This is a genomic window from Mesobacillus boroniphilus (assembly GCF_018424685.1).
GTDB classification, from domain to species: Bacteria; Bacillota; Bacilli; order Bacillales; family Cytobacillaceae; genus Mesobacillus; species Mesobacillus boroniphilus_A.
The window spans coordinates 749729-806725 of record NZ_QTKX01000002.1; the positions used below are offsets into that span (position 1 = coordinate 749729).

Below are 56997 nucleotides of genomic sequence, written 5' to 3' on the forward strand. Positions count from 1 at the left end.
ACCAGAACAACCACAACGCGCTAAGAAGCCACGCAGCGCCAAGCGTCCAGCTGCTGTAGTTCAGCACCAGGATGACTCAGCTCAAGGCTTTAACACTTTGAAGGATAAGCTTCAAGAGTGGATCAACCAGTCAGATATGGCTAAGAAATAAGTTTTAAAGCAAAAACCGGACATTTCGTCCGGTTTTTTTAGTTCTTGGAAAAGTGAAGGGCACATTTGCTTTACGACCCGAGGTCCCTTCGGACAAGTATCAGGCGAAGTCACGGAAAGTGTCAGAACTAGAGGCAACTTCGGACAAGTTTAGGGGAAGAGCATGAAAAGCTGTCAGAACCCCGGCCGCCTTCAGACAAGTCTACCGGAAAAACTCCAAAAAGCTGTCCGAACCCATCTGGAATCTGAAAAACAACCGAAAACTGCCCCAATCTTTTTTAGGGGGTTAAAATGAAAGAGTTTACAGGTTACAATATGATTGTCTAACCAATTTTTTCATTGGAACGGAGGAAGGTTCATGACAACAAAAACTAGCTCTCTGATCGAACAAACTCAAAAGTACGGTGCGAATAACTATCATCCACTGCCAATCGTCATTGCGAATGCTGAAGGAGTTTGGGTAGAGGATCCTGAAGGCAACAGATATATGGACATGCTGAGTGCTTACTCTGCTGTCAATCAGGGGCACCGCCATCCGAGAGTCATCCAGGCTCTTAAAGACCAGGCTGACCGTGTGACTCTTACTTCAAGAGCATTCCACAATGATCAGCTCGGACCATGGTATGAAAAGATTTGCAAGTTAACGAATAAAGAAATGGCTTTGCCGATGAATACCGGAGCGGAAGCGGTTGAGACGGCTGTTAAAGCTGCCCGCAGATGGGCTTATGATGTCAAAGGCGTTGCAGACAACCAGGCTGAGATCATCGCTTGTATCGGCAACTTCCATGGCCGTACAATGACAGCGGTCTCGCTATCATCAGAAGAAGAATACAAACGCGGCTTCGGCCCAATGCTTCCAGGAATCAAATTGATTCCTTACGGTGATCTTGATGCCCTGAAGGAAGCAATCACGCCTAACACTGCAGCTTTCTTGATCGAACCGATCCAGGGTGAAGCAGGAATTGTGATTCCGCCTGAAGGTTTCATGAAGGCTGCCTATGATGTATGTAAAGAAAGCAATGTCCTGTTCATCGCGGATGAAATTCAGGCTGGTCTAGCCAGATCTGGAAAAATGTTCGCATGCGAATGGGAGGGCATCGAGCCTGATATGTACATCCTCGGAAAAGCACTTGGTGGCGGAGTATTCCCGATTTCCTGTGTGGTTGCTGACAATGATGTGCTGGGTGTATTCAACCCTGGTTCCCACGGGTCTACTTTCGGCGGAAACCCAATGGCTTGTGCCGTTTCTATCGCATCCCTGGATGTATTGATTGACGAGAATCTTGCAGATCGCTCCCTTGAACTTGGAGAATATTTCATCAGCAAGCTTCGTGAAATCGACAATTCCATCATCAAGGATATTCGCGGCCGTGGCTTGTTCATAGGCGTCGAACTGACAGAACCTGCCCGCAAGTACTGTGAAGATCTGAAAGAAGAAGGACTGCTTTGCAAAGAGACGCATGATACGGTCATCCGTTTCGCACCGCCGCTTGTCATCAGCCAGGAAGAACTTGACTGGGCGATTGAACGAATCAAGAAAGTATTATCATAAAAATGAGAAAACCCGCCTTTGTGGCGGGGTTTTTCATGTAAATACCGTCGAAGCTGACCAAGGCGCTTGCGCTTTTCTAAAGAGATAAGAAAGTGTAATACAACTTCGAGAAATGTCCAGCTCCAGCGCCTAGCCCCTCGAGACGCTTCGGTCCTGCCAATGAAGTCAAAGAACGACTTCACTGTCAGGCCCTCCAGCGCTTGTCGGGGCTGACCAAGGCGCTTTCGCTTTTCTAGTTATCGCGTAGCCCGTGGTTCTGCCGCTCTTTCCTCTCTTTCGCTTGGCGCGAATAGAAGACCGATGTTTATTAAACCAGCAAGACCAACCAGGCCATAGATGATTCGAGCCAATGCTGAATCCTGTCCGCCGAAAATTGCTGCAACAAGATCGAATTGGAAGAACCCTACTAAGCCCCAGTTGATGGCCCCGATAATGGTAAGAACAAGTGCTGCACGTTGAATACCGCTCATGGGTGTTTCCTCCTTATACTAAATTTGTTCTTTTATAGAGTGATTCAGCAGATGATGAATTATTCATCCACGCTATATTAAAAATCTACCCTGCTAAAAAAGGTTGTAACATTTTGGAGCACATTGGAGAACATTAAGAAGTGTATTTTTTGCATTGCTTTTAAAAAAGGAACATAATTAGCCTTGAGGAAGGTGATAAAAAATGGATAACTTTACATTTTATAATCCAACAAAACTAATCTTTGGCAAAGGCCAACTTGAGCAGCTTAAGAATGAAGTCCCTCAATATGGCAAGAAGGTTCTGCTTGTATATGGCGGAGGCAGCATTAAGCGGAATGGGCTTTATGACTCTGTCATGAATTACTTAAAAGAAATCGGAGCTGAGGTATTCGAACTTTCGGGTGTTGAACCGAACCCTCGTCTGTCGACTGTTCATAAAGGTGTGGAAATCTGCAAAGAGGAAGGCATTGAATTATTGCTCGCGGTGGGAGGTGGCAGTGTAATTGACTGCACGAAGGCAATCGCAGCCGGAGCCAAATACGATGGCGATGCTTGGGACCTTGTCACGAAGAAGGCTTTTGCATCAGAAGCACTTCCGTTCGGAACTGTGCTGACATTGGCGGCTACAGGTTCCGAAATGAATGCCGGCTCTGTCATTACCAATTGGGAAACGAATGAAAAATATGGCTGGGGAAGCCCGGTGACTTTCCCTAAATTCTCTATTTTAGATCCTGTGAACACATTTACAGTTCCTAAGGACCAAACAATCTACGGCATTGTTGACATGATGTCACATGTATTCGAGCACTATTTCCATTTGACAGAGAACACTGAATACCAGGACCGTATGGCCGAATCCTTGCTTTTGACAGTGATGGAAACAGCTCCAAAGCTGCTTGAGGACCTGGAGAACTACGAATATCGTGCTACCATCCTTTATTCAGGAACAATGGCATTGAATGGAATCCTTAACATGGGTTACCGCGGCGATTGGGCAACTCATAATATTGAGCACGCGGTATCTGCAGTGTATGATATCCCTCATGGAGGCGGGCTGGCCATCCTGTTCCCGAACTGGATGAAGCATAACCTTAAGGTAAAACCAGAACGTTTCAAGAAATTGGCTGTCAGGGTCTTCGGCGTGAATCCAGAAGGCAAGACAGACGAAGAAGCAGGCTTGGAAGGAATCGAAAAGCTGCGTGAATTCTGGAACAGCATCGGTGCACCATCACGACTTGCTGATTATGACATTGATGACAGCAAGCTGGAAGTAATGGCAGATAAGGCAATGGTAAACGGCGAGTTTGGCAACTTTGCAAAATTGAATAAAGACGACGTATTGGAAATCTATCGTATGTCTCTATAAACGTAAAATAAGGATCCAGGGGATTAACCCTGGGTCCTTTGTCTTTATATGGGTAAAAAATCTTAATGATTTTTGTAAGAAAAGACTCCGTTTTTACTGAAATCATCATCCTTATCGGGTAAAAAAGAAACTGAAGAAAAATTTACCAATAACATTTCTAGGACTATATGTTTAAGTAGCTGGTTAACTGTGGTAAGTCTCTAAATGTAAGACAATGGAGCAGCAGGAACAATTTACATAAAAATTGACATTAACACCAATCATGCTCAAGGCAATCCTGATTGAAAGACAGGGACGCAAAGCAAGGAGTCTAAGGCTGTAGCTTTCTAGCTAAGATTGTCCTAGCTGCCATGAAATTAGAGATATTCTCGCTGTTGTTTTGTCTAGTAAAAAAGGATGAATACAAGGAAAAGGAGGCAAGAACTCTTGTGAAATAACTGAATATTCAGTCATTTTTAGTGTAAAATTTTATTCGAAAAGGAGTAGAAATTTTGAAAATTAAAAAGCGTTTATCCTTAGTTGCATTCATGCTAATGGTCATGATTACATCCCCGGTTACAGGTGCATTTGCCGCGGAAAATAATGAGCAAGGAGCAAAATTCGAAGAAAATACTAGTAACCAAGAAGAGCAGGTTCAAAAAAATAACACAGAAACTACAAAGTCTGCAGACCAGAAGGAAAAGTCTAATGGTGAGGTAAAAGCAGCATCTACGGAAAATGAAACAAATGTTGAGGAAGGATCAGACACTAAAATAACATCTGACCAAGCACAAAGTAACTCGGATCAAGAAACAACAAATCAACCTGAAGAATCTGAAAACAGTGCCAATCAGGAAGTCAATACTGCAGAGGGAATTGATGCTCCGGAGGAAGAAAGTGCTTCAGAGGAAACTAATGCTCTGGAAGAAAGTAATGCTTCAGAAGAAAGTAATCCTCCAGAAGAAGCTAATGCTTCAGCAGACGAAAATGAGTCGACAGCAGCTGAGGATGGAACCGTAACAGCCAATGAAAATACAAGTACGCAGATTCACCTGCATATCGATCAATGTGTCGATCCTGTTGAAACAGCCTTTGTTCAGGTGAATGGCGTGTGGGAAGAAATGACGAATCCAGGTTCATCACCGCTGTATAAAACTTTTGATGAAGGTGAGTTCATAAAAGATAATGTCACGGCATTCAAATTGATTTTTACAACAGGGGAAGTACTTGTGGTACCAGTAAGTGAAATAAGAGTGGGTGTTGAAGCGGAAGGTTCAGTGAATTACTGGCTGGAAAGTTGTGAACTTCCTGCAGAAGAACCGGCTGGATCAGAGGATTCAGAGGAAGTTGATGAAACTGTGAACGTGCTAACAATGATTAAAATCATGATAGACGAGAATCCGCGTCAGATTGAAAAAGTGACATTGCGAATGATGAGTGGCAAGAGAATTGAATTTGAAAGAGTCAATGCTCTTTTCAGCCTTACTCTGATGGAAGAAATCGAACTAGAATTGATTCGTGGCATTGAAATCACAAGGAACGGTGAAACCAAATTAATCCTACTTTCGCAAATCGAGTCCTTGGAAATGGTGGATAGTGTACTGACACTTCAATTGAACTGGGAAATGGAAGGTGAAATGGTAGAGGAAGAAACAGGAGAGAATGAATCAGACGGGGAAAATGATACGACAGGACCTGAGAATAATTCAGGATCAGGAAATACACCTGATGGCACAACAAATGAGCAGGTATGGAACGGAGAGGTCCTCCCTCAAACAGGTGAAAGCAGCAGGGCGATGTTCTATGTGCTAGGATTCCTGATCGCCGCAGGAGGGGTCATGCTAAGGTTCAAGAATCCATTGAAGAACTAAACTCGAGTTGGAGGGGAAGCGATTCCCCTCTTTTATTTTTATAAGAGGTGAAATTCATGAAAAAGGTATTATCGCTATTAATGATCCTTGCTGGTCTATCGATCTTCTTTTATCCAGCAGCAAAAGATTATTACACCGCCTACAATCAGGAGAAGATGATTGAAACCTGGGAGGACAGCAGTCAGGGGGAGCAGATCGCTGCTGAGAGTCTTAGGGAACTTGAGGAAGTACTCAGTATCAAAACTAAGGCGGAGACCAGTATGAATGAAGTTCCGCAAACTGAAAAACAAGAATCGGAGCAAAAAGCAGCAGCTAAAACCGAAACAAAAAAGAAAATGTCCAATGGCATCGTAGGAGTAATTGAAATAGACAAGATTGGCGTAAAGCTGCCTATATTAAATGGAGCGTCGGATGCAAATTTGGATATAGGGGCTGGGCTCCTGGAAGGAACGCCGGCTCCAGGGATGCCAGGGAACAGCGCTATTGCCGCCCATCGAAACAGAGCCTATGGCAGTATGTTCAACCGGCTCGATGAAGTAAACGAAGGAGATACCGTGACGGTAAGCGATAAAAACAATACTTACCAATATGAAGTATACGAAACATTAGTGGTGGAGCCTCATGACACTTCCGTATTGAATGGCAGCCGGGATGAAAAGGTGCTTACCCTTATTACATGCACGCCGATTGATATGGCAACACACAGGCTGATTGTCAAAGCGAAAATCAAACCATAAAGCATTCTTGTGTTTTTGCCATTGAAGAGAGGGTATGGGTTAGAACAGAAACTATTAAATTAGGAGGAGAAGATGGAATTTAACAGTGTCCTGCTTGCATTCGTTTTTATTGCAGTCTTGCTGGCTGCTGGAATGCTTCTGCGGATGACGATTCCTTTTTTTTAGGCTCTGTTATAGCCCATTGTTGTTTTATATCCCTGTTGATTGTAGTGGAAGGCGCGTAGACTCCTGCGGGCTTAGCTGGTCAGATGAGACCCAGCAGGAGCGAAGCGACGAGGAGGCTCATCGCCAGCCCCACGGAAAGCGAAGCGCCTGGAACAAAAATCAGCAGCCAAGTTTAACAGAGCCTTTTTTTAAAAGGATTTTATCCCTACCTCACTAATTGCAGGGCTAATTGGATTGTTATTTAGCAAGGAAGCATTGGGGAATCTGGGATCGATAATTCCGGGGGAAGATTTTCTGGAAAGTGGCATATACCCTGAAAAAGTGTATGAAGCGATGCTGTCGATTCCTGAAGTCGCAATTACCATCATTTTTGCGTCACTTTTTTTAGGTAAAAAAATACCCGGGTTCAAAAAGATTTGGAAAATTGCCGGTCCTCAAGTGGCATATGGCCAAACCGTATCATTGGGCCAGTATGTTGTCGGAATCCTTCTGGCGATTTTCGCTTTAAAGCCAGTATTCGACCTGCCTTCAATGGCAGGTGCGTTAATTGAAATCGGATTTGAAGGCGGGCCTGGAACAGCAGCCGGGATGAGAGGCACTTTTGAGGCGCTTGATTTTTCCGAAGGAGCCAGCATCGCGCTCGGCCTTGCAACCGTCGGAATCCTGTCTGGAGTGATCACTGGGATTATCATTGTCAATTGGGGCATAAGGAAAGGGCTGGCTGGGAAAGCGAAAAAATCCTCGGACCTCTCTGAAAGGGAGCAAAAAGGTCTCTACTCAAAGGATGAGGAAAAATCGGCTGGGGAACTATCAACAAGATCGGAATCAATTGAATCGCTGACAGTCAACTTTCTGTTCATTTTTGTGGCAATCGGCGCAGGAATGGTCTTATTAAAGGGGCTGTTGCTCCTGGAAAATACAACATGGGGGCCGGCTTACGATATTGAAATCATCAAGCATGTTCCGTTATTTCCTATGGCCTTGCTCGGAGGAGTAGCAACTCAGATGCTATATGACCGGTTCATCCCCTACAAGCTTATTGATAAAAAAGTTATCGCACGGATTGAGGGATTCGCCCTGGATGTCCTTATTGTCGCATCGTTAACGACTCTTTCTATTTCAGCGATCAGTAAAAATATCCTGCCTTTCTTGATACTAGCCGGTGCAGGCATCGCGCTGAACCTTGCCGCATTTTTCTTGCTGGCAAAAAGAGTTATGCCTGATTATTGGTTTGAGAGAGCGGTGCTCGAATATGGACAATCCATGGGAATGACCACTACCGGTTTACTTTTGCTGCAAATAGTGGATCCGGAAAAAGAAACGCCAGCCTTAGATGGTTTTGGCTATAAACAGATCATGTTCGAACCAATTATTGGAGGCGGCCTGTTCACCGCCGCGTCTATGCCGCTCATCGCACAATTTGGACCGGTACCGGTTTTGATTGGGACAGGAATCCTGTTCGCGATCTGGCTTTCAATCGGACTCTTTTATTTTGGAAAAAAGGACAATAAGGGTGCCCAATCGTGACGATAAAAACTTTTTTGAAAAGTTTACTTAAAATTTCACAATTGGGCACGCTTACATCTGAGAGTGTTTCTTGATTATTGGGAATCATTTCGATAAAGTGATAGAGAATATAAAATAATGGAGGATCAGACATGACACATGTTCGTTTTGATTACTCAAAGGCGCTTAGCTTTTTTGGTGAACACGAAGTTACATACTTAAGGGATTTTGTAAAAGTAGCCCATCATTCATTACATGAAAAGACTGGTGCAGGCAGCGACTTTTTAGGCTGGATCGATCTGCCTGTAGACTATGATAAAGAAGAATTCACCCGCATCCAGAAATCTGCGGAAAAGATTAAGAGTGATTCTGATGTATTGCTTGTCGTAGGAATCGGCGGCTCTTACTTAGGTGCTCGCGCAGCACTTGAGTTCTTGCAGCACAGCTTTTATAACGCTCTTCCAAAAGAGAAGCGCAAGACACCACAAATCATTTTTATCGGCAACAACATCAGCTCATCTTATATGACAGATGTTATGGACCTTTTAGAAGGAAAGGATTTCTCCATCAATGTCATTTCAAAATCTGGAACAACGACAGAGCCTGCAATCGCATTCCGTATCTTCCGCAAGCTTCTAGAAGAGAAGTATGGAGTGGAAGAAGCACGCAAACGCATCTACGCAACAACGGATAAAGCACGCGGTGCATTGAAAACTCTTGCTGACGAAGAAGGCTATGAATCATTCGTTATTCCTGATGATGTTGGCGGACGTTATTCTGTATTGACAGCTGTTGGATTGCTGCCAATCGCTGTCAGCGGTTCAGACATAGACGCCATGATGAATGGCGCAGCACAGGCAAGAGAGGATTTCGGCAAGTCCGAGCTTGAAGAAAACCCTGCGTATCAGTACGCTGCAGTCCGTAATGCGCTTTACAACAAAGGCAAAACGATTGAAATGCTGATCAACTATGAGCCATCCCTTCAATACTTCTCTGAATGGTGGAAGCAGCTATTCGGCGAAAGTGAAGGAAAAGACCAGAAGGGAATCTATCCTTCTTCAGCGAACTTCTCCACTGACCTTCACTCACTTGGACAATATGTGCAGGAAGGCCGCCGCGATTTGTTCGAAACAATCATCAAGGTAGAAAAACCACGCCATGAAATGGTGATTGAAGAGGCTTCAAGCGATCTTGACGGGTTGAATTACCTTGCAGGAAAAACAGTTGATTTCGTCAACAACAAAGCATTCGAAGGAACAATGCTTGCCCATACTGATGGGGGCGTACCGAACCTTGTACTTACGATCCCACAGCTTGACGAGTACACATTCGGTTACCTTGTATACTTCTTTGAAAAAGCATGCGCAATGAGCGGCTACCTGCTTGGCGTAAATCCATTCGACCAGCCAGGCGTTGAAGCATACAAAGTGAATATGTTCGCATTGCTGGGCAAACCAGGCTTCGAAGAAAAGAAAGCTGAATTGGAAAAACGACTTAAATAATACGGAAAAAGGAGTACCCACTCGGATAGAAGAGGTTGGGTACTCCTTTTTTGCTTTGAATATGTAATCATTTTCATGACAGAAATGATGAGTGATGATTTTTTAAAAATAGTGGCACTAACCGTGCAGAGTGTCTGATTCTGTTTTTGGAAAATGGAAAAAACCACCCCGAATTTCCAGTTCGCAAATAAATCATCGATTTTCGCCAATAAAATCTTTTTTTCGCCAATAAAAATAAATTTTCGCCAATAAAATAGTGAAAATCGCCAATAAAATGAAATTATCGCCAATAAACGTGAAAACACCCAAGAAAATGTCCGTCACCCTGCCCATAACGGACTGAAACAACAAAAATATCAAAGAAAGTGTCCGTCACCTAGCCGATGAAGGAAAGAAATAGCAAAAAAACCAGAGAAAACATCCGTCAACACCCGACTCAAGTCAGATTCTGACCTGAGTCTCTCTTTCGCCACTCATTAAAATCTCTCCTTTGGTTAAAACTAAGCAAAAACCATTGGAAAGGCGGATAAATCATTGATTGAAATACAATCAGAGCTTGAGGGCAAACAATTTGATCTTTTTAAACTGGAGCAGATGCTTAAACCGTTAGGATATTCCATCGGGGGAAACTGGGATTACGACCATGGAGCCTTTGATTACAAAATTGATGACGAGGTTGGTTATCAATTTTTGCGTCTTCCCTTTAAGGCGATTGATGGCCAACTCGACTCGAAAGGCTGCACTGTTCAATTGCAGCGTCCCTTCTTGCTCTCGCATAAATACCAGCGGGGCATTGATGACCATGCGGAGATTGGGAATGCCAGCGCATCCTTCAACCAGTTCCAGGAACCAGTAGACAAGGATGCGAGTTTTCCCGAAAAGTACATTGAAGTCGGAAAGGCACTTGTCCGCGAGGTAGAGGCTGCTTTATTACAGCTTTAATCGTTTGAAATGGCAAGAAGCTGATCATCATATTTAATCTTGATATTATTTTTGGGGTTAACGATTACGTTATCCCCTTTTTTCATTCCGATCAGGATGATATTACGCTCTTTCAGCAAGAAGCTGCTAGCATCCTTGAAATTCTTGTCGATCAGTGTGGCTTCAACTTCAATATATGATAAGCGTTTTCCGTTTAATTCTCCTAGTAAGTCCAATAAAGGATTCACAACATCTGCAGAGGCGATGCTGTTTAATAATACGGCACTGGTCAAAGCATTTGCAGGTATTAGCTCATCTGCTCCTGCTCTCCTCGCATTATTGATCTGTTCGCTCGTTTGGATCTCTGCGATACAGCGGATTTCAGGGTTTAATCCTTTGATAGCAAGCAGCGTAAGTATGGTATTCATATCGGCCTGCAGCTCATCAAGGTTTTGGTCCGATGTAATAATCACTTTTCTGGCTGTTGAGATCCCGGCATTCAATAATGTTTCATCCTTGTTTGCACGTCCCCTGATGAAATGGACTTGGTCATCATTGATCGGATTCGACCCAAGTGTGTTGTCGACCAATATGATGGATGCATCAGAACCAATGAGAGATCTGATAATGGAACGAGACCTCTCGTTCCAGCCAATGATGATAATATGGTCGTTCCCTTTAAAACCTACTCTCCCCTCTGCATAAGCATTCTGTTTGGTAACCGTCGCTGCTGAAAGCTGAATGAAATAGGATGACAAAAATCCTGTGCCGACAAGCAGCAGGGTTATTGCAGTGATTCTTCCTGCAGCAGTAACTGGATAAAAGTCACCATAACCTACCGTTGAAGCAGTGATTATTGCCCACCAGACACCATCAAATATGGTCGGAAAGCTTTTGGGTTCAATAAAATGAATGGCCAGGCCAAACAGGAAAATCATCATGGCTGCAATCATCAGAATCCTTGCAAGAATGGGCAGTCTGATAAAACGCATATATAAATGATTCGACATTATATTCCTCCTCTTATTTCTCGCTATATGTAAGAGAACAATATTTACTTTTCCCCTGTTTTTCTATTCAAAAACAGGATCAGGTAAATTTATGTAATTCTATTTTCGTCGAGCATTTTCTTTTTTACACAATAAATAAAGGAATTGTTCATTAGCCCGTACCAAAATTGCTGTACATACATAAGTTGGATAGTAAAGGAGGGATAATGATATGTCGCTAAATTCTAATGTGTTGTTATTTCTTGCCGCTATTTTAGCTGGATATGCTGTCCTCAGATTTGCCCCAGCTTCACTTGCTGCACTTATAGCTATGCCATTTCTTAAAATAGTCGCGGTTCTTGTCATCCTGATCTTCGCATTCGTCATCATTTATATTGGTCTTAGAACCTTGCTTCGAGGCGGCTGGCGTTAACCGCTATTTATGGGAACCTGTCCTTAGGGCAGGTTCTTTTCTTGCTGAACGAGGCGCTTGCGCTTTTTGTTCTTTACATTTAAAAATTTGAGATAAACTTGGACATCCATAAATATATTTTTAAAGAGTGAAAGGAATTGGAGTGGTGTACATGCATGAATTTATTATGATTGTTTTGGACTGGCTCGCCAGTCTTGGGTACATAGGAATTGCGCTCGGATTGATGCTTGAGGTCATCCCGAGTGAAATCGTCCTTGGCTACGGGGGGTATATGATTTCACAAGGGTCAATTGGTTTTATAGGTGCGGTCGTTGCAGGTACAATCGGCGGTACCATCGCGCAGTTGCTTCTATATTGGCTTGGATTCTATGGCGGCCGACCGGTATTGGAGAAATACGGAAAGTACTTATTGATCAATCAGCATCATTTGGATGTTTCTGAAAAATGGTTCAGACAATATGGACCGGGAGTCATTTTCTCAGCAAGGTTCATTCCGGTGGTCAGGCATGCGATATCCATTCCTGCAGGGATTGCGGGAATGTCAGCCATCAAGTTCACCTTGTATACAATAGCGGCGATGATCCCGTGGACGATTTTTTTTCTCTATCTCGGGATGGTCCTTGGCGAGAACTGGTCAGAAATCAAGGATGTCGCCAAACCATACATAATACCCATCAGCATCATTGCACTCGGAGCAGGCGCCGTGTATTTGCTGGCGGCAAGGAAACAAAATAAGAAGTAACCGGCTCAGGATCATTCCTGAGTTTTTTTATATGGTTATACTCATAAAACTTACAAGGTTAGTAAAGGTTAAGAAAAGGAAATAAAACCCGGAACTGGCAGGGAGAAGATTCAATATGTTAAAGGAAATGCTCAGGCTGTTCAAGAACCAGGCGCCTCCCACAACGGAAAAACTGACGGGTGAGCGGATGGACCTTAAGGAACAGCCATTCAGCAGCAATCTTCAAGAAAATCTGTCGGTGATCAGGACGCTGTACAGCATTCCCGACAATAAGGATGTAAAATTGCGGGAGATGTATCTTGAAGGTTTCAATAAAAACGCTGCCCTTATATTCATCAGCACGATTTCTGATGTTAAGAGTATAGAAGAAAACATCCTGAAGCCATTGGTGGAAAATACATCAGCAAATAAAAAGGTAAAAGATGTCGTTTCCATCCAGATGGTTCATGAAATCGCTTTTGTTAAGGATGCCGTCAAGAATATGAATAAAGGGAATGCCCTGCTGCTTCTGGATGGGGAAGCAACAGCGTATATCCTGGATTGTCCGGATTTCCAAAGCAGGGCGATTGAAAAACCGGACACTGAAATTTTAATCAAGGGACCGAAAGAGGCATTCAATGAAAAAGTGGTGGCGAATATCTCGCTGCTCAGGAAAAAAATCAAGAATGAGAACCTGATTGTTGAAGCCGTTGAAGTTTCGCAACGTTCCCATAATGATGTGTTTATCCTTTATATCCGTGGACTAGCTAATGAAAAGCTGGTGAATAACGTTAAGGAACGGCTGGGAAGTCTTGACGCCAATGCTATTCAGAATTTATCACTGCTGGAGGGATATATTGAGGAACGGAACTATTCTCTGTTCCCGAGCGTGTTGACGACGGAGCGGCCTGACAGAGCAGCCTCTTTTCTCGAAGATGGCTATATTGCCTTACTAATGGATAATTCGCCTGACAGCCTGATTTTGCCGGCAACATTCTGGTCTTTTTTCCACAGCCCGGAAGATCATTATTTAAGAATCCATTATGGCAATTTCACGAGAGCACTAAGGATGGTGGCCTTATTTATTACCGTCTTCACTTCGGCCATCTATATTGCGATTACGACCTACCATGCTGAAATGATTCCGCCTGACTTGTTACTGGCGATTGCTTCTTCCCGTGAGAGAGTGCCATTCCCTGCGGTTATCGAGATTTTGATAATGGAAACAGCTTTCGAGTTGATACGGGAAGCAGGGCTTCGTGTGCCGAGTCCAATCGGGCCTACTATTGGAATTGTAGGTGCGCTGATTCTTGGACAGGCTGCAGTTGAAGCGAATATCATCAGTCCCATTGTTATCATTGTCGTTGCCCTGGGGGGGCTGAGTTCCTTTGCTGTAAGTGATTTAAGCCTGAACTTCGCTGTCCGGCTCATCCGTTTTGCTTTTATTTTCAGTGCAGCATTAATTGGCATATATGGGATGACGGCTTTTTTTGCGGCCGGAATCTTTTATCTGGTGTCACTCAAATCTTTCGGAGTGCCATATTTAGCACCTCTGTCTCCAAGTTATAAATCTTCCAAAGACACTATTTTTCGCAGACTGGTTAAAAATGAAAAACTGCGGCCAGGTTTCTTGAAAACATCCGATTTACAAAAAAAGAACGATGGGGCATAAGTGATGAAACAAAACGAGGGGAAGATCGGGATAAAAGAATATTTGGCTATCATTACATTGACAGTTGGCACCAAGCTTAGTGACGATACTCCTACTATTATTTTTGAGGATGCAAGGAACGCTGGATGGATTGCCGTATTGCTTATGGGTGGAATGGCATTCATTCCAATTATCCTGATGATCAAAGTTTTTTCAGCACATCAGGACAAGAATTTGCATGAGATTATAATCCATTTGTTTGGGAGATTTTTCGGGAATATCATTTCGATAGCACTCCTGGTGGTGGGACTGGCTTCTGTGACGGTCGACTCTGGGACCTACATTGATATAATCGGGACATTGTACTTCACCAAGACGCCGCAAAGTATCATATATGTGGTGTTACTGCTTGTCTGCGCTTACGGGGCGAAAAGAGGGATTCAACAAATTGGCTCCATGGCATGGGTTTTGCTTCCATATTTAAAACTTACTCTGCTTTTTGCAATAATATTTAGTTTTGGTTCAGGACATTTTGATTTCATTTTTCCAATATGGGGTGAAGGTAAACTGGAGATCCTGAAGTCCTCTGTCCAAAATGTATCGATATTTTCGGATCTTCTATTTATTGGTTTAATCGCTCCGCTGGTAACGTCATTCAAGGACTTTAAAAAAGGGACCATAATAGGCCTTTTCATTGTTATTCTTGAAATTAGCCTGGCGATGATTTCATTTGTAATGCTTTTTGACTACACAACCGCTGAGCTGCTTAATTACCCTTTCCATGAAACAATCCGGTATATCCAGGTTGGATTCCTTCCAAACGTGGAAACTTTATTCTTCCCGTTTTGGCTTGTGGCTACATTTATTAGGTTTTCATTTTATTTATATATAAGCGCGGTGCTTCTGGGAGGGATCCTCAAAATCGAGGAATTTGAGTATTTGATCCCATTAATAACCACGGTGATATTTCTGGTCGGTTTAGCACCAGACAGTCCATCGATCTTGCTTTATATCATAAGGCAAAAACTGTTGATGCTGATTAGCCCGGCGTTCTTGTTCCTGCCGCCGCTAATGTGGCTGATCGCCAAGATTCGGGGTGATTTTAAAAATGAAGCAGTTCAAGAATCTAGTTAAAGTCTTCGGAATGATATGCATCGTCCTTTCCACGGCCGGCTGCTGGGATAAAAAAGAGCTCGATATGAAGGCCTATGTAATTGGAATTGGCCTGGATACGCATGAAAAGGAAGGGAAAATTAAGGTGACATATTTAATCGCCAATCCCGAGGTGGGCTCCCAGCAAACTGGCGGTGGGACGAATGAACCGCCAGAGGAAACCGTCACATTGGTTGCTGATGATTTTATTAGCTCACGGAATACAGCAAATACCGTCATATCCAAAGAAATATCCTATGATCTGCTAAGTGTTATCATTGTTTCAGAGGAGCTGGCAAGAAAGCCTGATTTTATTAGGGTCATTTACTCTGCTGCAAAAGACAGGGAAATCAAGAGAAGCACTGTGTTGATCATAACCAAAGAAAGTGCGGAAAAGTTCATTGCTAACAACAATCCAACACTTGAGACAAGGCCGCATAAATTTTTTGAAGTCAAAATTGGCAGAGGCAGAGAGACTGGAATGATTCCCGACACAGATTTGAATGATTTTTTTCAGGTAACAGAAAGTGATTCGGATTTATTCCTGGGAATCTATGCAACAACTGAAACTGAAAAGAGTCATTACGAATCGACTTCCGATGATGATTTTATGGCAGGTGACATTTATTTTGGCGGAAAAGAGAATGCTGCACAGTTCATTGGCTCCGCTGTATTTAAAGAAGGAAAGATGATTGGAAAAATCACTGGCGAAGAGACACGAATTTCAAGCTTGCTGGACAATACTTGGAAACTGGAAGACTTTAAGACAACATTCAAGGATCCCTTCGATGATCGGTATCGATTATCTGCAAGATTGGCCAAACCACGAAGGAATACCTATCATTTTAAGGAGCAATCAGGCAGACCAATTATTGACATAAGAGTTCCAATGTATATTGAGGTACTGAGTGACCCAAGTATGGTCAATTATGCTAAAAATGAAGAGAAAATCGCTGAACTTAAGAAATCGTTGAAGAAAACGATGGAAGAACATTTATCTCAATACATCAAATATACACAGGAAGAGTTTAAAGGGGACACCTTTCACCTATCAATTCCAATAAGAAAGGAATTTGCCAATCTTAAAGAGTTCAGGGATTTTGACTGGATGAAATCCTATCCCAATGCAAAAGTTAATGTGAGTGTCGATATCCGATTTGGCGAGTTTGGCCGGCAGACAAAGATGCCAAAGCTCGAAGAAGTGAGGGACTGAAATGATTTTTTGGATTTGGGGAGGGGTGATAGTGGTATCTTTATATTCCTTCGCCTTCGCTGTGACAATTTGGAAGAAAAAAAACAAGATGGGGGCGATTGTAATCAGTTTCCTTTCTGTTACTATACTCATCCTTCCTTACTTCACTTTTTTAAAATGAACAACCAGGATTGGGAAATATGACTTTTCATCCTGGTTTTTTATTCGGATTTTTAAAAGTTTATAACATTGTGATAATATAAAAATAATTAATATTAAATGGGGTGTAGGGGATGAGCCTGGTTGGATATAACTTCGGGGAAATTCTTAAGTCTTCAAGAGCTTTTAAACGATTGACTGAGGCACAATTAGCTGAAGGGATTTGTACTGAAGAGGATATCATTCAATTTGAAAAAGAAGAGAAATATCCAACAATTGATCAATTATATAAAATGGCCTTAAAGCTCGATGTAGAGCTTAACCATTTTTTTGATATTGCTTCCACTAATACTTATAATTATGCAATCGCTGTGACGGATCTAATTAAGAAATATAAAAGAGAACGGGATTACGCAGCAATAGATGAAATAACCAAGAAAGAGCAGGATAATCCACTGTTCAAGCATACATCCTTCAAGCAATTTTTAATTTGGCATCAGGGGATTTGCACCTATTACCTTGAAGAAGATAGAGAAAAATCTATCGGATTGCTAAATGAAGCATTGTCCATGACCCATCAGGAACCGGAGAAAATGACTGAACGGGAAATTGAGATTTTGACCAGCATGGCAATCATTGAAAAGGATAGTGGGAACCTGGACAAGGCAGTTGAGTTGTTCTTTAAGGCATTGAATCAACTATCAGAGCTTCCACAAGTACAGGATTCCAGCAGCTGGCTCAGGATTCTTTATGGCTTGGCCCAGGCTTTGTCAAAGCTGGAGAGATATGAAGAATCACTCATATACTGCAGTAAAGGAATCGACACTTGTATATATGAAGAAAATATGTATTTATTTGGAGAACTTTATTACCAAACAGGCATGAATTGCATTAAATTGGGTAAATTAGATAAAGGTAAGGAGTATTTGGAAAAAGCAGTAGCTATTTTTAAACTCCAGAGAAATGAAAAGTTTGCTAGTTTAGTAACGACTGAAATGGAGAAATTATTGAAATATTGCTGACCATACAAGGCTGAGGAGGATTTAAAATGAAAAAAGCCCTATTAATTACTGTGTTTGCGACTGTATTTTTTGGTGCTATTGGTTTGGGAGCGGCATCCTACAATTTCGCAGACCTTCCATCCCAGCATTCACTGGAGGGCCAATCAGTAGCAGACCTGCCGTCACAGCATTCACAGAACGGGACACAGATAGCGGACCTGCCATCGCAGCATTCACAGAACGGGACACAGGTAGCGGACCTGCCGTCGCAGCATTCGATGGATGGGACAAAAGTAGTTGACTTGCCATCACAGCACTCACAAGGCGGAATCCTAACAGATGATCTTCCTTCTCAGCATGGCTATAGTGATGTATTGGTTTAGATATTTTCCGCTGCAACCTGCACCCACGGTCAGGTTGTTTTTTTAGTGCTATGGAATTTGGCTCTTGTTGCAAACCTGTTCTTCGCAAACTCGACTCAGTTATTTTAAAAAGACGATAAAATGGGGAAAATACTTTATGCTTTGTATGTGCAGTCATATTTATATTCTGCAAAAAAATCAGCTGAAATATAACGGATACATAGAAAAAGGCTCTGATCTTCCCAGAACCTCTTTTTATTGGCAGGCAACATAATTTTATAATATCTTGATTATATGCAGGTATATGCTGAGCTCTCAGTCTAGAATATCCATATGGCTGCCATCCATCATATTAAAGTTCTTGCTTGGCATAGCACCATTTGTTCCATGGCAATCATTGTACATTTGCTTCATTTCTTCATTTGACAGGCCAGGATGCATTTTTTCAATGATAGGCTTCATTTGGCCAAAATTGAATTGGCCTTTACCGTCATTACCTTCTTCTGCAAAAGCTGCTGTACTTGCTCCAAAAATCATTGCTGCGCTAAATATGGTTAACGATAGTTTTTTCATGTTTTGTCAGCTCCTTTCGTTTATACTTAAATCTTAACGAGACAATTTGCAAAAACTTAGCAGAAGCAGTGACAAAGTTATGAATTCTTGAATGACTTTACCGGAGGCTTGTAAATGGCATTATTAGAAACTCTTTCTGGACAGCCGATCTGGCTTGCTATATTGATCAGTCTTACGGTTAGTATCTTTATTTCCATTGCGGGCATTATTCCCAGTGCGTTTGTGACAGCCGCCAATATTATGTATTTTGGATTCTCGGGCGGGCTTGTTATTTCAATCCTCGGCGAAGCAGCCGGAGCGATCATCAGTTTTTTTCTGTATCGAAAAGGAATTAAAATATTGGGTCAAAAAGTCAATATGCAGAAGAGCATAAAGCTTCTGGATCGGCTGAAGAAAACTGCTGGCGTAGAGGCATTTTTGCTAGTGTTTATGTTACGGCTTTTTCCTTTTGCTCCATCCGGCCTAGTGACTCTGGCTGCTTCATACAGCAGAATGGGAGCTCCCTCCTTTATGGTCTCTAGTACAATTGGCAAAATTCCAGCCCTTTTCATCGAGGCGTATTCAGTTCACACTGTACTAGGCTGGAGGACAGAATATCAGCTGGCAACAGCAGTTATTGCGGCTGTCTCTGGAGTCTGTTACTATTATTGGACATCAAAGAGAAAAAACGGAGGACATTAAATGAAACACAGAAAAAAAGGTTTAATAACTGCATTCGCTGCAATAATGATAGTGTTTTCAGGTTGTGCGAACGAAGAGGAAAAGGATCAAAATCAGGCCAAGCCTGCTCCTGCTGAAAATCATGCACAAAATAATGAACAACAGAAATCGAATGAGGATTCCGGGGCTGATTTTATCATAAAGGCAGCACCACAGAAAATTGAGCATATACATGGGATTGGTTACCCTGGAAATGATGATGGGTTATATGTGGCTTCTCACAATGGTTTAAAGATATTCAATAACGGTGAATGGACGGAAACGACGGATGAGAACCATGACTATATGGGGTTTCAGGCTGTTAAAGATGGCTTTTATGCAAGCGGCCATCCAGCAGAGGGTTCGGATTTGAAAAACCCGCTTGGCCTGGTGAAAAGTATCGACAAGGGCAGAACTCTTGAAAAAGTAGCCTTTTACGGGGAAAGTGATTTTCACTTCCTTTCCGCCAGCTACCAGGATCAGATTTTATATCTGATTAACCAGGAAACCAATTCTCAGCTTGAAAGAGGCGTATATGTCTCCAGGGATGGTGCCGAAAGCTGGGAGCCGGTAGAACTGAATGGGCTTGACGCCAATTCACTTGGTATGATGGCTGTTCACCCTCTAAAAGGGGGAACTTTCGCAATGGCTACAAGGGAAGGCGTATACGTAACGGACGACTATGGAAAAACAATGAAGAAAACAGGAAGTTTTGAAATGGTGACAGCTGCGGCCTACTCGAAAGAAGCATTGTATATATCACCAGTCGAACAAGAAAAGATTAAACTAGTCAGACTCAATTCAGACCAGGAGGGAGCAGCTAAAGACCTGACGATTCCAAACCTGAAGTATGATAACCCGATTACTTATATAGCGGCAGACCCTGAGCAGGAAGGCAGGATTGCCTTCATCACTATCCTGAATGATTTATACGAAACCGTGGATGGCGGCAAGACTTGGAAGCAGCTGCTGGTAAACGGCAGAATTGAATAAAAAGAAATAGAGCCACAGCAGGATTGCTGTGGTTTTTGTATTTTTGTGCAGTGACATCTGCTTTGCCAGACACCATTCCCCTGTGGGTACATAGCCTGACGAATCGGGTTAATTGCATTCCATGGATGACGAGAATGGAATACGCCAGTCCAAATCTGACTTATCCAAATACCTATTACGGCAAAAAATAAGGGGGAAACAGCAGCCAATGCAATATGGTTGCTGTTTTTTTATTTTTTATTTTTTTTACAATATACGCATAGTTTTTACCATAGGAGGTATATAAACTAGGGAGTATTTTTTGCAGTATGGATTCCGGAAATTCATAAATACTAATGTGTAGGAAGGGGGATTACTATGTCAATTTCTGCGGATAAAGTACTGGACGCAAAAGGACTTGCGTGCCCGATGCCGATTGTCAAAACAAAAAAAACCATGAATGAGCTGGAGCCTGGACAGGTTATCGAGGTGCAGGCTACGGACAAAGGATCAACAACAGATTTAAAAGCATGGGCTGAAAGTACAGGCAATCAATACCTCGGTACAATCACTGAAGGAGATGTGCTTAAACACTATCTCCGTAAAGCTAGTGAAGATGAACTAACCAATGAATCGCCTCACCCCCACACAGCCACGCTTGAAGAAGTGCTGGCGAAGCTTGAGGGGAATGAAAAAATAACGATTCTCGATGTCAGGGAATCAGCTGAATACGCTTTTGGACATATTCCAAATGCGAAATCAATCCCACTTGGAGAGTTGGAGCAGCGTTTCAATGAACTGAATCCTGAAGAGGATGTCTATATCATCTGCCGCTCTGGCTCAAGAAGTGATATGGCAGCAAAAAAGCTATCTGAAAAAGGATTCAAAAAAACAATTAATGTTGTTTCTGGGATGAAGGACTGGACAGGTCCTACGGAAACCTCAGTTGAAAAATAAGGAGGAACCAAAATGAAAGTAGCTATCATCGCCTCTAACGGCGGAATGTTCGACGCTTACAAAGTATTCAATATCGCGACTGCGGCAGCAGCAACAGACGCAGAAGTAGGAATTTTCTTCACATTCGAAGGTTTGAACCTGATTCATAAGGAAGCTCACAAGCAACTACCTATGCCTGCAGGCACAGAACACTTCCAAGAGGGCTTTGCAAGAGAAAACGTTCCTCCAGTAGAACAACTTGTTGAAATGGCAGCAGAAATGGGAGTCAAAATGATTGCTTGCCAGATGACAATGGACGTTATGTCTCTTCAAAAAGATCAGTTCGTTGAGGGCATTGACGTCGGTGGAGCTGCTTCATTCCTGCACTTTGCAAGCGATGCTAATATTACGCTGACATTCTAAAAAATTAAAACAAAACAGGAGGAAAGAAATGGTAAAGACAATTTCAGCAAAAGAAATAGCGCAAAAAGTCATTAACCATGAAGACCTGTTTATCATTGATGCAAGAAATACTGATGACTTCGATGATTGGAAGATCGAAGGGCGAAATGTAAAAGTCCATAATACGCCGTACTTTGACCTTCTTGAAGGCATCGATCCAATAAAGGATGTTTTGCCTAAAGACCAGGATATTTACGTTGTATGTGCCAAAGGTGGTTCGTCTGAATTTGTTGCCGAACAAATTGAAGAGGCTGGCTATACCAATGTCTATTCCATTGAAGGCGGTATGAAAGCTTGGAGTGAGCATTTAGAGCCTGTGAAAATCGGCGACCTAAAAGGCGGGGGATCTCTTTACCAGTTTGTCCGCATAGGGAAAGGCTGTCTTTCCTATTTAGTCGAATCAAATGGCGAGGCTGCAATCATCGATACAAACCGGATGATTGAACAGTATGAAGAGTTCATGTCAGACAAGGACTTCAAACTTGTTGCCATGCTTGATACACATCTTCATGCTGACCATATTTCCGGTGGAAAGAAGCTTGCTGATAAAGTGGGAGCTAAATATTACCTTCCGCCTAAAGATGCAGAAGAAGTGACATTCCAATATGAACCTCTTCAGGATGGCGATCAAATCAACGTTGGAAACACTATAATCCGCGCAGTGTACTCTCCAGGACATACAATCGGAAGTACCTCTTTCATCATAGATGATCAATATTTACTGACTGGTGACATTCTGTTCATCGACTCAATCGGACGCCCTGACCTTGCCGGTTTGGCTCAAGACTGGGTAGGCGACTTGAGGAATACTTTATACAAACGATATAAGGAACTAGCTGATGAACTACTTGTCCTGCCAGCCCACTATATGGGAATCGATGAGATGAATGATGACGGAAGCGTTTCAGAAAAGCTTGGTGTCCTTTACGCCGAGAACCATGGTTTGCAAATCGACAGCGAAGATACGTTCAGGAAGACTGTAACCGAGAACCTTCCGCCGCAGCCAAACTCCTACCAGGAAATCAGGCAGATGAATATGGGTAAAATCAACCCGGACATCGATGAACAGCGGGAAATGGAAATCGGGCCAAATCGATGCGCAGTAAGGTAAATAGAAAAGCGAAAGCGCTCAGATGGACATTTTAAGAAAGGGGTACCTTATCAAGGTACTCCTTTTGTATATAAAGCTAATAAGGCTTTTTCCATAAGTTTCATGCAAATCAGGATGCTTATGGAAACAGCTTTAACAATAGAGGAGAGGATACTATGACGAAGTTGACGATTATCCAGCAAAATGATACTCATGGGAGCCTAGAACTCCATCATGAACTATTTTGGAAAGATAACAAACCTAAACTCCGCAAAACAGGTGGATTTCCGAGGATTGCAAAGTATATCAAAGATCTTAAATCACAAACTGAAAATATTTTATTCCTGGATGGAGGAGACCTGTTTCATGGGACGCTCCCTTTAGTTGCTTCCAAGGGAGAAGCGATTTTGCCAGGATTGCAGAAATTGGAGCTCGATGGCTGGGTCCCTGGAAACTGGGATTTTGCCTACGGGAAGGAGCAGTTGTCTTCACTGGTTGAAGCATTGCCCTTTCCGACTATCGCTTGCAACGTAAGGGATCAGAATACGAATGAGACATTCATGAAACCCTTAATCATTAAAGAATTTGAAGGTGTCAAGGTAGGTGTCATTGGACTGACTTATCCATATGTCGATGAGACTATGCCTGAAAGCTTTTCTAAAGGCCTTGCATTTTCAAGAGGTGTGGAAGAGACTCGTGATTGTGTCGAAGAGTTAAAAGGCAAAGTGGATCTTATTGTATTGTTGAGCCATATGGGACTCCCTCTTGATGTCGAGCTGACAACCCTTGTCGATGGCGTTGATATCGTTTTATCGGGACACAGCCATGACAGGGTTGAAGAACCGATTACCGTCAATGGTGCACTTGTTGTTCAGGCTGGTTCCAGTGCATCATTCCTTGGAAAACTTGAAATCACCTTTCAAGGCGGAAAAATGGAAGACTATCAATACGAATTGGTGACAATTGACGAAAGCATCCCTGAGGATGAGGAAATGGCGGGAATCATTGATGATATATTGGAGCCATACAGTAAGGAGCGGGATAATGTCGTCGGCAAGACGGAGTCTATTTTACACAGAATGACCTTGAATGAAGCACCTATGGATCAGCTGATCACTGATTCATATCTGTATGCGTTTGATGACTGCGATCTGGCGTTTTCACATGGGTGGAGGTACGGTACCCCGGTCCCTGCAGGGGATATAACAGAGTATAATCTGCATACCATCATCCCTACGAACCCTGAAATTTTCACACTCAAAATGACCGGAGAGCACCTGATGAACGCCCTGGAGAAGAATTTGGAGATGGTGTTCTCAAGAGACCCGTTTAAGCAAAAAGGCGGATATATTTTAAGGTCCTCTGGATTATTCATGTCACTTAAGTCATACAATCCGGAAGGAAACAGGATTCAAAAGCTGCTCATCGGTGGTCAGGAAATCGATCTGAAAAAGAAATACAAGATTGCAGGGGCAGGCAAGCAGCTATTCAAAGGCGCAGAAACTGATAAAACCTACCATGGTGCACATGCAGTTGATGTTATTAAGCGATTTTTAAAAGAAAATGGAACATTCAAAGCTGATGGAGAACAAAGAATACTGAGTACCTAAAACCCCTCAGTTTGATGGATATTTCGAAGGCAAAGCACAGGCAAAATGTCCAAGGAAGAGGGTTTAATGGACATTTTGAAGGAGAAGCAGCGCCGAAATGTCTAAGAAAAAGGGTTTAATAGACATTTTGAAGGCGAAGCAAGGCCAAAATGTCCAAGAAAAGTGTTTAATGGACATTTCAGAGGCGAAGCAAATCTAAGCAAAAAAAGTCACGGCCCCGGCCGCGACTTTTTCTTATTTAACCCCAGTTAGTTCCTTCATCATTTTCTCATCCATAGGGCCAACAATTTTCTTTGTAATCACACCGTTTTCATCGAGGATGTAGCTTGTTGGAATGGTGAAAGCCTGATAGGTCGTACCGACGACACCTTCTTCATCTAAAGGAATAGGGAATGTTAATCCATATTCGCCAACGAATTTTTGGACTTCATCAGCGCCTTTATCCATATTTGTCAGGTTGACTGCAATGATTTCAACGCCATTGTCCTTGTTTTCTTCATAGAAATTCTGCATGTGCGGCATTTCGGCTTTACATGGAGGACACCATGTTGCCCAGAAGTTAAGGATGACCTTTTTGCCTCGGAGCTCAGAAAGTTTAATTGTTTCTCCATCAAGAGTGTTCAACTCAAAATCAGGAGCCTCTGCTCCTTCACGCAAAGAAGAAAGCTTCGCGCCTGGAATATCTTCTGTTGTTTCTACAGATTCTCCTGCTGGAGCTGTTGTGTTCTTCTCGCTTTCTGTTGATCCCGGTTTCCAGATATTCACGACAAGAATGACGACAGCCAGTGCTAAAATCGCGAATGATAAAAGATTTTTATTCAATGCTGAATTTCCTCCTTATTTAAACGCTGAAAAATGATTAAGTAAACTCCGAGTGCGAAGATCAGCAGGTTCTCCACTGCGAGCAAATCGGAAAACAGGCTAAGTATTAGTGCTTCGAGCATCAGGAACAATATTGCATACTCCATAGTAAGCTTAATGTTTTTTAAATAAAACAAAATGAAGCCTATCATTAGGACAGCCTGTATCGCAGCGGCGAGGAAGTCCTGTGAGAACGCAAATAACCCTGTCCAATACAGTAAAAAGAATATAAAGTACGCAGGGATATATTCTTCTGGTGTGATGGTGCTCCCCTTTGCCCTTGATAGCCAATATAAATAGATGGCGATTCCCAGGAAAGCAAGGATCTGACCTGCGGTACCTCCATTAAAATAAAGGAGGGATAAGGGGGTGTCAAGGAACATTTTAAAATTAAAGACTGCATAGCTTAACTTGTATATCGCTATGTAGATAAAGAAGCTGTTCCAAAACCAATCATCGATACTCTTTTTCTCCCTGGCCCGGTAAATCAAGGCTCCGATAAAAATGGCAGCAAACGCTGCCAGCAAATCTGCAGGCAGTGTGAATCTGCCGAAAGTTATATAGTTCAAGCAACATCACCTTTTTTTGGCTGGTCTGGCGTAAATTCAATCTGATAACGGACATCTATACTTCCGATAACAGATTGAATCATGCCGCAATTTTTCAGGACAAGTCGGGCAAGCTTATCAGCTTGGTCTGCCTTATCCACTGTGTCAGTCTGGACGCTTACATTGAATATCAATTGTTCGATCCGTAGTGCCTCTTCTGGATCCCTCGTTGCTGACACTCGTACGTCAATTCTTTTATAGTCTATTCTCTTCTTGGTAAGAATATTTGCGAGCACCGAGGTACTGCATCCTGTTAAAGAGGATACGAACAGTTCCATAGGCCTGTAGCCCATCTCAGTATTCGGAGATATTGGCAGGAATCCATATTCAAGCTGACCAATCAGTTTTTCGTTATAGTAGGTAAATTCCATCACAATCGCTCCTTTTGTACGAAAACAGTCTTTATCAACGAGTATGTGATCGTATTGTTAAGGAATGATTAAGATTTGCGGTGGATTGGAATCGTTACCCAAAATGAGTGATTATGCCCATCTGTATCAACGCCGATTTCACCTTGATGGGCGTCAATGATGCTTTTGGCGATGGCAAGTCCAAGTCCTGCACCATCAGCTTTTGTGCTGCGGGATTCTTCAAGCCTGTAAAATCGTTCGAAAATGAGTTCTTTCATCTCCGGATCAATGTATTTTCCTTTATGGGAAAAAGTAATTTTGTATACCTTACCATCAGGCTGTGCTGTTATTGAAAGGTCCCCGCCAGTATCATACTCTATGATATTTTGCAGCAGATTGGACATGACTTGCTTTAAGCCGTCTGCATGGCCAAAAATGGTAGCGTATTCTATATGCTGGCTGAATGTTTCGAATTTGTTGGATAGCTTCAGCTGAAAGGCTGCCAGTGATTCTGCCATGACTTGTTTAATATCAGTTACTTCAAACTGTTTCTCAAGGAAGTAAACCTCTTTATTCCAAGTGTCAATCTCGGCGATCAGGTCGACAATCCTTGTAATCCGATTGGATTCCTCCAAAAGAGAACCGAACAGCTCGCGTTCTCCTGTCAATACACCGTTATGGAGGGCTTCAAGGTAGCCGTTGATATTCGTTAACGGGGTCCTCAACTCATGGGCGATATCCCGGAGCATTTCCTCACGCCGTGTTTGTACCACAGATAGTGTTTCCGTCATGGCATTAAAATTCGTTACAAGCTCTCCCAATTCTCCGCTTGCAGTGATATCTATCTTCGAAGGGATTTTGCCTTCTTTTATTTGGTTTGCGGCCACAGCCATCGATTTAACTGGATTCACGATCCGCTTTACTGAAAAATAATGTAAAAGTCCGGCCATGATAAATGCAATCACGCTAACTTTGATTAGGAATGAATTCAATGTTTCAACCAGCTGCGTTCCTGTCACCTGTTCATTATTGACTAGAAAGCAGGCGTAATCCTTCACGGATATCCCTGCAAGCATGATGACAAGCAGGATGACTATGCTGTTGATTGCCACAAGCTTAGATAGTAACAAGTCCGCCATGCTTTTAATTCGCCGCAAATTTATACCCCATTCCTCTTACGGTCTGAATATAATCTTTGGGCGTTTTTCCTTTTATTTTTTCCCGGAGATTCTTGATATGGACGTCAATGGTCCGCTCTGTGACGGCTTTTTCGTTATTTTCATAGATTGTGTCGAGTATTTGTGCCCTCGAAAGGATTTGCCCCGGATGCTGCATGAACATATGAAGCAGCCTGAACTCAAAATTGGTCAAATCGATTGGTTCGCCATCGACCATTGCCTGCCCTTTTGCCGGCTTGATTGTAAGACCTGTAAAAGTCAATTTACCGCATCGGCTTGCGGTCCTTCGTAACACCGCTTCAATCCTGACCATCAGCTCAGCCGGGCTGAATGGTTTTACGACATAATCATCTGCGCCTAGCTTGAAGCCTTCGATCCTGCTTTTTTCAGAAGCCTTTGCGGTTAGCATGATGACAGGCATCATGCTTTCCAGGTCATTGCGAAGCCAGCGGCAAATCTCTTCACCGTTTTTGCCGGGGAGCATCAGGTCAAGAATCAGGATGCATGGATCATATTTTTCAATCATTTCCTGGGCGACAACCCCGTTGTCAGCTTCTAGCACCTCATAGCCTTCATTCGTCAAATAAATTTTAACAAGTGTGCGGATTTTAGGGTCATCTTCAACAACCAGTACACTTTTGCCGATCAGTTCTTTCTTCACTTGATAGGTCACTCCTTAACACTGACTTGCATCAACTTATTGAAAAAGCTATACAGCAGGTTCTTAAACTCCAAATAAGCTGTAAGCAGACAGCCAGGCACTGATTTTCTGCATTTGCCCGGAAAGGACAAGGAAGCCCATTCCTACCATTATCATACCATTCACCAGAGCTAGCTTAGAAAGATATTTGTTGATCTTCTTGATTGCTTTTAATGAATAAGAAATGACAAAAGATATGATAAGGAAAGGAACGGCCATTCCAAGAGAATAAGAAGTCAGCAGGTACATTCCCTGGTATAAAGTATCGGAAGAACTCGCCAAAAGCAGGATGGAGGAGAGTGCAAGTCCGACACAAGGTGACCATCCGCTGGCAAACGCCATCCCTAGGAACACAGAACTGAATGCACCTTTCGGCTTTGTTTCGGAATGCACCTTCTTTTCCATCATCAGAAATTTAATGTTCAGCAAGCCGGCCATCTGCAGGCCGAAGATGATGATCAGCAAACCAGCAATTTGCATCACAATTGTCCGGTAGTTTGCAAAAGCCTGTCCCAGGAACGATGCCGAGGCACCCATGACAATAAAAATCAAGCTAAAACCGACAATGAATCCAAATGAACGGATAAAAAGGGTTGCACGATCCACAGCTACTTTAGTTCCCTCGATTTTCCCGCCAGTTAAATGTGTTATGTAAGCTGGGAGGAGAGGGAACACGCAAGGGGAGAAAAATGATAAAATTCCAGCAGTAAAAGCAAAAAATAATCCGATTTCTGTCATTATAAATATTCACTCCTTTTCTGTTATCTATCTTGTGATGTTTTTGTTAAGGATTAATTAAGGTTCTTGAAATTATACCCCTAATGGTATATTATTTTATAATTGTATTATTACTGTAGAAAACTTTCAAATTAAATCTCTCACTTTTGCAGGTTGTGATGATTATTTCTTTTGATTGCTAGTATACTGTTTCAAGAAAAAAAATAAAACCTAGGAGATTTCCTAGGTTTTACATTTAAAATTTTACATCTTCAAATTAAACCCTCTGTGGTATAATGCAAATTAATGGTTTAAGTTTCTTCTGATCCCGAAAAAAGTGAACAGGGAAACAGTGGATAAGATGGCCAGAGAGGCGATTTCAAATTTAACATCACGATATGTTACGGATTCATCCTTGGTAAAGTACATCAGACCGAAAATAAATGCAGACAATACGATAACGGTTACGACGATCTCTACTTTTTTCATTTTATTCCCTCCAATTCTATAGTATAAAGGGGTGCGATCATATTGAATTTAGAACATTTAAAGACATTCATTGCTGCTGCTAAATATGAGAGCTTCTCCCAGGCAGGGAAGATGCTGAATCTTTCTCAGCCAGCCGTCAGTCATCAAATCAGCCAGTTAGAGGCTTATTATAATAAACAGTTGTTCATCAGGTCCAATCGCAAAATCAAATTATCAGAGGCAGGCAAAACACTATTTGAACACGGCCAGCATTTGATAGCATTGAATGAGAAGCTGGAAAACCTTATGGCAGAAGGCGATTCCAGTCAATCCATCAAGATTGGCTGCAGCAATACGATCGGCGAATGTCTGATCTCTAAAATGGTTCAAGATTTCATAAAGTTGAATCCTGATATAACAAGCAACCAAATCCAAATCACCATCGGAACCTCTGTGCATATAACGGATTTGCTTTATGCTTCTGATATCGACCTTGCTCTTGTCGAGGGACAAGCTGGCCGATATGACTTTATTTCTCATGAGTTCTATGATGACTTGCTCGTTCTCGGTGTTTCTCCTCAGCTTAGGATTGACCCCTCCGACCAGAAGCCCTCAAAGCTTGAAGAAATGACTTGGCTGATTCGCGAGCCAGGCTGCGCGATGAGGCAGGCAACTCTCGATTTATGGAATGGATTAAATATCAAGCCGAAATCGGTCCTTGTTTATAATAGCAACACGCTAATCAAAGAGGGTGTGAAAAATGGGCTTGGTGTTGCTGTCTTTTCCAAGCTGGCAATCTGCCCTGAAGTTCAATCTCGGCAGCTCATTGTCAGTCCTTTCATAGACAGGAACCGTTATCGTCCATTCTACCTGTTAAGGAAGGATAAACAGTTTAAATCCAATCTTCATGAGAGATTATGGAACTATATAAGAAACTTAGATGAAAATCCTAATGCTTCTTGTTAAAGAGGCATTAGGATTTTTTGTTATGGCCCATTCAAGAGAATGGCGTGGCCGAGCAAGCTTTTCTCTTATTCTTTATCCATATTTTGTTTAGAAAGTTCGAGCTCAAGTTCAGTTTGAATTGAAAGAGATTTATGCTCATCAGAAGCAAGATAATCGATGATTTGCTGTCTTTGTTCATCGGTCATTTTTGCCCCGTTCCCTTTCATGCGGTCTACAACCGATGTCCATGCCTCTGCACCTTTACTGTTGTTTCTCATGATTCGTCCGATATCATGGCAAGTCAGGCATGTGCCAAGGAATGCTTCTTCATTGACATTTCTTGCTTCCGGAAAAACAAGTGTTGAAGCTTTCTTGATTTTGTTTGCTTCTTCCTCATTGCCTTTCTGGTGAGCGAGAAGCTGATCTTTAGGAACATTCGTCTTGATCGCGATTCCGTTTGGATTCAAACCAACAGGAATTGTCTGTCTGAAATCCTTCTTTTTCGTCAAATCAATTTTAGTGAGTGTTTTATCTCCCCAGTTAGAACCGAACATCATGCTTCCATCTGGACTCCATGCGAGCCAGTGGATGTTTTGGACGCCCCAAATCTTTCTTACAATTTTATAATTATCTTCTGGATCAAGGACAGTTAAGAAACCAGCACCGTTTTGGGAAGTATACCAGTATCCATCCGGACCAAGGTAAGGGATGTTTGTTCCAGCGCCAGTCTTAATTGTTTTGACAAGCTTTAACTTTTCGGTATCAATAATGGAAATTGATCCATCATTACGGTTACCGGTGACGAGGTCATAGGTGTTACCCATGAAGCTTACGTTAACCGGTTTAGGAATATCCCCGATTTTCTTGAGCAGTTTCTCAGTCTCTGCATCATAAATAGCAACTTCATTGTCCGCTGTATTTGAAACAGCAACATACTTTCCATCATTTGACATATCAAGACCAGAGCCTGTTCCTTTTCCATAATCAGTCTCTGTTCTTTCAAGGTATCTTGTTTCACCAGTTTCAATGTCAATGACTGTAATGAAAGATTCTGCCTGCAAGCTGACAAACAACTTTTTGCCATCAGGCGTGACGTTTAAATCCCTTGGTTTTTTCCCTACATCTTTAAAAACTTTCACTAATTTAGCAGTGGTGGCATCGATCATACCAACTGCGCCAACGCCATTCAGTGAAGTAAAGGCGTATTTGCCATCATGCGAGAATGTCAGGTGCTGTGGAGCAGGAGCGTCCTCAAAGCCTGGGAAATTGATGTCATGAGACTCGAGTGTCTCCATATTGATGGCTAAAACGCTTGTTCCGTAACGCTGTGTCGCAAAAGCCCATGTCTGCTCTTTGTTCAAATGAACATGGTGGGGAGTACCTGAGCTTTGAAAGTATTTAACCACGTTTCCAGTTTTGATATCGGCGATGGCAACTCCATTACTAACTTCGTTGGCTGACAGGATCCAGCCTTCACCATTCCAGTCCATATTGGTATCTGCGTTTCCGTTTGGCTGATCCTTCCACCAGTTAGATGAATAGTCTTCATGGATCGGTGGAAGATCCTTATTGTTTACATCATCTAGGGATACATTCTTTACTGCCGCTTCGGAGCAGGCAGTAAGTGATACCGACAGAAGCGCGAATGCTGATAGTTTCAAGATTTTATTCATTTATGTTCTCACCTCACTTTGTTTTTAAATTAGAACCATCCAACAAGCAGGACTAGCACAAGGGCAGTTGTTGTACCCCATGTAATCCATACTCCTGGATGTGTAAGCCATTGAGTTTTGTCATCTACGCGTGAAATGCCCTGGGCAAGTCCGTATGGGCAAACCTTACAGAATGAGTTCCTTGCCTTGTAAGATAAAGCTGTATATAGAACAGCTGTTGAAGTTACAAGGAAGAAGTATTTGTTCATTTCAAAGTTAACGAGTGATTCCCAGATCGTTATAGGATTGTAAAAGTAACTTACTGTCGCGTAAGCCATGAAGAAGCTTACAACCAGGGCCAGCAGGAATGTTACTGCCTTGCCTTTATCACCTAGTTTTGCTTCAATCTTGTTCAAAAGCATGCTGAACGTATTGTGCGGGCAAGCATACTGGCAAAACGCTCTGTACACGATCATTGATAGTGCCAGGAAAGCCATCAGGAACAAGAATAAGAAAACGAAAAATAGATAGCCAGCTTCATAGGATAATTCGAAGCCGAATAAGAACAGCTTTTCGTTGTCGATATCCATCCTGAAGCCGTTCCAGAACGGCAGAGTGAAAATAATGATAAAAAATGCCCATCTTGTTATAGTTTTACCCACGAGAATCCTCCTTTCCTTATCTGTAGTCCTTTAAGTATTCATAGACCATGTCGATTTCTTTTTCGGTATAAAGATGACCGATAGCTGGCATTGAGTTACGGCCTTTTTTGATGACATTTTTAATGTCTTCCTCAGGCATCCTGTCTGTTACCCCGCTTAGGTCAGGTGCTGCACCAGTGGCGTGGCAGCTCAGGCAAGTGCCTTCAAAAATAAGCTCTCCTTTATTATCCTGTGGAGCAGCAGCAGGTTCGACTGCAAGCTTACCAGGCATGAAGATCGCATATCCGATTGCCCAGATTGCTACAACATAAAATACAACGACCAAAAGCTTTGGCACCTTGTTATGCTCAATCTTAATGTCAGATACGATATCCGCTTCTTTACTTTCATGTTGTTGATATTCCTTTTTCACTTTCTTCCACCTGCCTTTTAATCCTGTTAATAAGATGAAATCCTTCCCCTAAACCCGGGGGCTTAAGGAAAGGGATGTTAATTATCAAGGAATCTTAATTGTGGTTTTTCGCTTCGCTCATTTCCTTTTTATACTCTTCCAATCTTTCTTCAGTTGGCTTGAGGCTCATCAAATAGGCGACAAGATCATCAAGTTCCTGATTAGATAAATAATCGAAAGAAGGCATGATTGTTCCAGGGCTTGTAGATTGAGGATCAATCAAGTGCTGGCGCTGCCAGTCTTCGTTATATTTCAAGCCAACCCACATCAAATCCGGGCCAGTACGGTTAGATCCCAATAGATGTGGTAAATCATATTTATAATCTCCGCCCTTAGTAACTGGACCTAGATTTTGATTCGTATCAGCAGGCAATGCTCTGACGAATTGTGTATGGCAAGTCTGGCAGCCGTTTTGGATATAAATTTCTCTTCCTCTTGCTTCAGCAGAATCCTCTGGGTAATTGCGAAGCTCACCGCTTGCAGTTGCAGAGTTGATTTCCTGGTCGAAGAGGGGAAGGATGACCGTTCCGGCTACACCGAAAGTCCATAGAATTAAAGCAACGATTAATACAGCTGATGGTTTACGTTCCAACGTTTTCCCTCCTCATTAAGCAGAAGCAGCTTGCTGCTGTGCTTGCTGTTTTTTCTCAAGTTTTGCAAGTTTAATAGTTTTATACATGTTCCATGCCAGGAAGAATTGAGCTACATACATCATCGTTCCACCGATTGCGCGGCCTTGTACGTAAGGTTCCATCATCAATACAGTCTGCAAGAATGGAACGCCTTCGATCCATGCGAATCCTTGGACAACTCCTGCGATCCACAATGAGAATGCGAATACTAAGAAACCGACAGTAGAGAACCAGAAGTGAGCTTCCATTGCTCTCTTGCTGAACATTTCGCGTCCAACGATTTTAGGCAGGATGTAATAGATTGCTGCGAAAGATGTGAAAGAGAACGCACCGAATGGTCCCATATGTGCATGCCCAACAGTCCAGTGAGTGAACTTAATGACTGAACTTACAGATGGAAGGGCTTGCAAAGGTCCCTGAAGACATGCGAATAGGTAAAAAATCGTACCCGCTACTGTGAAACGAAGCGGTACACTCGTTCTTGTTTGTGACCAAGAACCTTTCATTGTTCCCCAGAAGTTGGCTAGAACTGCCCAAACCGGGATCAATAGAACGATTGAAGGAATAACCCCAGCTTTTGAGATCCAGCCTGGGATCGGTCCATTCATCAAGTGGTGAGGACCATTCCATACATAGAAAGTAGCGATTGCCCAGAAACCAATCATTGATAACTGGTGGCTGTATAAAGGTCGTCCAGTCAATTTAGGCAGCAAGTAGTAAATCTGTCCAACACCGACTGTTGTCATCCAAAGGCCGATTGCGTTATGTCCAAGGAACCAACCCATCAAACCTTGCTGTACTCCACTTGGAATCCATTGAGCCGGGAAGTTCCCGACAATCCAAGTCAATGGCAGCCATAGCAATGAGCCAAGGAAATACCAAAGGCTGACATAAAGCATTTTTTCTTGGCGGCGTCCAACTGTCTTGAAAAGGTTATAAGCTACAAGTCCAATTGCGACAAGAAGCTGAACGTCAACCCATAGTGGGAATTCTCCATACTCGATTACCTCGGTTTGGCCAAAAAGCAATGCGAAGAAACCTTCTAAAATAACAACGTTATAAAATACTAGAGCGAAATTCCCAAGCTTTTCGCTATAAACCTTTGTTTTAGCAAGCTTTGGAATCATGTAGAACATTGAGCCTACATAAGCCATTGATAACCACGCGTAGATGACGAGCATTACGTGTGCCGAGCGAACATGCCCGTAAGTGAACCAGCGATTGTTCAACAATTCTGGCCAAATTTGTTTTGTTGCAGTAAGAAGTCCCATGCTCATGCCGATGATGATCCAGAAGACAGCAGCGATGAACCAGTTCTTGGAAGAACTCCATTTTTCGTCTGTAAACATTTTGACACTCCCTTGTTCATAAAATAAACACAAATATTTCACAATTTCTTCACAATCTGCTATGTTACATGATACATCCCATAGAGAAATAAAGTTATTCAAGTTTTTTATGGTGTTATCCAATTGTTTTATACTAGCTTTCTAACTGGAAAAAAACCTGGTTTAATTACAATTTTGCCAAAAAAAAACAGAACGAAAAGATTTCGCTCTGTCAGGTGATTTCTAATTTTGTTCTTCTTTTTTATTATACTTTTTGCGTAATGTATCAAGGACGAAGATAATCAGGATAGGCACTCCGATATAATAAAGAAAATCGAAGTAAAAACCCAGGGATTGATGTTCCATTTGTCTACCTCCCAAAATATTTTGAACACATTGTAATCCCAAAGGTTTTTTTTTACAACCCCCTGAAATATACTCTGGACGGTTTCGGAGAATTCTGTTAGAGTAATTCGATAGTATAAGACAATTTTAAAAAAGGAGGTGCAGTTATGGTACCTGGAGCTTGGCTATTACTCATGGTTATGTTCGCATTCACTGCTTCAGCAGGAATGATCTGGGCCTGGAGCAAGAAAAACAGGCTTTACGATGAAAGTGTAAAATATAGGATGCTTGATGAAGATTGATCAAGCCTGGATCACAATCTTTACAATCTGCTAATTATAAAGATTTATTAACCCAGGCTTTTATTTTCTTTTTACTTTTCCACTATTACTTCTTCTATTAAATTTACTAGTTTATCGCTTATTGATTCACTACCTTTCTTATCCTTTTCTTATCCCAGAAAACTTTTTCTTCTATTAAATAATGTTACCAACTGCAGTTCTTCTCATTTTTCCTTTCGACTCCCATTCCAATTCCTATCAACAATTTCAAAAAGAAAACATATGATGTAAATATCCGCGTCAATCACTGTTCTTTTAAGGTTGGAAATAATCAAGATTAAAAAAGTCATAAAAAATTCATAATTACGGTTGACAAAAGGAGCGATCTCTAATAATATATACCCTGTAAGGTATTAAACAACGTATACAACGTAGAAAAGATATTATATTTTTTTGCAGTTATAAATACCCGTTACCGTAATTAAGAGGGGGAGAGAGATAATGGGAGAACAGAAGAAAACTACGATTATTTTATTCAGTGGAGATTATGACAAAGTCATGGCTGCTTATATCATTGCTAATGGTGCAGCTGCCTATGATCATGAAGTGACAATTTTCCACACGTTTTGGGGCTTGAATGCTCTAAGGAAAGATGAGCCGATCCAGGCTGACAAAGGCTTCATTGAAAAGATGTTTGCTAAGATGATGCCAAGAGGCGCTAACAAATTAGGATTGTCAAAAATGAACTTTGCAGGTTTTGGCCCTAAGATGATCAAAGATGTAATGAAAAAGCACAATGCTATGCCGCTTCCAGACTTGATTGACATGGCAAAAGAACAGGATGTAAAACTTGTTGCCTGTCAAATGACAGTAGACTTATTTGGCCTTACGCAAGAAGAAATCATGGATGGCGTAGAGTTTGCTGGTGTAGCAGCTTACCTGGCTGATGCAGAAGACGGAAACGTCAACCTGTTCATCTAATAGATACTAATAATTGGAGGTCGACCAATGGAAACTGTTAAAACAAATGCAACAGTCGACGCAAAAGGGCTTGCTTGCCCAATGCCGATTGTCCGAACTAAAAAAGCAATCAACAATTTAAATCCGGGCGAGGTTTTAGAGGTGCTCGCAACGGATAAAGGTTCTAGAGCAGATATCCAGGCATGGTCTAAAAGCTCTGGCAACCAATATCTTGGAACCATTGAAGAAGGCGAAGTTCTTAAACACTATATCCGTAAAGGCGGTTCAGGTGAAGAACAGGAAGAAACAAAATATCCAAATATTGTTTCAAACGACGATGTTGTAAATAAGCTTGAAGCAAATGAGGATGTTGTTGTCCTTGATGTAAGAGAGCCAGCTGAATATGCTTTCGGACATATCCCAAATGCAATTTCAATTCCTTTTGGTGATCTTGAAAATCGTGTGGCTGAACTTGATAAGTCTAAAACAATCCTCGTTGTTTGCCGCACAGGCAACAGAAGTGATATGGCTTCCCAGGCACTTGTAAGCAAAGGTTTTGAAAAGGTCTGGAATGTTGTTCCAGGTATGTCTGAATGGAATGGACCAACTGAAACAAAAGTACAATAATTCTTTTTTTTGAAAAAAGTATACCCAGGGAGGTAAAGTAGATTATGAAAGCAATGACGTCTAAAGAAGTAACGAAAAAAGTATTCAATAAAGAACCATTTTTCATCCTTGATGTCCGTAACGAGAGCGACTTCAATGACTGGAAAATCGAAGGAGAAAACTTCGATTACTTGAACATCCCTTACTTCGATCTCCTTGATGGAGTAGAAGAGATCCTTGATAAAGTACCTACTGATAAAGAAGTTCTTGTTGTATGTGCAAAAGAAGGTTCTTCAGTAATGGTTGCTGAATTGCTTGAAGAAGCAGGCCGAGAAGTGTCTTATCTTCAAGGCGGCATGAAAGCGTGGAGTGAACACCTAGAGCCTGTCAAGGTTGGCGATCTTAAGGATGGCGGATCAATGTACCAGTTCGTCCGTATCGGAAAAGGCTGCCTATCTTATGCAGTCGTTTCAAACGGTGAAGCTGCTTTTATCGACGCTACAAGAATGACTGATGTGTATCTTGATTTCGCCAAAGAGCTTGGCGTAGAAATCAAGCATGTATTCGATACACACCTGCACGCAGACCATATTTCCGGCGGCAGAAAAATTGCTGAAGCAACAGGCGCAACATACTGGCTGCCTCCAAAAGATGCTGATGAAGTAACATTCAACTACCAGCCTCTAGAAGATGGCAACAATGTAAAAATCGGTGACACAAACATCGACATCAATGCACTATACACTCCAGGCCACACAATCGGTTCTACTTCCTTTGTGGTAGATGAAAAATATCTTCTTTCCGGGGATATACTATTCATTGACTCAATTGGACGCCCTGACCTGGCTGGTAAAGCAGAAGACTGGGTAGCAGACCTGAGAAACTCTCTTTACACTCGTTACAAGCAGCTTTCTGATGAGCTTGTCGTTCTTCCTGCACACTTCATGATCATCGACGAATTGAATGAAGATGGCAGCGTATCTGAAAAATTAGGTACACTATTCGCGAAAAACCACGGATTGAACATCGAAGACGAAGCTGAATTCCGCAGACTTGTAACTGAGAATCTGCCGCCGCAGCCAAATGCATACCAGGAGATTCGTGAAACAAACATGGGTAAAATCAGCCCTGATGATGAGAAGCAAAGAGAAATGGAAATCGGGCCTAACCGCTGTGCGGTAAGATAAATTCCTACAGGGACTTAGCTCCCCTGATCACATTCGAAAAATACAACTTTTTATACAACCAAGGAGGATTTTAACATGAACGTAGCAAAAGTATTAGACGCAAAAGGACTAGCTTGTCCAATGCCAATCGTCAAAACTAAAAAGGCAATCACTGACCTTCAATCTGGAGAAGTACTAGAAATCCATACAACTGATAAAGGCGCTGTAAAAGATCTTGCAGCTTGGGCGCAGTCTACTGGTAATGAACTTCTAAAGCACGAAGAAGAAAACGGAGTGTTCAAGTTCTGGATGAAGAAGGCGTAATTAAACGAAGGGGGAGCTTGTCTCCCTTTTCTTTTGCTTTAAGTTAACGATAAAGGAGGAAGCCAGATGGATTTTACTTTTTTGGTCGTCATATTTTTAATCGGTTTTATTGGTTCTTATATTTCCGGGATGGTTGGAATCGGCGGTTCAATCATTAAATACCCTATGTTATTATACATTCCGCCATTGTTTGGAATTGCGGCGTTCAGTGCCCATGAGGTATCAGGAATTAGTGCTGTACAGGTATTCTTCGCTACAATCGGTGGTGTCTGGGCATATCGTAAAGGCGGGTACTTAAACAAAACATTGATCATCTATATGGGTTCCGCGATTCTTGTTGGGTCATTAATCGGAAGCTACGGCTCTGGATTCTTGTCCGAAGGCGGCATCAACCTCGTTTATGGTATTTTGGCATTAATTGCAGCAATCATGATGTTTGTTCCGAAGAAGGGCGTAGATGATATCCCGCTTGACCAGGTTACTTTCAATAAATGGCTAGCAGCATCCTTCGCTTTCGTCGTCGGGATAGGAGCAGGTATCGTAGGTGCAGCAGGAGCATTCCTACTTGTGCCAATCATGCTAGTTGTCCTGAAGATCCCAACTAGAATGACAATTGCTACTTCATTAGCAATCACGTTCATTTCTTCCATAGGATCCACAGTAGGTAAAATTGCCACTGGCCAGGTAGAATTTTGGCCAGCATTGATCATGGTAGTTGCCAGCCTAATCGCATCGCCAATGGGTGCAAATGCTGGTAAGAAAGTGAATACTAAGGTTCTTCAGTACATCCTCGCATTCTTGATCTTAGGTACTGCAATCAAGATTTGGATGGATATCTTGTAAGGGCATTTTTAAACAAGACTTCGCTTCGCGGAGTCTTGTTTGTTTGAGCTAAACTTACTACTAGTTTCGGGGAGGTACGAGGAATGCTCTCTTAAAATTGAGCAGAATTCAGAAAGGTTTGGAGGAGGTTGCGGGCGAGTTGTCAAGAAACCACCGTTATTTTGACAGGTTTCAAGAGGAAAGCACCAAAGTTGTCAAGAAACCATTGTTATTCAGACAGCTTTTAAGGTGAAGAGGCAAAAGCTGTCAAGAATCCACCGTTATTTTGACAGGTTTCAAGAGGAAAGCCCCAAAGCTGTCAAGAAACGGTCGTTATTTTGACAGGTTTCAAGAGAAAAGCCTCAAAGCTGTCAAGAAACGGTCGTTATTATGACAGGTTTCAACAGGAAAGCCTCAAAGCTGTCAAGAAACCATCGTTATTTTGACAGGTTTCAAGGGGAAAGCCCCAAAGCTGTCAAGAAACCACCGTTATTTTGACAGGTTTCAAGAGAAAAGCCTCAAAGCTGTCAAGAAACGGTCGTTATTTTGACAGGTTTCAAGAGGAAAGCCCCAAAGCTGTCAAGAAACCACCGTTATTTTGACAGGTTTCAAGAGGAAAGCCCCAAAGCTGTCGAGAAACCACCGTTATTTTTACAGGTTTTAAGAGGAAAGCACCAAAGTTGTCAAGAAACCATGGTTATTCAGACAGCTTTTAAGGTGAAGAGGGAAAGCTGTCAAAGAATCCTTTGGAATTCAGACAGGTTCGAAGGAATTGCGCGAAATGATGTCCTAAAAAATTATGTTGGCAGTCTCTTGACCGTTTGCTTTTCAGTTATTTAATATTAATGGATTATTATGGTAATATAGTTACTTTTGTCGTAATTTAAGTCTTTCGAAGCACAGTAAAACCTATCAAATAAGCCATTATCCCTATTTAGAATATACTGAATATTTTATATTATTTAGTAAATAGAAATATTCTAATAGGGAGTGAACAGTGTGTTAAAAGTCCTTTCAACTTCTGCGCTTTCTCTTGCTTTAGCAGGTAGTGCAGTATTTGCGGGAGTCAGCCCAACTGATTCTGCAGTAAAACCACAAAGTAAATATGAATTAAGCCTTGCGCATCATGTAGGTGCTACTCCTGAGTTGGTTGATAGAGCCAAGGAATTAGGAATTGATATTTCTAAGGTTGATCCTGCTGAAAAGATTGCACAAACTGGAGCGAAATTCCAGCAGCCAGGAGATAAACATGTTGCTTATAAAGAAGCAACTGGTGATATTCCGGTACTCGTTCTTCTGGCTAAGTACAAAGATGGTGACGAGCCGATTGGGGACATGTCAGGGCAAGTTCCTGCGGAATATTATGAGGATTTAATTTTTGGTGAAGAATATAATCCTTACGAGCTGCCACAATTCCAAAAGTACGATGGCGATGATGTTCCTAAAGACCGTACGATGCAAAATGCTTACAAAGAATCAAGTTACGGAAAAACGAATTTGGTTCGCAAAGAGAACACTGAATTCGTGTGGGTCGAGTTGCCAAAGGGTGCCTCTTACTATCTTGATCAGGAAGGTACTTATGCAGAAGGCGGAGTATATAAGCTTGGAAACGTAAACGGCGATGCCCATACAGGCGAATTCATCCGAGATCTGTTAAAAGCAGCGGATGATCAAGTAGACTTTTCTAAATATGCTGATGAAGATGGTAATGTTCCAAACGTCTTCGTCGTCCACGAAGGAACAGGTGCTGAATACAGCCGTGACCCAGGCCAGTTCTGGTCTCACAAATGGAGCTTGCTAAGCGCGCTTTACTATGGCAAATACTATGAAACTGGCAAAACAGCAGCTCAATACGAAGGAATTAGCGTTAATGAATGGATTAACAAAACAGTTGCAGAAGAAATGACGTACGATGGAGTAGTCGTAAACAACTACAACATTCAGCCAGGAATCGGCGGTAACGTAGCTGGTTTTGATGCAGCAACAAACACTTATAAAGAAGAAGCGAAAACGGGTCCATTCCCAGTACAGACTGGTGTTTATGCGCACGAATTTGGACATGCACTAGGCCTGCCAGATTTCTATGATACACTCTACTCATCTGAAGGTGTAGGAAACTACTCTCTGATGTCTGGTGGTTCTTGGATGCGTTATCCTAATAAGCCTGAATACGGTGGAAACTCTCCAACCCACTTCGATCCGTTCTCAAAGATTTTCTTAGGCTGGGCAAATCCAATCGAAGTTAAGCCAGGCGAGGTAAGGGAAATCACATTACCAGCTGCAAACAAAGCAACTGCTGATAACGGAATCGTTAAAATGGAAGTTCCAGGTTCAAACGGTACAGAATACTTCCTGTTTGAAAATATGCAGCAGGATGGCTTTAACAAGGGTATGATCCGTCAGGGAGAAAACGCACATGGTCTAGTTGCATGGCATGTCGACGAAAATGTCATCAACCTTTACCAGACAGCTGGCTTCCGTCCGAACAATGTTGAAAACTGGATGAACAAGCGCTTCCAGTACAACCAGTCACAGACTGCAAGCAATGGTGATGTGGTGACACACTATGGATTGTCTGTTCTTCAGGCAGATGGCTTGTATGATCTAGAGAAGAACGTAAACCGCGGGGATGCAGGTGACTTCTTCAAGACTGGCAGCAAAATCACTCCAGTAAGTGGCAATGTTCACACAGGTTCTTACTACTTCTGGAAAGGCTTTAGCGAAACACCTGCAGATTCTGGAATCCATGTAACTGGCATCAAGGAAAACGCAGATGGATCAATCACGGCTAAATTCTTCTACAACTTTAATTCAAGTGTAAAATAAGGCAAAAACCTGAGCTGGACAAAGTCCCTGCTCAGGTTTTTTCTATTTATTATTTCCTTGTACAAAAATTTCTAAATGACTGGGCAGGACTTTTGCATTGAATGGCAATGGTTCACCTTCTTCACCATCGATATTCACCACATGGCGCTTATCGGAGGAAACGTTCAGAAAGGAGGTGCAAAAATACTCTACTTCTTCACTCTCCTCCAATTCACCCTTTAAAAGCGAAGGGATGAGTGTGGCGATCTTCGGCACGGACATTTTTTTGATCATAAAAACATGCAATTTTCCATCATTCACGTTTGCTTCAGGTGCAAGATCTTCGAATCCGCCAACAGAATTGGTCAGCGCTGCAAGCAGCAGGAAGGTCTGGCCTTCCCATGTTCCGCTTTCGTGTTCGGCAGATACATCGATTGTTTCTGCACTTAAGAATGATTTAGCCCCTTCCATAAAATAAGCAAGTGAACCAAGTCTTGTTTTTAATTCAGGGCTTACACTGTAAGAAGCTTCTGCAATCGCCCCGACTGCTATTACATTAGCGAAGTAATTCTCATTGATTTTACCTATATCCACAGAACGTAGGTTTTGCTCATCCAGAATCGAAATGGCTTCATATGGTTCCAGCGGTATATTGAGTGCCCTGGCAAAATCATTGATGGTACCAAGTGGTATGATGCCAAGTGCAGGCCGGTGAGCTTGTTCAGCAAGACCGTTTATAACCTCATTGATTGTCCCATCTCCTCCCATGGCAATGACCGCATCATATAAAGCCACGCAGGCTTCAGTAGCAAAAGCGGCTGCATCGCCTTCTTTTTCCGTTTTCCGGATATCTATATCATCATATTGTTCCCGTAAGGTTTCATCTATTTTTTCAGCGTAATCATTCGCTTTTTCTTTTCCGGATGATGGATTCAAAATAATCATGGCTTTCATCCACAATAACCTCCCGCAATCTCGATTCAAAACACCAGTTTATTCACAATCCCTATTATTTACCTTTAAATGAACCACTATAAACCGCGTTCAATTGTAGTTGAAATCCTCCTAAAGGTTTACCAACTGAAAAAGTAAGAAACCAAGAAAAACTGCGATTCAGTGAGAGAAACGAAGATTTGCCATAAATAACGAATTAATTTGGTTAAAAAAAGCGATATTTGGCGTCCTGTTCATGTTTACAACCAGATTGCAGGAGGAGTATGATTACAACAGTTTCAGATTACTGAACAAAATTAAAAGAGTTTCATATTTCTAAATCGCTGAATCCGACAGGAGCGGGGGAACCAACTTTGTGGATGCAATCCACTTGGGGTGAGGCCTAAATGATAGGCGGGGCTATTCTGAGCCCTAATCCGACAGCTAACTCCGTAAGCGTTGCAGAAGAGGAAGATGAAGCTTGTGTGACGAGTATGTTCAAAAGTCCACAAGGCTGCTATCTTTTAGCCTCTGGGGGCTTTTTTGTTTTGCGGTATTTTAGATATGTCGACTATCTTAAAATCCAGTTTGAACAATGTCCCTGCAAAGAAATATTAGACGCGTAATTCCTCATACTAAGGAAAGAAGGAAGGATCATGCGTAGGCAATTGTTTTTTAGGATGGATCCCCCGAAAGTACTTGTTATCGGATTCGGAGCCATTATTCTTTTAGGGACACTTTTGCTCTCACTGCCAGCTTCCACAGTTAATGGCAGAGGACTTACGTTTTTGGATGCATTGTTTACGGCAACTTCAGCAACTTGTGTAACAGGCCTTGTCGTCGTTGATACAGGTGATATCTTCACACGTTTCGGGGAAATGGTCATCCTGTCAATGATCCAGATTGGCGGACTGGGATTCATGAGTTTCGCAACTTTGCTCGCGTTTATTTTGGGCAAAAGAATTTCGTTTAAAGAAAGACTGATTATCCAGGAATCAATGAACAACGCGACTGTAGAAGGGATTGTCAGGCTTGTCAAACGAATCTTCATTTTTACTGCCGTAGTGGAGATTACTGGTGGAATCATTTTGTCTCTAAGGTTTTCGCAGGAAATGGCTGCGGGAAAAGCAATCTATTTTGGTTTCTTTCATGCAGTTTCTAACTTTAACAATGCGGGATTTGACCTGATGGGCGGCTTTAAAGGTCTGACTGAATACGTAGAAGACCCGATTGTCAATCTCACCATGATTTCTCTTATTAGTTTAGGAGGGATTGGATTCATCGTCATGAATGAGCTTTTCGAGTATCGAAGCACTAGGAGAATTTCCTTGCACTCAAAAATCGTCATGGCGGTATCCGGAGTTTTGGTGTTCGGAGGAGCTCTCTTGATTTTTATCATGGAATTTAACAACCCATCGACCTTGAAGCCAATGTCGATGACTGGTAAAATATTCGGTGCGTTTTATCAAGCTGTCACCCCAAGAACAGCCGGATCCAATACATTGAATATTCCGGACCTGAAGCAATCAACTTTATTTTTAATCATTTTCTTGATGTTCATTGGAGCTTCTCCAGGTTCGACGGGCGGCGGAATCAAAACAACAACATTTGCGGTTCTGATTGGTGCAGTTAAGTCGCAAATTCGCGGCCGCGAGGATATCACATTCTTTGGCAGGAGAATGAATTACAGCATTATCTCAAAGGCAATGACGGTTTCGCTGATTGCACTATTCCTAGTAGGTTCGATTACAATGATATTGACGATTACGGAACCGGGAAAAGATTTTTTGATGATATTTTTCGAAACTGTCTCAGCTTTTTCGACTGTCGGCCTATCAATGGGTTTGACGCCAGAACTATCTTCATACGGAAAAGTATTAATTACCATTACGATGTTCGCGGGCAGGATTGGTCCGTTAACACTGGCTTTTGCAGTTACGAAAAAAAGAAAAGAGGATCATTATCGATATCCAGCTGGAAAAGTGATGATTGGGTAGGAGGATGTTATTATGGCAAAGCAGTACGCAGTAATTGGAATGGGACGTTTTGGGTCCAGTGTAGCGACCACTCTGTATCATGAAGGAAAAGAAGTTCTTGCGATTGATAAGAGTGAACAACATATCGAGGACTACAAGGAGTTTGTTACCCATGCGGTAATTGGTGACTCAACGGACGAGCAAACTTTAAAGGCAGTAGGGATCAGGAACTTTGAAACTGTCATTGTAGCGATAGGCGATGACATCCAGGCTAGTATTCTCACCGTTCTAATTTTGAAAGAAATGGGAGTTTCCAATGTCGTTGCCAAAGCCCTTAACAAGCACCATGCACAAGTATTGTTCAAGGTTGGCGCGGACAAAGTCATTTTCCCAGAACGGGATATGGGAGAGAGAGTCGCCCACCAGCTGATGGCATCACCCAATGTGTTAAACTTTATCGAGCTTTCGGATGATTACAGCATTGAGGAAATCAAGCTCCCTATGAGCATGGCTGGCAAGAACCTGATAGAAATCAACCTGCGTGCTAAATACAACATCACAGTTATCGGCGTGAAAACCGCCAACAAGGTAGACATCTCTCCAGATCCAGACAAAACGCTGAGAGCAGAGGATATCCTGATTGTTCTTGGTGAAAATGGCGACTTGAACAGGTTTACGAAAATTAAATAATGCAATTGGAAGCAGGCTGTAATGGACAGCCTGCTTTTTTCTATCCTTCAGTATTTAGAAAATTGACAAAAGATAGACTTTCCCCATATCCATAAACAAAACATTACTGTGGTCGATGAAATAGATATAAATTCTAAAAAAGGGAGCAGTACACCAAGATGAAACAAATTATCCATATCCTTATAATCTTATTTTTACTCGTTGGCAGCCTTGCAGGGTGCGCAAACTCTGAGCTGAAAGCGAAAGAAAGGGTCAAAATCGGCATTATGTTGTCTGACGTCGGACTTGGTGATCAATCTTTCAGTGATGCCGCGTTTGCAGGACTGGCAAAAGCGAGAGACGAGCTTGATATTCTATTTGATTACAGAGAGCTTCAGGCGGTAGGTACCTATGAAAAGGGTTTTACTGAGCTTGTCGAAGAAGGAAATGATATTGTAATTGGTTTGGGGTTCATGGTGATTGAGGATCTTGAGAAAGTGGCAAAAAAATATCCTGAACAGCAATTTATCCTGGTTGATTCAGTATCCGAATTGGCTAATATCAGATCCATTACTTTTAAAGAAGAACAGGGAAGCTTCCTCGCGGGTGCCTTAGCCGGAATGGCTTCAAAATCAAATATTGTTGGATTTGTTGGCGGAGCGGATGTTCCACTGATACACAAATTCAAAGCCGGATTTGAGCAGGGTGTAAAGGTTGTGAATCCAGAAGCAGAGGTTAAGGTTGTATATGCGAATGATTTTGGCAATACAGAGCTTGGAGGAAAGATTGCTTCTGAAATGATTGATGAAGGTGCAGATGTTCTTTACGCTGCGGCAGGTTTTACCGGTGTCGGTGTATTGAAGGAAGCGCAATCCAAGAAAAAGTTTGCTATTGGTGTGGATAGTGACCAGTACTTTTTTGCCGAAAAAGCAATTATTACCTCGATGCTGAAAAACGTAGATGTCGCGCTATATGAAACAATCAAGGAGTTCAAAGTGGAGAAAAGTCTCAAAGCAAAGCAGATTGAACTAGGAATAAATGAAAAAGGTGTCGGACTTGCTCCAATCAGGGTAATCAAGCTGACTCCAGAACAGGAAAAAAGCTTAGAAGAACTGGAAGCCAAACTATCAAGAAATGAGCTTTCAATACAGCTAGATTAACAAGTTGCAACTGGGGGAGCCAACATGACAATAAAAAAGAAATTACTTCTTAACTTATTACTCGCTATTGGGTTATCGATTGTGATGATCTCTTTTATCATCTACAGAATGCTGATGGTCCAGACATCAAACCAGGATTACGTCCAGGTGCTGCTGACAGTGCAGACTCTCCAGGCGGAAACCTCTGCTGCGAAGCAATCCCTTAGCAATTTCTCGTTCAACCCTACTGAGGGGAACAGGCAGGACGCTTTGACGAAAATGGAAAAGACTTCTCAAACTTTTACGCAGGCAAAAGCCTTGATCCAGCAGGATGATAGCAAAAAAGTTTTGGACAAGGCTTTTGGAAAATTCACAGCTTTGGAGGGTGAAGCCAAAAAAGCGCTTGATGAGAAAAACAATGCGGAAGTGAAGCGCCAGTCACTTCGCAGCGATGGGATCTTGAATGACCTACATCTGTTGAATATTCAGGTCAATGATTATTACGATTTTCTAAAAGAAGACTTGAAGAACCAGATTGAATTCATCATATTGTCGGCAATCATCGGCAGCATTCTGCTTGTGGTCGTTGCCGGGGGAATCGGGATCAGGCTGACGAGTTCCATCACCAAGCCATTGAAACAGATTGCGATAAATGCACAAGAAATCGCCAAAGGTAACTTGATGATCGAAAAAGTACCTTATAAACACAAAGATGAGCTAGGAACCTTGAATGAGTCGTTTGATTTAATGGCGGCACAATTGACAGCCTTGCTGCAAAAAGTGAATATGGCGAGCAGGAGAGTAGAGGATTTTGCGGAAGAAATCGAGCAGGAAAATATCGCGCTAACAGAAATCTCCAATCAAGTAGCTGTATCAACTGAGGAGCTTTCTGCAGGAGCACAAACTGTTTCAGAAGATTTGCAGCAATCAGTCGAGCTGATCGACGATATGGATAAAGAGATTATGATGAACCTTGACCACACCCAGGAATCGTCTTCTTACAGCAAGGAAGCTGTGGAAGCTATTGGAGAAGGAAGAAAGGCAATCGAAGGGCAAAAAGCTTTGATCACGGAAAACAAAAAGGCTTCTCATTCCATCCAGTCAGCAACAGACCAATTCGTAGGCTATGCAGCAAAAATTGAAGATATGGCCACATCCGTATCCGCAATTGCCGCACAAACGAATTTGCTGGCTTTAAACGCGGCGATCGAAGCAGCAAGAGCAGGTGAGGCTGGAAAAGGTTTTGCGGTAGTCGCCGCAGAGGTCAGAAAGCTGGCGGAAGAATCAAACACTGCCACAACGCAAATCTTTGATATGGTCAACCTTCTGAAAAACGGTCTCGATGAAATAGGAGAAGCAGTGAACAAAGGCGGTGCCATCGCGGATGAGCAGATGGAATCAATGAATTTAACAATGAGCGCATTTGGAAATATCGAGTCTAAGGTAACCGGTATTTCGGAAAAAATCACTCAGCTTGTCGAAGGTATGGATGCCTCAAAAGAACTGGGCGCAAGGGTCCTCCACAATGTGGAATCCATCAGTGCGGTCGTCGAGGAGACAGCAGCAGGAAGCGAGGAAATCTCGGCATCGACCACTGAACAATTATCTGCATTTGGAAACCTGTCGAAAAAGGTTACAGACTTGAGGAAGCTGACAAATGAGTTGAATGATTCCGTTACTATTTTTAAGTTTAATAGATAAACTGAAGAGTACCATGGCCGCTGGGGCTGTGGTACTTTTTTATAAGAAGAGCTAAGTGCGACCGAATTGGGGATGTCAACTTCAGGATTGCGACTTGGTCGAAATATTCGTGGATGTGGTCGAATTAATTCCAAAAGTGGTCGAAATATTCGTGGATGTGGTCGATATAATTCAAAATGTGGTCGAAAAAATTGAAAATTCGCCAATATATTGCCTGGGTAAGGGTACCTTAACCATTTACATGGCGATAAATGAGGCGACGGAGGGTGAATTAACTTGAATTTGACATGCAGTATCGATTATATGAGTCTATAATAAAATAAAAGAAATAAGATTTATAGAAATGGGACTGCTTTAGGCACCAATAACAGAAAAGAAGGTGAAGTTTTGAAACAAAGAGATTTATTCTTAGCGTTTTTTCGCGTGGGAATCCTCGGATATGGCGGCGGCCCGTCTTCGATTCCGCTTGTACATAAGGAAGTGGTAGAAAAATATAAATGGATGGACTCTGATGAGTTCGGTGATATCCTTGCCTTGGGAAATGCGCTGCCGGGACCGATTGCCACGAAAATGGCTGGCTATATTGGTTATCGCGTAGGCGGATACCTGGGGATGATCAATGCCCTCGCCGCGACGATGATTCCGGCTATCATTCTGATGATCCTGCTGCTTACAGGACTGAACTCATACAAAGATGAGCCATGGGTGAATGGAATGGCAGAGGCTGTTGTTCCGGTTGTTGCCGTCATGCTTGCTGTCCTGACATGGGATTTCATCAAGAAGTCTGGTAAGTCGAAGCTTGGATGGGGCTGGACAGCCGTGGCCCTTATTGGCAGCCTGGTTCTTCTTCAATTCTTGAACCTGCACCCCGCCATTTTAATTTTTGTATTGCTGCTCGGTGCTTTGCTGAAAAAAGACCCTACTCCATCTGAAAATAAACAAAAGGGAGGGGAGCAGAAATGATTTATTTCCATATATTTTTGGCCTTCTTCATCCCGGGGATACTAGGATATGGCGGTGGTCCTGCCTCCATTCCATTAATCGAAAATGAAGTTGTTGATCGTTATGAATGGATGACAGTTAATGAATTCAGTGAAGTGCTGGCGATGGGGAACGCCCTGCCAGGACCGATTGCAACCAAGATGGCTGGGTATATTGGATATGCTGAAGGCGGCATCCTTGGTGCTATAGTGGGGGTATTTGCCACGGTGGCACCATCCTTGATCCTAATGATCAGTTTGCTCGGACTGTTGATGAAGTTCAAAGATTCCCCGCGTGTCAAAAGGCTGACAATCGTCGTCCGCCCTGTCATTGCCGTACTTTTAGGAGTCATGACCTATGATTTCTTTTTCTCCTCCTATGAAGGGGTCGGCCTGACACAGACAATTCTGATTGGCGGAATCAGCTTCCTCCTTATGGAAAAATTTAAAGTCCACCCCGCCTATATCATCGCGGGATCCCTTGTTTACGGTGCCCTTGTTTTATCGTAAACAAGGGTTTTTCTTTTTCAGAAAAGGCTCTGTTAAAGCCCAATGTTAATTTTAATCTTGTTGATTGTAGTGGAAGGCATGAAGACTCCTGCGGGAGCATGGGACAGGGAGACCCCGCAGGCGCTGAAAGCGCCGAGGAGGCTCCCCGGGCCACCCGCGGAAAGCGAAGTGCCTGGAACGAAAATCAACAGCCTAATTTAATAGAGCCTTTTTAAAAAAATATTTCCTTACTCCCACAATCATGTAAGCGATATCATTAAAAAACATTGGAAAAACTTTGTTGACAAATAAATCAGATAGTTTTAATATTTCAATTATCAAAATTAATTTAATAAGTTACTTATCAAGAGAGACTGAGGGATTAGGCCCTATGACGTCCGGCAACCTCCTTTTTGGAAAGGTGCCACTTCCTACAGAATGTTTTCATTCTGAAAGATAAGTCGTATAGATGTTTACGATGCCTCTTTCTATGAATGAAAGAGGCATTTTTTATTTGGCTCTTTTCTCAAACTTTGCTGCTATTGATTACTAAATAGGAGTGAATGAACTATTTTTCTTCCCAAAGTAGCCTCTTGTTATGAGAAAAGAGCATGCAAACTTAATACCGAACTACAAAATGGCGTTCTATTACGTTAAAGTCGGCTTTAGGATTTTAACAACAATCTTTACGAAAACAGCCTTTTATTTTAAAAAAACGGGGGTGCGAAGCATGATTGAAGTGAAAAACCTGGTGAAGATATATGAAACGAAAAAAGGGTCGGTTACAGGTGTTGACCAAGTTTCATTAAAAGTAGAAAAGGGAGAGATCTACGGAATTGTCGGATACAGCGGGGCTGGCAAAAGTTCTTTGATTAGATGCCTGAATATCCTTGAAAAACCGACATCAGGAGAAATACATATTGACGGTGTAGAGCTTACTTCTTTGAGCAAAAGTGAACTTAGAAAAGCGCGCTTGAAAATCGGGATGATCTTTCAGCATTTTCATCTTGTAAGCGCAAAGACAGTTAGTGAAAACATCGCATTCGCACTGAAAGCAGCAGGTCTTCCGAAAGCAAAAATCCAAGATAGAGTAACTGAGCTTCTTGATATGGTCGGCCTTTCTGATAAAAAAGATGTCTATCCGGCACAATTGTCAGGTGGACAGAAACAGCGCGTTGGCATCGCCAGGGCACTGGCGAATAATCCATCTGTCCTCCTATGTGATGAAGCTACCTCCGCTTTGGATCCAAGCACGACCAAATCAATCCTATCTTTACTTAAAAAGATTAATAGTGAATTAGGCATCACGATTGTCCTCATCACCCACGAGATGGAAGTCGTCAAGACCATCTGTGACAGGATGGCTGTTATGCAAGATGGGAAAATCATTGAAGAAGGGGATGTGTATGAGGTCTTCGCAAATCCGAAACAACCTCTCACAAAGGACTTCGTCAACTCAATCCTACAATTCGAACTGCCGGAAAGATTGCTGGAGGAGCGTCAAGGAAAGCTGATTAAAATCTATTTCCAGGGTGAGATTGCTGAGCAGGGAGTCATCTCTGATGTATTCCAGACCTTTAAGGTTCGCGGCAATATCCTGCATGGGAAGATCGAATATATTCAGGATATTCCATTGGGGATTTTCATCATGGAGGTTTCGGGAGACCAGGTGGAGATTGACCGGGCGATTGCCTACATAGCGGCAAGAACGAAAAACCTGGAGGTGATTGATGATGCTGCTTGATAACCTGATTGCATTGCTGCCGGAATTGAACAAAGCGTTTTTTGAAACAATCTATATGGTCGGCATCTCCATCCTTGTCGCCATTATCGTAGGATTGCCTACTGGGGTACTGCTTTTTGTCACCGATAAAGGACTTTTCCTTGAAAATCAAATTTTTAAAAATATTGCCGGCTTCATCGTCAATATGATTCGCTCGGTTCCATTTATCATCTTGTTGATCGCCCTGCTGCCATTGGCGAATATAATTGCGGGTACGACAATCGGGCCGACAGCCGCATCTGTTTCGTTATCTGTCGCGGCGATTCCATTTTTTGCAAGAATCGTAGAGCAAAGCTTCCGCGAAATCGATAAAGGAGTCATTGAAGCAGCCGTTGCGACAGGTGCTACTCCATGGATGATTATCAAAGATGTCCTGATTCCTGAGGCAAAGCCAGGCATCGTCCAGGGTGTTACCATTACGATCATCAGCCTTGTTGCATACTCCGCAATGGCTGGCATTGTCGGCGGAGGGGGAGTTGGTGACCTGGCGATCCGCTTCGGCTATTACAGATACGACAATACAATCATGATCACGACAGTCATTATCCTTATTTGCCTCGTCCAGCTGATCCAGTTTGGCGGGGACAGGATCGCAAGAATAGTAGACAAAAGATAAATAATAGGGGGTTCTTTTAAAATGAAAAAATTTTTCTTTTCAGTAGTGTTGTTATTATCAATCGGGTTGCTTGCTGCATGCGGCAGCGACTCAGCATCCAGCGGTGATGCGAAAGCAGACGCAAAACAAGTGATATTCGGTGCGACATCCGGTCCATATAGCGATATGGTCACAAAGGGCATCAAGCCTCTTCTTGAGAAAAAAGGCTATGAAGTTAAGGTAGTCGAATTCAGCGACTACATCCAGCCAAACCTGGCTTTGTCAAAAGGTGATCTTGACGCTAACCTGTTCCAGCACAAGGTCTATATGGAAAACTTCGCGAAAGAACATAAGCTTGAGCTATCGGAAGTCATCGTCGTGCCAACCGCACCAATGGGGATTTACTCTAAAAAGTTCAATTCACTGGATGAAGTCGCGGAGGGTTCTGCCATTGCGATTCCAAATGACCCAACAAATGCAGCGCGTGCCTTCCTGATTCTTGAAGATGCTGGCTTGATCAAGCTTGACCCTAATGCTGATCCACTGACAGTTTCTGAAAAGGATGTAAAAGACAATGTGAAGAACCTGCAGTTCAAGCCGATTGAAGCAGCACAGCTTCCAAGAGCAGTCGAAAGCGTCGACCTTTCAGCTGTACCAGGCAACTTTGCTCTAGCAGCAAAAATGGATCTGCTTGATGCGCTTCAACTGGAAAACATGCCAGATCAATACCGCAACCGAGTTGTCATCAATACAAAAGACCAGGATGCCCAATTCGCGAAGGACATCAAAGAAGTCGTAGAATCACCTGAGTTTGAAGAAATCATCGATGAAGAGTTTAAAGGCTTCGGAAAGCCAGAATGGATGAAGTAGGAGAGTCATAATAATGAAGTCCCGGCAGCCAAAGCTCCCGGGACTTTTCCTTTTTTATAGCTTTCTCCCCTATAAATTGGTTAAAATATTGTAGAGACTCTTTTTAGGAAGGCTCTTTTGTTGTTTTATAGCAGGATCTGTACTTACTAGGTGGAAAGGTAACATCTATAAGCCTAAATGAGTCTGCCAAGCCAGAAAAGGGTCCTATAGAATACATCTATAAGCCCAAATGAGTCCGCCGAGTCAGAAAAGGTCCTATAGAAAATTCTATAAGCCCAAACAGGCGGGTTGAGCACTTAAAAAGACACTGCAAGCCTTACACAAGTAATAGAATGTCATTTGCCATCAATCTAAAAGTAACAGAGGGAGATATATGGAAAAAAGAGATAAGAGATCTAGACATTTGGCGGCTATTTCGCTGGCGGTTATGGGAGCGGGGTTCCTTGCAACGATACCGTTCCAGGATTCATTGATCGGCAAACTGCTGATGGGAGGGTTTGAAGCCGGGCTCGTAGGGGGTCTTGCGGACTGGTTTGCTGTAACGGCGCTATTCAGGCATCCGCTGGGCATCCCCATTCCTCACACCGCGCTTCTGCCTAAAAACCGTGATAAAGTAACGCGCGCGTTAATTAACATGCTTGAAAATGACTGGCTCACGAAAGAGAGCATCATGGATAAGTTCAAGCAGGTTCATATCCTGGATAAAATTTTCGAAACGGTCGAGAAGGAACTTCAATCCGATTCGGTCAAAAAGAGCATCCAGTCATTCAGCCTGGATGTTGTAAAAAAAATAAATGTCGAAAGGTTTGCTCCAACGATTGAACAGGAAATCAAAGGCTTCCTGCTGTCAGCTGATTCTTCCGATATCCTGAAAAAAGCATCCAGCCACGTATTGGCGAAAGAATACGATGCGTCAGCATTTAATTATGTGCTAAAAGAGACTGAAAAATGGGCGTCGCAGGATGAAGCGAAAATGGTCCTTGGAAAGCTTGGAAAACAGGCAATTGATACAACAGAAGCGGATGGTCTGTTAAAATTCGCGATTCAATCGTTCAGCAATATGATCACGGAAGAAAAAGTCGGCAACATTTTGCAGTCCTTTATTTTAAAAAGAATGAAAAACCTTCAGCAGGAAGATAATCGCTACCGTCATATGATCCTGGAGAAAGTCCGCAAAGAGCTTGGGAGCTTAAACGAGCGTGAGGCATTGATGTCGGAAATCCAGACCTGGAAAAACAAGATGGTCGAAGAGATGGATTTAACCGGACAAATCAGGGGTGTACTGGCAAAGTCAAAGGATCGTGTCATTGATTTTATCGAAAAAGACAGCTTTGTTGATGACACTGTTACTCCGGTAGTGAAAAGGTTCATACATGAGATCAAAGAAGATGAGGGGAAAGTAGCAGCAATCGAAAGCTGGCTCCACACCAAAATAGCCGGCCAGATTGAAAGAAACCATTCAAAAATCGGCAAGCTTGTCCGTGAGAATCTTGACAAGCTTGATACAGAAACACTGATTGATATGATGGAAAACAACGTCGGAAAAGACCTGCAGTGGATCAGGGTGAACGGTGCGGTTTGCGGTTTCCTGATTGGTATCGGTTTGACGATATTTAAGCTTATTGTTATCTAAAATATTAATCAGAGACCAATCCAATATCCCGGATTGGTCTTTTTACTGTATCAATAAATAAGAAATAAATGGTAATATGATAATGGGAGGCGAGATGCATGGCTAAAAGGAAAAAGCTTTTATCATTGATTTTCGTTCTGGTGATTGCCGCCATTTTAGCATTGTATTGGGCTGCTCATCAAAAAATACTGTCTGGTAATTTTGATAGGTTGACAGTCAGCGGCATGGATGGCACAACAATCCAGGTTATAAAAGAATCAGCTGAGATTGAAAAAATCATATCCTCGATTAATGAAAGCCCACGAAATTTCATTTATAATGCTGGCTTTACTTACGATCATTTACCCCATGGCATCCTTACCTTTGAAAATAACACCGAAAAAGTGCAAATTGGGTTCATTATTACAAATGGGAATACACTCACGAAACATTGGGAGATTGAAACAGAGTTTCTCTTTGAAAATACATCAGATTAGGGAGAGTGGCAAAGATGGAAAAGGTAAATATCAGTGAAAAGTTTTCGCTCTTCAATGAATATTGGAGTCCGAAAATCGCCGGGGAAATAAATGATATGCATGTAAAGCTCGCCAAGTTGAAAGGTGAATTCATCTGGCATAAACATGATCATGAGGATGAGATGTTCCTCATCATGAAAGGAAAGCTGCTGCTTAAGTTCAGGGATAAGGATGTGCACCTGGATGAAGGAGAGTTCATGATTGTTCCTAAAGGTGTAGAGCATCTTCCCATTGCGGAGGAAGAGGTGCATGTCATCTTCTTCGAACCGAAATCAACCGTGAATACGGGGGAGGAAGTGAATGATAGAACTGTTTCCAATCTTGCAACGATATAAATAATTAAAAGGCTCGGTCCATGACCAAGCCTTTTTACAATTGCTTATTCTTCAATTTTTACAAGTTCAAATCCGGTTTCTTTCCACACATAGCGGATGCCATGGACAAATGTGTTGAAAGTTGGCACTTCAACATGCAAGCCGTTCAGTACGATTGACTTGGCCATTTCGGGACGGATCCCTACATATATAGATTGAACACCCATGAGCTTCAGGGCGTTGATGACCTGTTGCAGATGGAACGCGATAGATGCATCCAGTTCATCTGCAACACCGGTAAAGTCAAAAATGACAAATTGATTTCCTTGTTGGGCGCTGTGTGAGAGGATTTTTTCCCCTAGCAGTGCAAGTCGATCTTCAGTCAATTTTCCCATAACCGGAACAAGGACAGCTGAGTCTACCGATAGCGGGATGACAGGCATATCAAGAATTTGAAGCTGTTTCCTGTTTTCCTCCAGTGTTTCTTCAAATTCGGTTACATCTTTCCATGTAAGGATAAATCCGCTTTCCTTGCCTTCTATATCGGTTAGTCGGTCAACCATAATTTCAGCCGAAAATTTATTGAAAAAAGTGATGCGAGCTGAATGAGGGAAATTTCCCTCGACGAGGATTTTCTGTTGACGGCTGCCATGGAACTCTCCCAAATTCCTGCCGATAAATTCCTCTGGATTATTGATTCCTACATAAGGGCCAATTCGCGCTAATAATTTCTTAGCACAATCATTTATAAAAACAATTTTGTATTCTTCATTAGCAATTAAAATATTTTCATTGATTTTATTTAAAAGTTGGTGAGTTTCTATAGCACCGAGATTGAACAAAGGAATCGCTCCTATTCTAGTAGGCGTACTATGTAAAATTATAGCTAAGTTTTCCAGTTGGAACAAGAAATACAAAAATCCCCCTGCAGAAGTACAGGAGGCGGAAGAATTTATTTTGTTTCTGCTTTCTGTTTGAAGAGTGTTTTTCGAATAAATGGTACTACCCAGTGGTCCAATCCATATCTGCCTGCATTAAAACCAGCGAAGAGGATGATGAATCCGAAGAAAATATCTGTTGGGTTATGGGATACCGTTCCGGCAAGGAAGAAGCTGAAGTTCATTATTAAACCGAAGAACATGGCGGCAGTTGTCAGGCATCCAAGGATGAGTCCCAGACCGACGAGGAATTCACCAACCGGTACGATAAAGTTGAAAAGCTCAATGTTTGGCAGCGCAAAGTTTTCCAGAAAAGAGACATACCAGCCATAAACCATGTTTCCATCAGGACCTTTTACCGGATTGGCGACGGCATTTTT

Annotated in this window: 60 protein-coding genes and 3 riboswitches (2 of these 63 only partly in view); of the genes, 41 read left to right on the forward strand and 19 right to left on the reverse strand. The window is 42.3% G+C overall.

Annotated elements, in window-relative coordinates; genetic code table 11:
* On the forward strand, positions 1 to 151 hold the 3' portion of the coding sequence (gene yugI / locus DYI25_RS16530; RefSeq protein WP_213370853.1) for a S1 domain-containing post-transcriptional regulator GSP13. 245 nt of this gene lie to the left of the window's left edge; 151 of the gene's 396 nt are visible here — the last part of the coding sequence; its start codon lies beyond the left edge, outside the window; its stop codon occupies positions 149 to 151.
* A gap of 357 nt (positions 152 to 508) precedes the next feature.
* Positions 509 to 1702, forward strand: coding sequence for an ornithine--oxo-acid transaminase (locus DYI25_RS16535; protein ID WP_213370855.1), 1194 nt, complete (start codon positions 509 to 511; stop codon positions 1700 to 1702).
* 236 nt (positions 1703 to 1938) lie between these two features.
* On the opposite strand, the gene DYI25_RS16540 is transcribed toward DYI25_RS16535, so the two are convergent.
* Positions 1939 to 2172, reverse strand: a complete 234-nt coding sequence (locus tag DYI25_RS16540) for a DUF378 domain-containing protein (protein WP_023626663.1) — start codon at positions 2170 to 2172, stop codon at positions 1939 to 1941.
* A gap of 202 nt (positions 2173 to 2374) precedes the next feature.
* On the opposite strand from DYI25_RS16540, the gene DYI25_RS16545 reads away from it, so the two are divergent.
* The 6 genes from DYI25_RS16545 to DYI25_RS16570 all read left to right on the forward strand — a co-directional run bounded on the left by DYI25_RS16545 (position 2375) and on the right by DYI25_RS16570 (position 10240).
* Complete coding sequence (locus tag DYI25_RS16545; RefSeq protein WP_213370857.1) at positions 2375 to 3538, forward strand: iron-containing alcohol dehydrogenase; 1164 nt, start codon at positions 2375 to 2377, stop codon at positions 3536 to 3538.
* Between the two features lie 260 nt (positions 3539 to 3798).
* A riboswitch (cyclic di-GMP riboswitch) is annotated at positions 3799 to 3891 on the forward strand.
* A 138-nt stretch (positions 3892 to 4029) separates the two neighbouring features.
* Positions 4030 to 5388 (forward strand): LPXTG cell wall anchor domain-containing protein, encoded by a 1359-nt coding sequence (locus tag DYI25_RS16550; RefSeq protein WP_213370859.1) that lies wholly within the window; start codon positions 4030 to 4032, stop codon positions 5386 to 5388.
* Between the two features lie 56 nt (positions 5389 to 5444).
* The gene (locus tag DYI25_RS16555; RefSeq protein ID WP_213370861.1) at positions 5445 to 6125 is read left to right on the forward strand and encodes a class D sortase; all 681 of its coding nucleotides are present in this window, start codon (positions 5445 to 5447) and stop codon (positions 6123 to 6125) included.
* 399 nt (positions 6126 to 6524) lie between these two features.
* Positions 6525 to 7817, forward strand: coding sequence for a sodium/glutamate symporter (locus tag DYI25_RS16560; RefSeq protein WP_213370863.1), 1293 nt, complete (start codon positions 6525 to 6527; stop codon positions 7815 to 7817).
* Positions 7818 to 7948: 131 nt separating this feature from the next.
* Positions 7949 to 9298 (forward strand): glucose-6-phosphate isomerase, encoded by a 1350-nt coding sequence (locus DYI25_RS16565; protein WP_213370865.1) that lies wholly within the window; start codon positions 7949 to 7951, stop codon positions 9296 to 9298.
* A 534-nt stretch (positions 9299 to 9832) separates the two neighbouring features.
* Positions 9833 to 10240, forward strand: coding sequence for a YugN-like family protein (locus DYI25_RS16570; RefSeq protein ID WP_213370867.1), 408 nt, complete (start codon positions 9833 to 9835; stop codon positions 10238 to 10240).
* Here the strand turns inward: DYI25_RS16570 and DYI25_RS16575 are convergent.
* Positions 10237 to 11229, reverse strand: a complete 993-nt coding sequence (locus tag DYI25_RS16575) for a potassium channel family protein (RefSeq protein WP_213370869.1) — start codon at positions 11227 to 11229, stop codon at positions 10237 to 10239. The two genes, DYI25_RS16570 and DYI25_RS16575, sit on opposite strands and share 4 nt — an antisense overlap.
* A 211-nt stretch (positions 11230 to 11440) precedes the next feature.
* Between DYI25_RS16575 and DYI25_RS16580 the strand changes: the two genes are divergently transcribed.
* The 7 genes from DYI25_RS16580 to DYI25_RS16610 all read left to right on the forward strand — a co-directional run bounded on the left by DYI25_RS16580 (position 11441) and on the right by DYI25_RS16610 (position 17900).
* A complete protein-coding gene (locus DYI25_RS16580; protein ID WP_213370871.1) occupies positions 11441 to 11641 on the forward strand; it encodes a hypothetical protein in 201 nt (66 codons plus the stop codon).
* Between the two features lie 151 nt (positions 11642 to 11792).
* On the forward strand, positions 11793 to 12383 hold the full coding sequence (locus DYI25_RS16585) for a DedA family protein (protein ID WP_213370873.1): 591 nt from the start codon (positions 11793 to 11795) through the stop codon (positions 12381 to 12383).
* Positions 12384 to 12498: 115 nt separating this feature from the next.
* The gene (locus tag DYI25_RS16590) at positions 12499 to 14034 is read left to right on the forward strand and encodes a spore germination protein (protein WP_213370875.1); all 1536 of its coding nucleotides are present in this window, start codon (positions 12499 to 12501) and stop codon (positions 14032 to 14034) included.
* A 3-nt stretch (positions 14035 to 14037) separates the two neighbouring features.
* Positions 14038 to 15147 carry a GerAB/ArcD/ProY family transporter gene (locus tag DYI25_RS16595; RefSeq protein WP_213370877.1) on the forward strand — a complete coding sequence of 370 codons (1110 nt, stop codon included), beginning with the start codon at positions 14038 to 14040 and terminating at the stop codon, positions 15145 to 15147.
* Entirely contained in the window at positions 15122 to 16378 is a 1257-nt protein-coding gene (locus DYI25_RS16600; protein WP_213370879.1) for a Ger(x)C family spore germination protein, read from the forward strand. The genes DYI25_RS16595 and DYI25_RS16600 overlap by 26 nt, the downstream gene beginning before the upstream one ends.
* 272 nt (positions 16379 to 16650) lie before the next feature.
* Positions 16651 to 17538 (forward strand): helix-turn-helix domain-containing protein, encoded by an 888-nt coding sequence (locus DYI25_RS16605; protein ID WP_213370881.1) that lies wholly within the window; start codon positions 16651 to 16653, stop codon positions 17536 to 17538.
* 26 nt (positions 17539 to 17564) lie between these two features.
* Positions 17565 to 17900 carry a hypothetical protein gene (locus DYI25_RS16610; protein WP_213370883.1) on the forward strand — a complete coding sequence of 112 codons (336 nt, stop codon included), beginning with the start codon at positions 17565 to 17567 and terminating at the stop codon, positions 17898 to 17900.
* Positions 17901 to 18194: 294 nt separating this feature from the next.
* Here the strand turns inward: DYI25_RS16610 and DYI25_RS16615 are convergent, their stop codons facing one another.
* A complete protein-coding gene (locus DYI25_RS16615) occupies positions 18195 to 18452 on the reverse strand; it encodes a hypothetical protein (protein WP_213370885.1) in 258 nt (85 codons plus the stop codon).
* Between the two features lie 114 nt (positions 18453 to 18566).
* On the opposite strand from DYI25_RS16615, the gene DYI25_RS16620 reads away from it, so the two are divergent.
* The 6 genes from DYI25_RS16620 to DYI25_RS16645 all read left to right on the forward strand — a co-directional run bounded on the left by DYI25_RS16620 (position 18567) and on the right by DYI25_RS16645 (position 24221).
* The gene (locus DYI25_RS16620) at positions 18567 to 19133 is read left to right on the forward strand and encodes a TVP38/TMEM64 family protein (RefSeq protein WP_213370887.1); all 567 of its coding nucleotides are present in this window, start codon (positions 18567 to 18569) and stop codon (positions 19131 to 19133) included.
* Positions 19134 to 20144: a F510_1955 family glycosylhydrolase gene (locus DYI25_RS16625; protein ID WP_213370889.1), complete on the forward strand. Its 1011-nt coding sequence runs from the start codon at positions 19134 to 19136 to the stop codon at positions 20142 to 20144. It abuts the gene before it with no gap.
* A gap of 357 nt (positions 20145 to 20501) precedes the next feature.
* Positions 20502 to 21080 (forward strand): sulfurtransferase TusA family protein, encoded by a 579-nt coding sequence (locus DYI25_RS16630; RefSeq protein WP_213370891.1) that lies wholly within the window; start codon positions 20502 to 20504, stop codon positions 21078 to 21080.
* A gap of 12 nt (positions 21081 to 21092) precedes the next feature.
* On the forward strand, positions 21093 to 21482 hold the full coding sequence (locus DYI25_RS16635; RefSeq protein WP_213370893.1) for a DsrE/DsrF/DrsH-like family protein: 390 nt from the start codon (positions 21093 to 21095) through the stop codon (positions 21480 to 21482).
* Between the two features lie 28 nt (positions 21483 to 21510).
* Positions 21511 to 22632 carry an MBL fold metallo-hydrolase gene (locus DYI25_RS16640; protein ID WP_213370895.1) on the forward strand — a complete coding sequence of 374 codons (1122 nt, stop codon included), beginning with the start codon at positions 21511 to 21513 and terminating at the stop codon, positions 22630 to 22632.
* A gap of 155 nt (positions 22633 to 22787) precedes the next feature.
* The gene (locus DYI25_RS16645; protein ID WP_213370897.1) at positions 22788 to 24221 is read left to right on the forward strand and encodes a bifunctional metallophosphatase/5'-nucleotidase; all 1434 of its coding nucleotides are present in this window, start codon (positions 22788 to 22790) and stop codon (positions 24219 to 24221) included.
* 234 nt (positions 24222 to 24455) lie between these two features.
* On the opposite strand, the gene DYI25_RS16650 is transcribed toward DYI25_RS16645, so the two are convergent.
* The 7 genes from DYI25_RS16650 to DYI25_RS16680 form a co-directional block, all read right to left on the reverse strand.
* Positions 24456 to 25043, reverse strand: a complete 588-nt coding sequence (locus DYI25_RS16650) for a redoxin domain-containing protein (RefSeq protein WP_213370900.1) — start codon at positions 25041 to 25043, stop codon at positions 24456 to 24458.
* Positions 25040 to 25651, reverse strand: a complete 612-nt coding sequence (locus tag DYI25_RS16655) for a hypothetical protein (protein WP_213370902.1) — start codon at positions 25649 to 25651, stop codon at positions 25040 to 25042. Before DYI25_RS16655 ends, DYI25_RS16650 begins: the two co-directional genes overlap by 4 nt.
* The gene (locus tag DYI25_RS16660; RefSeq protein WP_213370904.1) at positions 25648 to 26061 is read right to left on the reverse strand and encodes an OsmC family protein; all 414 of its coding nucleotides are present in this window, start codon (positions 26059 to 26061) and stop codon (positions 25648 to 25650) included. The genes DYI25_RS16655 and DYI25_RS16660 overlap by 4 nt, the downstream gene beginning before the upstream one ends.
* Positions 26062 to 26129: 68 nt before the next feature.
* Positions 26130 to 27197 (reverse strand): sensor histidine kinase, encoded by a 1068-nt coding sequence (locus DYI25_RS16665; RefSeq protein WP_249745485.1) that lies wholly within the window; start codon positions 27195 to 27197, stop codon positions 26130 to 26132.
* Positions 27184 to 27879: a response regulator transcription factor gene (locus DYI25_RS16670; RefSeq protein ID WP_342032530.1), complete on the reverse strand. Its 696-nt coding sequence runs from the start codon at positions 27877 to 27879 to the stop codon at positions 27184 to 27186. The genes DYI25_RS16665 and DYI25_RS16670 overlap by 14 nt, the downstream gene beginning before the upstream one ends.
* A gap of 63 nt (positions 27880 to 27942) precedes the next feature.
* Entirely contained in the window at positions 27943 to 28656 is a 714-nt protein-coding gene (locus DYI25_RS16675; RefSeq protein WP_213370906.1) for a cytochrome c biogenesis CcdA family protein, read from the reverse strand.
* A gap of 282 nt (positions 28657 to 28938) precedes the next feature.
* The gene (locus tag DYI25_RS16680; protein WP_213370908.1) at positions 28939 to 29124 is read right to left on the reverse strand and encodes a hypothetical protein; all 186 of its coding nucleotides are present in this window, start codon (positions 29122 to 29124) and stop codon (positions 28939 to 28941) included.
* A gap of 42 nt (positions 29125 to 29166) precedes the next feature.
* Between DYI25_RS16680 and DYI25_RS16685 the strand changes: the two genes are divergently transcribed.
* Positions 29167 to 30069, forward strand: coding sequence for a LysR family transcriptional regulator (locus DYI25_RS16685; protein WP_213370910.1), 903 nt, complete (start codon positions 29167 to 29169; stop codon positions 30067 to 30069).
* A gap of 65 nt (positions 30070 to 30134) precedes the next feature.
* On the opposite strand, the gene DYI25_RS16690 is transcribed toward DYI25_RS16685, so the two are convergent.
* The 6 genes from DYI25_RS16690 to DYI25_RS22630 form a co-directional block, all read right to left on the reverse strand.
* Positions 30135 to 31721, reverse strand: coding sequence for a beta-propeller fold lactonase family protein (locus DYI25_RS16690; RefSeq protein WP_213370912.1), 1587 nt, complete (start codon positions 31719 to 31721; stop codon positions 30135 to 30137).
* 29 nt (positions 31722 to 31750) lie between these two features.
* Positions 31751 to 32362, reverse strand: a complete 612-nt coding sequence (locus tag DYI25_RS16695) for a 4Fe-4S binding protein (RefSeq protein WP_213370914.1) — start codon at positions 32360 to 32362, stop codon at positions 31751 to 31753.
* Between the two features lie 16 nt (positions 32363 to 32378).
* Entirely contained in the window at positions 32379 to 32774 is a 396-nt protein-coding gene (locus tag DYI25_RS22730; protein ID WP_213370916.1) for a c-type cytochrome, read from the reverse strand.
* Positions 32775 to 32868: 94 nt separating this feature from the next.
* Positions 32869 to 33405 (reverse strand): cbb3-type cytochrome c oxidase subunit II, encoded by a 537-nt coding sequence (locus tag DYI25_RS16705; protein WP_213370918.1) that lies wholly within the window; start codon positions 33403 to 33405, stop codon positions 32869 to 32871.
* 15 nt (positions 33406 to 33420) lie between these two features.
* Positions 33421 to 34794 (reverse strand): cbb3-type cytochrome c oxidase subunit I, encoded by a 1374-nt coding sequence (locus DYI25_RS16710; protein ID WP_213370920.1) that lies wholly within the window; start codon positions 34792 to 34794, stop codon positions 33421 to 33423.
* A 222-nt stretch (positions 34795 to 35016) separates the two neighbouring features.
* On the reverse strand, positions 35017 to 35139 hold the full coding sequence (locus DYI25_RS22630) for a hypothetical protein (protein WP_264191041.1): 123 nt from the start codon (positions 35137 to 35139) through the stop codon (positions 35017 to 35019).
* Between the two features lie 146 nt (positions 35140 to 35285).
* Between DYI25_RS22630 and DYI25_RS22635 the strand changes: the two genes are divergently transcribed.
* The 7 genes from DYI25_RS22635 to DYI25_RS16740 all read left to right on the forward strand — a co-directional run bounded on the left by DYI25_RS22635 (position 35286) and on the right by DYI25_RS16740 (position 42103).
* Positions 35286 to 35420 carry a hypothetical protein gene (locus DYI25_RS22635; protein WP_274609520.1) on the forward strand — a complete coding sequence of 45 codons (135 nt, stop codon included), beginning with the start codon at positions 35286 to 35288 and terminating at the stop codon, positions 35418 to 35420.
* A gap of 480 nt (positions 35421 to 35900) precedes the next feature.
* Positions 35901 to 36380 (forward strand): DsrE/DsrF/DrsH-like family protein, encoded by a 480-nt coding sequence (locus DYI25_RS16715; RefSeq protein ID WP_213370922.1) that lies wholly within the window; start codon positions 35901 to 35903, stop codon positions 36378 to 36380.
* A 27-nt stretch (positions 36381 to 36407) separates the two neighbouring features.
* Complete coding sequence (locus tag DYI25_RS16720) at positions 36408 to 36986, forward strand: sulfurtransferase TusA family protein (protein WP_213370924.1); 579 nt, start codon at positions 36408 to 36410, stop codon at positions 36984 to 36986.
* A 44-nt stretch (positions 36987 to 37030) separates the two neighbouring features.
* Positions 37031 to 38152 carry an MBL fold metallo-hydrolase gene (locus DYI25_RS16725; RefSeq protein ID WP_213370926.1) on the forward strand — a complete coding sequence of 374 codons (1122 nt, stop codon included), beginning with the start codon at positions 37031 to 37033 and terminating at the stop codon, positions 38150 to 38152.
* A gap of 75 nt (positions 38153 to 38227) precedes the next feature.
* Positions 38228 to 38455: a sulfurtransferase TusA family protein gene (locus tag DYI25_RS16730; RefSeq protein ID WP_023626705.1), complete on the forward strand. Its 228-nt coding sequence runs from the start codon at positions 38228 to 38230 to the stop codon at positions 38453 to 38455.
* Positions 38456 to 38521: 66 nt separating this feature from the next.
* Positions 38522 to 39298 carry a sulfite exporter TauE/SafE family protein gene (locus tag DYI25_RS16735; protein WP_213370928.1) on the forward strand — a complete coding sequence of 259 codons (777 nt, stop codon included), beginning with the start codon at positions 38522 to 38524 and terminating at the stop codon, positions 39296 to 39298.
* Positions 39299 to 40276: 978 nt separating this feature from the next.
* The gene (locus tag DYI25_RS16740; protein WP_213370930.1) at positions 40277 to 42103 is read left to right on the forward strand and encodes a M6 family metalloprotease domain-containing protein; all 1827 of its coding nucleotides are present in this window, start codon (positions 40277 to 40279) and stop codon (positions 42101 to 42103) included.
* A 42-nt stretch (positions 42104 to 42145) separates the two neighbouring features.
* Here the strand turns inward: DYI25_RS16740 and DYI25_RS16745 are convergent, their stop codons facing one another.
* Positions 42146 to 43036, reverse strand: a complete 891-nt coding sequence (locus DYI25_RS16745) for a diacylglycerol/lipid kinase family protein (RefSeq protein WP_213370932.1) — start codon at positions 43034 to 43036, stop codon at positions 42146 to 42148.
* Positions 43037 to 43347: 311 nt separating this feature from the next.
* Positions 43348 to 43490, forward strand: a riboswitch (cyclic di-AMP (ydaO/yuaA leader).
* Positions 43491 to 43671: 181 nt separating this feature from the next.
* Between DYI25_RS16745 and DYI25_RS16750 the strand changes: the two genes are divergently transcribed.
* The 12 genes from DYI25_RS16750 to DYI25_RS16805 all read left to right on the forward strand — a co-directional run bounded on the left by DYI25_RS16750 (position 43672) and on the right by DYI25_RS16805 (position 55700).
* Entirely contained in the window at positions 43672 to 45012 is a 1341-nt protein-coding gene (locus tag DYI25_RS16750; protein WP_213370934.1) for a TrkH family potassium uptake protein, read from the forward strand.
* Between the two features lie 12 nt (positions 45013 to 45024).
* Complete coding sequence (locus DYI25_RS16755; RefSeq protein ID WP_213370936.1) at positions 45025 to 45681, forward strand: potassium channel family protein; 657 nt, start codon at positions 45025 to 45027, stop codon at positions 45679 to 45681.
* Between the two features lie 158 nt (positions 45682 to 45839).
* Positions 45840 to 46820: a BMP family lipoprotein gene (locus tag DYI25_RS16760; RefSeq protein WP_213370938.1), complete on the forward strand. Its 981-nt coding sequence runs from the start codon at positions 45840 to 45842 to the stop codon at positions 46818 to 46820.
* Positions 46821 to 46844: 24 nt separating this feature from the next.
* Positions 46845 to 48500, forward strand: a complete 1656-nt coding sequence (locus tag DYI25_RS16765) for a methyl-accepting chemotaxis protein (RefSeq protein WP_213370940.1) — start codon at positions 46845 to 46847, stop codon at positions 48498 to 48500.
* Between the two features lie 387 nt (positions 48501 to 48887).
* Positions 48888 to 49463, forward strand: a complete 576-nt coding sequence (locus tag DYI25_RS16770) for a chromate transporter (protein WP_213370942.1) — start codon at positions 48888 to 48890, stop codon at positions 49461 to 49463.
* Positions 49460 to 49990: a chromate transporter gene (locus DYI25_RS16775; RefSeq protein ID WP_213370944.1), complete on the forward strand. Its 531-nt coding sequence runs from the start codon at positions 49460 to 49462 to the stop codon at positions 49988 to 49990. The genes DYI25_RS16770 and DYI25_RS16775 overlap by 4 nt, the downstream gene beginning before the upstream one ends.
* 337 nt (positions 49991 to 50327) lie before the next feature.
* Positions 50328 to 50432, forward strand: a riboswitch (SAM riboswitch).
* Between the two features lie 267 nt (positions 50433 to 50699).
* Entirely contained in the window at positions 50700 to 51713 is a 1014-nt protein-coding gene (locus DYI25_RS16780; protein ID WP_213370946.1) for a methionine ABC transporter ATP-binding protein, read from the forward strand.
* Complete coding sequence (locus tag DYI25_RS16785) at positions 51703 to 52368, forward strand: methionine ABC transporter permease (RefSeq protein ID WP_213371278.1); 666 nt, start codon at positions 51703 to 51705, stop codon at positions 52366 to 52368. Before DYI25_RS16780 ends, DYI25_RS16785 begins: the two co-directional genes overlap by 11 nt.
* A 21-nt stretch (positions 52369 to 52389) precedes the next feature.
* Positions 52390 to 53217 carry a MetQ/NlpA family ABC transporter substrate-binding protein gene (locus DYI25_RS16790; RefSeq protein WP_213370948.1) on the forward strand — a complete coding sequence of 276 codons (828 nt, stop codon included), beginning with the start codon at positions 52390 to 52392 and terminating at the stop codon, positions 53215 to 53217.
* A 373-nt stretch (positions 53218 to 53590) separates the two neighbouring features.
* Entirely contained in the window at positions 53591 to 54850 is a 1260-nt protein-coding gene (locus DYI25_RS16795; RefSeq protein WP_213370950.1) for a DUF445 domain-containing protein, read from the forward strand.
* A 98-nt stretch (positions 54851 to 54948) separates the two neighbouring features.
* Positions 54949 to 55326 carry a hypothetical protein gene (locus tag DYI25_RS16800; RefSeq protein ID WP_213370952.1) on the forward strand — a complete coding sequence of 126 codons (378 nt, stop codon included), beginning with the start codon at positions 54949 to 54951 and terminating at the stop codon, positions 55324 to 55326.
* Positions 55327 to 55340: 14 nt separating this feature from the next.
* Positions 55341 to 55700, forward strand: coding sequence for a cupin domain-containing protein (locus tag DYI25_RS16805; RefSeq protein WP_213370954.1), 360 nt, complete (start codon positions 55341 to 55343; stop codon positions 55698 to 55700).
* A gap of 44 nt (positions 55701 to 55744) precedes the next feature.
* Here DYI25_RS16805 and DYI25_RS16810 read toward each other — a convergent pair whose 3' ends face one another.
* Together DYI25_RS16810 and DYI25_RS16815 are read right to left on the reverse strand one after the other, a co-directional pair.
* Positions 55745 to 56521, reverse strand: coding sequence for an STAS domain-containing protein (locus DYI25_RS16810; protein WP_213370956.1), 777 nt, complete (start codon positions 56519 to 56521; stop codon positions 55745 to 55747).
* A gap of 110 nt (positions 56522 to 56631) precedes the next feature.
* Positions 56632 to 56997, reverse strand: partial view of a DoxX family protein gene (locus DYI25_RS16815; protein WP_213370958.1) — the 3' portion only. It continues 138 nt past the right edge of the window; 366 of the gene's 504 nt are visible here — the last part of the coding sequence; its start codon lies beyond the right edge, outside the window; its stop codon occupies positions 56632 to 56634.

What these genes read in the sequence shown, in the direction of transcription:
- DYI25_RS16765 (WP_213370940.1), top strand. Translation starts at nt 46,845, where the DNA reads ATGACAATAAAAAAGAAATTACTTCTTAACTTATTACTCGCTATTGGG.
- DYI25_RS16565 (WP_213370865.1), top strand. Translation starts at nt 7,949, where the DNA reads ATGACACATGTTCGTTTTGATTACTCAAAGGCGCTTAGCTTTTTTGGT.
- DYI25_RS16805 (WP_213370954.1), top strand. Translation starts at nt 55,341, where the DNA reads ATGGAAAAGGTAAATATCAGTGAAAAGTTTTCGCTCTTCAATGAATAT.
- DYI25_RS16620 (WP_213370887.1), top strand. Translation starts at nt 18,567, where the DNA reads ATGGCATTATTAGAAACTCTTTCTGGACAGCCGATCTGGCTTGCTATA.
- DYI25_RS16630 (WP_213370891.1), top strand. Translation starts at nt 20,502, where the DNA reads ATGTCAATTTCTGCGGATAAAGTACTGGACGCAAAAGGACTTGCGTGC.
- DYI25_RS16640 (WP_213370895.1), top strand. Translation starts at nt 21,511, where the DNA reads ATGGTAAAGACAATTTCAGCAAAAGAAATAGCGCAAAAAGTCATTAAC.
- DYI25_RS16735 (WP_213370928.1), top strand. Translation starts at nt 38,522, where the DNA reads ATGGATTTTACTTTTTTGGTCGTCATATTTTTAATCGGTTTTATTGGT.
- DYI25_RS16800 (WP_213370952.1), top strand. Translation starts at nt 54,949, where the DNA reads ATGGCTAAAAGGAAAAAGCTTTTATCATTGATTTTCGTTCTGGTGATT.
- DYI25_RS16675 (WP_213370906.1), bottom strand. Translation starts at nt 28,656, where the DNA reads ATGACAGAAATCGGATTATTTTTTGCTTTTACTGCTGGAATTTTATCA.
- DYI25_RS22635 (WP_274609520.1), top strand. Translation starts at nt 35,286, where the DNA reads ATGGTACCTGGAGCTTGGCTATTACTCATGGTTATGTTCGCATTCACT.
- DYI25_RS16745 (WP_213370932.1), bottom strand. Translation starts at nt 43,036, where the DNA reads ATGAAAGCCATGATTATTTTGAATCCATCATCCGGAAAAGAAAAAGCG.
- DYI25_RS16545 (WP_213370857.1), top strand. Translation starts at nt 2,375, where the DNA reads ATGGATAACTTTACATTTTATAATCCAACAAAACTAATCTTTGGCAAA.
- DYI25_RS16605 (WP_213370881.1), top strand. Translation starts at nt 16,651, where the DNA reads ATGAGCCTGGTTGGATATAACTTCGGGGAAATTCTTAAGTCTTCAAGA.
- DYI25_RS16590 (WP_213370875.1), top strand. Translation starts at nt 12,499, where the DNA reads ATGTTAAAGGAAATGCTCAGGCTGTTCAAGAACCAGGCGCCTCCCACA.
- DYI25_RS16660 (WP_213370904.1), bottom strand. Translation starts at nt 26,061, where the DNA reads ATGGAATTTACCTACTATAACGAAAAACTGATTGGTCAGCTTGAATAT.
- DYI25_RS16600 (WP_213370879.1), top strand. Translation starts at nt 15,122, where the DNA reads ATGAAGCAGTTCAAGAATCTAGTTAAAGTCTTCGGAATGATATGCATC.
- DYI25_RS16680 (WP_213370908.1), bottom strand. Translation starts at nt 29,124, where the DNA reads ATGAAAAAAGTAGAGATCGTCGTAACCGTTATCGTATTGTCTGCATTT.
- DYI25_RS16540 (WP_023626663.1), bottom strand. Translation starts at nt 2,172, where the DNA reads ATGAGCGGTATTCAACGTGCAGCACTTGTTCTTACCATTATCGGGGCC.
- DYI25_RS22630 (WP_264191041.1), bottom strand. Translation starts at nt 35,139, where the DNA reads ATGGAACATCAATCCCTGGGTTTTTACTTCGATTTTCTTTATTATATC.
- DYI25_RS16535 (WP_213370855.1), top strand. Translation starts at nt 509, where the DNA reads ATGACAACAAAAACTAGCTCTCTGATCGAACAAACTCAAAAGTACGGT.
- DYI25_RS16715 (WP_213370922.1), top strand. Translation starts at nt 35,901, where the DNA reads ATGGGAGAACAGAAGAAAACTACGATTATTTTATTCAGTGGAGATTAT.
- DYI25_RS16755 (WP_213370936.1), top strand. Translation starts at nt 45,025, where the DNA reads ATGGCAAAGCAGTACGCAGTAATTGGAATGGGACGTTTTGGGTCCAGT.
- DYI25_RS16580 (WP_213370871.1), top strand. Translation starts at nt 11,441, where the DNA reads ATGTCGCTAAATTCTAATGTGTTGTTATTTCTTGCCGCTATTTTAGCT.
- DYI25_RS16645 (WP_213370897.1), top strand. Translation starts at nt 22,788, where the DNA reads ATGACGAAGTTGACGATTATCCAGCAAAATGATACTCATGGGAGCCTA.
- DYI25_RS16615 (WP_213370885.1), bottom strand. Translation starts at nt 18,452, where the DNA reads ATGAAAAAACTATCGTTAACCATATTTAGCGCAGCAATGATTTTTGGA.
- DYI25_RS16595 (WP_213370877.1), top strand. Translation starts at nt 14,038, where the DNA reads ATGAAACAAAACGAGGGGAAGATCGGGATAAAAGAATATTTGGCTATC.
- DYI25_RS16730 (WP_023626705.1), top strand. Translation starts at nt 38,228, where the DNA reads ATGAACGTAGCAAAAGTATTAGACGCAAAAGGACTAGCTTGTCCAATG.
- DYI25_RS16795 (WP_213370950.1), top strand. Translation starts at nt 53,591, where the DNA reads ATGGAAAAAAGAGATAAGAGATCTAGACATTTGGCGGCTATTTCGCTG.
- DYI25_RS16625 (WP_213370889.1), top strand. Translation starts at nt 19,134, where the DNA reads ATGAAACACAGAAAAAAAGGTTTAATAACTGCATTCGCTGCAATAATG.
- DYI25_RS16710 (WP_213370920.1), bottom strand. Translation starts at nt 34,794, where the DNA reads ATGTTTACAGACGAAAAATGGAGTTCTTCCAAGAACTGGTTCATCGCT.
- DYI25_RS16780 (WP_213370946.1), top strand. Translation starts at nt 50,700, where the DNA reads ATGATTGAAGTGAAAAACCTGGTGAAGATATATGAAACGAAAAAAGGG.
- DYI25_RS16690 (WP_213370912.1), bottom strand. Translation starts at nt 31,721, where the DNA reads ATGAATAAAATCTTGAAACTATCAGCATTCGCGCTTCTGTCGGTATCA.
- DYI25_RS16575 (WP_213370869.1), bottom strand. Translation starts at nt 11,229, where the DNA reads ATGTCGAATCATTTATATATGCGTTTTATCAGACTGCCCATTCTTGCA.
- DYI25_RS16760 (WP_213370938.1), top strand. Translation starts at nt 45,840, where the DNA reads ATGAAACAAATTATCCATATCCTTATAATCTTATTTTTACTCGTTGGC.
- DYI25_RS16635 (WP_213370893.1), top strand. Translation starts at nt 21,093, where the DNA reads ATGAAAGTAGCTATCATCGCCTCTAACGGCGGAATGTTCGACGCTTAC.
- DYI25_RS16725 (WP_213370926.1), top strand. Translation starts at nt 37,031, where the DNA reads ATGAAAGCAATGACGTCTAAAGAAGTAACGAAAAAAGTATTCAATAAA.
- DYI25_RS16790 (WP_213370948.1), top strand. Translation starts at nt 52,390, where the DNA reads ATGAAAAAATTTTTCTTTTCAGTAGTGTTGTTATTATCAATCGGGTTG.
- DYI25_RS16555 (WP_213370861.1), top strand. Translation starts at nt 5,445, where the DNA reads ATGAAAAAGGTATTATCGCTATTAATGATCCTTGCTGGTCTATCGATC.
- DYI25_RS16750 (WP_213370934.1), top strand. Translation starts at nt 43,672, where the DNA reads ATGCGTAGGCAATTGTTTTTTAGGATGGATCCCCCGAAAGTACTTGTT.
- DYI25_RS16585 (WP_213370873.1), top strand. Translation starts at nt 11,793, where the DNA reads ATGCATGAATTTATTATGATTGTTTTGGACTGGCTCGCCAGTCTTGGG.
- DYI25_RS16775 (WP_213370944.1), top strand. Translation starts at nt 49,460, where the DNA reads ATGATTTATTTCCATATATTTTTGGCCTTCTTCATCCCGGGGATACTA.
- DYI25_RS16610 (WP_213370883.1), top strand. Translation starts at nt 17,565, where the DNA reads ATGAAAAAAGCCCTATTAATTACTGTGTTTGCGACTGTATTTTTTGGT.
- DYI25_RS16720 (WP_213370924.1), top strand. Translation starts at nt 36,408, where the DNA reads ATGGAAACTGTTAAAACAAATGCAACAGTCGACGCAAAAGGGCTTGCT.
- DYI25_RS16785 (WP_213371278.1), top strand. Translation starts at nt 51,703, where the DNA reads ATGCTGCTTGATAACCTGATTGCATTGCTGCCGGAATTGAACAAAGCG.